The organism is Citricoccus sp. CH26A (genome assembly GCF_000224415.1).
Classification (GTDB): domain Bacteria; phylum Actinomycetota; class Actinomycetes; order Actinomycetales; family Micrococcaceae; genus Citricoccus.
The window spans coordinates 1-56006 of sequence record NZ_AFXQ01000018.1; the positions used below are offsets into that span (position 1 = coordinate 1).

Below are 56006 nucleotides of genomic sequence, written 5' to 3' on the forward strand. Positions count from 1 at the left end.
GGCTCCCGTTAACGGGGCCTCAGGGGGCCGCCGGGGCGGCGGGCGCCTTCCGGGTGCGCATCCCCGCCCGTCAGGTCATCTGTTTGCCCCACCCCGTGTGACGCGGAATACTGTAGGTGAACGATCGGTCGGTAATTCGGCCTCCACCCCTGAAGTTCCCGCGAACGGAGTCCCATGACTGCAGCATTCCTGATCGGTGGCGCCCGCACCCCGGTGGGCCGGTACGGAGGGGCCCTGTCCTCCGTCCGTCCCGACGACCTCGCCGCGCTGACGGTCCGCGCCGCCGTCGAGCGCGCCGGCCTGGCCCCGGACGTGGTGGACGAGGTGATCTACGGCAACGCCAACGGTGCTGGCGAGGAGAACCGCAACGTCGCCCGCATGGCCTGGCTGCTCGCGGGCTTCCCGGACCACGTCCCGGGCATCACCGTCAACCGCCTGTGCGCCTCGGGCATGAGCGCCATCCAGATGGCCTCGCACATGATCCAGGCCGGTGCCGCGGACGTCGTGGTCGCCGGCGGCGTGGAGTCCATGTCCCGCGCCCCGTGGGTGATGGAGAAGCCGGCCAAGCCCTTCGCCAAGCCCGGCGAGGTGTACGACACCTCCATCGGCTGGCGCTTCCCCAACCCCGCGTTCCTCTCCGGTGAGTACTCCCGCGGCGGCAAGGCCACCTACTCCATGCCGGAGACGGCCGAGGAGGTCGCCCGCGTCTACAACACCTCCCGCGAGGACTGCGACGCCTTCGCCGTCCGTTCCCACGAGCGGGCGCTGGCCGCCATCGAGGCGGGCCGCTTCGCCGAGGAGATCGTGCCCGTGACCGTCAAGGGCCGCAAGGGTGCCGAGACGATCGTGGACACGGACGAGGGCCCGCGTCCCGGCACCACCGCCGAGGTCCTGGCCGGACTGCGCCCGGTCGTCAAGGGCGGCTCCGTCGTGACCGCGGGCAACGCCTCCACCCTCAACGACGGCGCCTCCGCGATCGTCGTCGCCTCCGAGGCCGCCGTCGAGAAGTACGGGCTGGCCCCGCGCGCCCGCATCCTGGCCGGCGCCTCCGCCGGACTGGCCCCGGAGATCATGGGCATGGGCCCGGTGCCGTCCTCCCGGAAGGTGCTGGAGCGCACCGGCACCGCGGTCGGTGACCTCGCCGCCGTCGAGCTCAACGAGGCGTTCGCCTCGCAGTCCCTGGCCAGCATGCGCGAGCTGGGCCTGGACGCCGGGATCGTGAACAACGACGGCGGCGCGATCGCCCTCGGGCATCCGCTCGGCTCCTCCGGGTCCCGGCTCGTCATCACGCTGCTGGGCCGCCTCGAACGCGAGGCGTCCGCGGGCGCCCGCGGCCTGGCGACCATGTGCGTGGGCGTCGGGCAGGGTTCCGCCCTGCTGGTGGAGTCCGTCTGATGACGCGATCCCAGACCCTGGAGGCCGGCGGGTTCACCACGCTGGCGATCGAGGAGCGCGAGGACCGGCTGGTGGCCCGGCTGCACCGGCCCGAGGTCCGCAACGCGATCGACCAGACGATGGTCGACGAGCTGCACGCCGTCTGCGCCCACCTGGAGACCACCCCGAAGGTCCTCATCCTCACCGGGGCACCGTCGGACACGGAGGCCGGGACCAAGGGGATCTTCGCCTCCGGTGCGGACATCGCCCAGCTGCGTGAGCGCCGCCGGGACGACGCCCTGGCCGGGATCAACTCCACGATCTTCGACCGGATCGCCAAGCTGCCGATGCCCGTCATCGCGGCCCTGGACGGTTACGCCCTCGGCGGCGGGGCCGAGCTGGCCTACGCCGCCGACTTCCGGATCGGCACCGAGGCCCTGCGCATGGGCAACCCCGAGACGAACCTCGGGATCATGGCCGCCGCCGGCGCCACCTGGCGGCTGCGGGAACTCGTCGGGGAGCCGCTGGCCAAGGAGATCCTGCTGGCCGGCAAGGTGCTCAAGGGCGCGGAGTGCCTGGCGGCCGGGCTCATCACCGAGCTGGTGGCCCCGGAGCAGCTGATGGACACCGCCCACGCCCTGGCCGACCGGATCGGTGCCCAGGACCCGCTGGCGGTGCGCATCACCAAGTCCGTGTTCCACACCCCCCGGGAGGTCCATCCCGTCATCGACACCCTGGCCCAGGGCATGCTCTTCGAGTCCCAGGCCAAGTTCGACCGCATGCAGGCGTTTCTCGACAAGAAGAACAGGAAGTAGGCCCTCATGACCGAGACCACCGGGGCGTCCGCGCCCGAGATCACCCCGTCCGTCCCCGCCACCGTCGGCGTGCTCGGCGGCGGCCGCATGGGTGCGGGCATCGCCCACGCCTTCCTCATCAAGGGCTCCGACGTCGTCATCGTGGAGCGCGATGAGGCCGCGGCCGAGGCCGCGCAGGAGCGCGTGGAGTCCTCGACCGCCAAGTCCCTCGAGCGCGGGGTGCTGGACGGCAACCTGGACGCGATCCTCGAGCGGTTCACCGTCTCCGTGGACCGCAAGGCCTTCGCCGACCGCGAGCTCGTGGTCGAGGCGGTGCCGGAGGACTGGAACCTGAAGGTGGAGTCGCTGCGGGCGGTGGAGCGCAACCTCGCGGAGGGCGCGGTGCTGGCCTCGAACACCTCCAGCCTGTCCGTGACCGGGCTGGCGAGGGAGTTGGAGCGTCCGCAGCGCTTCCTGGGGCTGCACTTCTTCAACCCGGTGCCGGCCTCCACCCTCGTGGAGGTCGTCATCGGCGAGCAGACCGCGCCGGAACTGGTGGACGCCGCCCGGTCCTGGACCGCAGGGCTGGGCAAGACCGCCGTGGTGGTCAACGACGCCCCGGGGTTCGCCTCCTCCCGCCTCGGCGTGGCCATCGCCCTGGAGGCCATGCGGATGGTCGAGGAGGGCGTGGCCACTGCCGAGGACATCGACAACGCCATGGTCCTGGGCTACAAGCACCCCACCGGCCCGCTGCGCACCACGGACATCGTGGGCCTGGACGTCCGCCTCGGCATTGCCGAGTACCTGGCCTCGACCCTGGGTGAGCGCTTCGAGCCGCCGGCCATCCTGCGGGACAAGGTCGCCCGCGGCGAGCTCGGGCGCAAGTCCGGCAAGGGCTTCTTCGACTGGAGCTGATCGCGCAGGGCTCCTGGGGAGCCCCGCGACCGTGGCCCGGACCCTCACGGTCCGGGCCACGGTCGTCCTCGGCTCCCGGCCCGCTAGGAACGCACGGCGGCCGCGGCGGCCAGGGGGTTGTCCAGTTCCCCGGCGTAGGCGAGGGAGCCGGCCGGATCCGCCAGGTCCACCATTTGCTGGTTGTTGCGCAATTGCAGGCGGTTCAGGCAGGACAGCCGGAAGGTGGGCTCCAGCAGGCGCAGGGAGTCGAAACGGTCCGCGGACTCGGGGTGCCGGGCCCGGTACGCCGTCAGCCGGGAGGCCACCACGGTCCAGAAGCCCTCCTCGGTGATGAGCCCCTCGCGCACGAGCAACGGGGCCAGGAACCGCAGGAAGCAGTCCACGACGTCCGTCAGGATGGACAGGCCGTGGTCCTCGGGGTCCACCTCGGCGCGCAGGCGGCGGACGTCCTCCGGCAGCAGGGTGCGTTCGCTCAGCACGGCGACCTCCTCGGCCAGGTCCTTGAGCAGCACCCGCACCGGGACACCGTCCCGCAGCACCAGGACCACGTTCTCCCCGTGGGGCATGAACACCAGGTCGTGGCGGACCAGGCAGTGCACGATCGGCACGAGGTAGGACTCGAGGTAGCGCTCCAGCCAGTCGGCCGTCTCCAGCCCCGAGCGCCGGACGAGGGCGGCCACGAAGGGTGTGCCCTGGGCGTCCACGTGCAGCAGCGAGGCCATGGTGGCCAGGGTCTCGCCCTGTTCGATGCGCTCGGCCGGGGACTCCCGCCACAGGGCGGCGAGCATCTTGCGGTAGGCCGAGTGCCGGTCCGTGGCCGCGTGGAACAGCGGGTTCCTGTACCCCACGGCGGCCGTCTCCCGCAACAGCTGGACCCGGGAGGGGTCCAGCTCAGGGTCGTCGGCGAACAGTCCGGCCAGCCAGTCGTTGATCGCCGGCGTGGCGTCCATGTACGCCGCGGAGAGGCCGCGCAGGAACCCCATGTTGAGCACGGACAGCGCCGTCTTCACGTAGTGACGTCCCGGAGCGGTCCGGTTCATGAAGGTCCGGATGGACTGCTGCGGCTGGTACAGGTCCGCGGTGGGGCCGAGGTGGACGAGGTGGCCCGTGGCGACGTCCCCGGCGAACGTGACGGACAGGCGGTTGCGCCACTGCCAGGGATGCACCGGCAACGGGAGGAAGTCATCCGGGTCCAGCCCCGTGCGGTGGCAGGCCTCGACGAGGCGGTGCCGGAACACCGCCCGCTGCGCCGGTCCCAGCTCGGCCTCGAGCAGTGAGCCCAGGTCAAGCCCCTCCACGGCCGAGAACCGGGCCCGGGAGCGGTGGGCCGCGACCCACTCGAGCCGGATCGCCGATCCCGTCTCGGGCGCCAGGTCCAGGTAGTCCTCGGCGCCCAGGCCGAGCCGGCCGTTGTTCGCCACGAAGCAGGGATGCCCCTCGGTCATGGCGGCCTCGATCCGCTGGAAGTCCGCCAGCGGGTCCCCGGTGCCGGCCGCGAGTTCCTCCGCCGTGGCGGTGGAGTGCAGTTGCTTGTAGCAGTGCGAGGCGAGTGTGCTGCCGACCTCCTCCAGGTAGACGGGCAACTGCCGGTCCGAGATGCCCAGGGGTTCCCGGAACGCCGTGATGAAGCGCTGGGCGTCCGGTGCGGCCGGGCGCCAGGCGCTGCCGTCCGGGGCGCCGGGCTCGTCCTGCGCCGCGGCCGGGACCCGTTCCTCGCAGGTCAGTGACCCGGGGTCGAGGTCCCAGTGCTCCAGTGCGTGGCGACGGGCCCGGAAGCGGTAGCGCACCCCGGGCCCGTGCAGGACCCACCGCTGCCCGTCCGGGTCGTCGCCGGTGGCCGGGTCGGGGTCGGGGGCCAGGAGACGCTCGTGCGAGAACTCGGCGATGGCCTTGGCGGTCACGTGGCGGTTCGCCGCAGCCCAGCGTTCCGGGCTGAGGTGGGGCACCGCACCGCTGGGACGTCCCGTCGCCGTGGCGAAGTCCACACGCGTGCAGTACGAGATCTGGGCCGTCTTGGCCGGGGCGCCATCGGCGGCGGGCAGTTCCACGCGCCCGGCCGGACGGAACCCGCACCGGGCGTTGAGCGCCTGGATCGCCGTGTTGCGGGCGTCCGGTTCCACCACGACGCGCACCACGGCGGGGTCGGCGAAGAGGTGTGCCAAGGCCGCGTCCATCGCGGCGGCACTGAAACCTGCCTCGGGGCCCCCGGCGCCGGCCGGATGGGGGAGCAACAGGTGCAGCCCGGCGTCGCCGTGACGCCAGGGGTAGCGGCCGGCCAACATCGAGTGGGCCGGGTCGTAGGTCTCCAGCAGGAAGGCCGGCAGGCCGTCTCGTCGACCGTCCAGGGCCAGCAGCGCGGCGTGATGCGGATCGGCCGCGATCCGCTCGTGCTCGGCCCGGACCTCAGCCTCGCCGGCGCCCTCCATGCCCCAGAACCGGGCCCGGGGCGTGGTCAGCCAGGAGTGCAGGAGGGCGGCGTCCGCGTCGGGGCGGACGGGACGGAACGTGAACCGGGGCCGGTGGTCCCCGGTGACTGTCGGGCTGGTCATCGCAGTGCCTCCTCGAGGATGGCGGTCGATCGGTTGGGTGTGGTCGGGTCCTCGGCACCGGGGGAGCCGAACGACTGGAAGGCGATCCGGTCCTCGACGGCGTAGTGGTCCCGCCCCGCCAGGCGGTTGACGAGGACGGAATTGCGGTACGCGCCCATGCCGAGGTCCGGGGCCGTGAACCCGTGGGTGTGCAGTTCCGCGTTCTGGACGAACACGTCGCCGTGCACCCCGATGCCGTAACCGCGGTCCACGTCCCACCGGCCGTCCGGCAATCGGGACAGGCGGTCCTCGATGCCCTGCAGGAACCGGGGCTCCCGGTATCCGTACCCGGTGGCCAGCACGAGGGCGTCGACGGTCGTCCCGTGCACCCCGCCGTCGTCGGCGTGGCGCAGGGTCAGCCGCAGCCGGCCCGCGTCCTCCCGCACGTCCTCCAGGGCGGTCGAGGTCCGCAGGGTGGCCGGAGCCGGTCCGTGGACGCTGGCCTCGTAGAGCATGTCGTAGATGCGGTCGAGCAGCTCGGCGTTGACTCCCTTGTACAGCGGTGCGTGCGAGGCACCCAGCCGGTCCCGGACCTGCTGGGGCAGGGAGGTGAAGTGGTCCACGTAGTCCGGGGAGGTCATCTCCAGCGTGGGCTTCGTGTACTCCAGGGGGAAGAATCTCGGTGAGCGGGTGAGCCATTCCACGTGCCGGTGATCTCCCGGGCGGCCCAGCAGGTCCGCGAACACCTCGGCGGCGCTCTGCCCGCTGCCCACGACGGCGATGCGGCCGGCCTTCGCGAGGCGCTCCCGGGCGGGGAGGTAGCCGGAGGAGTGCACGACGCGCGGGTCCTCGCGCAGGGCGGCGGGGACGGCGTCGGGCAGGAGGGGATCCGTGCCGGTGCCCAGCACCAGGTTCCGGCCCCGCAGGGTCCGGGGCCCGTCGGGCGTGTGCGCGGTGACCAGGTAGGCGTCGCCGTCGTGCTCGACGGCGACGACCCGGTGGCCGTAGCGCACCGGCAACCGGTGTGCGGCCCAGGCCAGGTAACGGGAGTACTCCGAGCGCAGCGCGTGGAAGTCCTCCCGGATGTAGAAGGGGTACAGGCGCCCGGACTCCTTCAGGAAGGCCAGGAAGGACAGCGGGTGGGTGGGGTCGGCGAGGGTCACGAGGTCGGCCAGGAAGGGGACCTGCAGGTGGGTGCCCTCGAGCATCATGCCCGGATGCCACTGCGGTCCCTCCCGCGACTCCAGGACCACGGTGTCGAGCCCTGCGGGCACCGCCAGTGCGGCGAAGCCGAGGTTGAACGGTCCGGCGCCGACGGCGATCACGTCATGGGTGCTCATGCCGTCACCTCCGCGGGGGTGAGGGCCCGGCCGTGCCGGACGATCCCGGCCAGGATCCCGGCGACGTCCGCGGACGTGGTGCGGGGATTGAGCAGGGTCAGCTTGAGGTGACGCCGGCCCGCGACGGTGGTGGCGGCGACCATGGCCTCGCCCGAGCGGTAGAGGGCCCCGCGGATCGCGTCGTTGAGCTCGTCGACGGCTGCCGGTCCGGGTGCCTCTCCCCGGGCCCACGGCCCCGGATCCAGCTCCGGCTCGTAGCGGAAGACGACCATGCCCAGGTGCACCGGAGCGGCCAGGGCCAGCCCGGGGCAGGCCGCGACCTGCCGGCCGGCGTCGGCAGCGAGGTCGAGCGTGGTGTCGAACATGGCGCCGAGGGCCTCGTGGCCCACGGAGCGCAGGGTGACCCAGAGCTTGAGCGCGTCGAAGCGGCGGGTGGTCTGCAGCGACTTGTCCACCTGGTTCGGGCTGGCGGGGTCCCGGCCCGGATTCAGGTAGTCGGCGTGGTGGGTGATGTGCGCGAACCGTGCCCCGTCCCGGACCAGCAGCGCGCTGGACCCGATGGGCTGGAAGAAGGACTTGTGGAAGTCGACGGTCACCGAGTCCGCCAGCTCGATGCCGTCCAGCAGGTGCCGGCGCGTCGGCGAGGCCAGCAGCCCGCAGCCGTAGGCCGCGTCGACGTGGAACCAGGCGCCGGCGGCCCGGGCGGCCCCGGCGGAGGCGGCCAGCGGGTCGATGGCGCCGAAGTCGGTGGTGCCGGCCGTGGCGACGACGGCCAGGGGGCGAAGGCCCTGGGCGAGGTCGCGGGCGATCGCCCGTTCCAGGGCCACCGGGTCCATGCGGTGGTCGCCGTCCACGGGGATGCCCACCACCGCCTCCTCGCCGAGTCCCAGCTGGGAGGCAGAGCGCACGATGCTGAAGTGGCTCTCCTGAGAGGCGTAGACCCGCAGTCCCCCCAACCTTTCGGGGAGGGGCCCGGGAGGGCGGCCACCGCACGGTTTCGGGCCATCAGCAGGGCCTGCAGGTTCGACTGGGTCCCCCCGCTGCCGAAGATCCCGTCCGCCCCCGCGCCCAGCCCCGCCAGCGAGGCGGCCCAGTCCACGAGGCGCCGTTCGATGAACGTGGCGCCGGCGGACTGGTCCCAGGTGTCCATGGACGAGTTGATGCTGCTGACCCAGGCCTCGGCCGCCACGGCGGGCACGGCCACGGGGCAGTTGAGGTGCGCCGCATAGCGCGGGTGGTGGAAGTACACCGCGTCGTCCAGGTAGAGCGCCACCGCCTCCTCGAGGGCGGCCTCGGTCGAGCCGAGCGGCACCTTCAGGTCGACGCCGTCGAGCCTGCCCTCGAGGTCGTCGGCGGCGGGACCCGTGGTGGGGCCCGGGGCCCGGACGAGGGCCTCCGCGGCCAGCAGTGCCGCCGCGCCGTGGTCCCGGAGGAAGTCCCCGGCGGTGTCCCCGGACAGGAGCACCCTCGCGACTGCCGGGCTGGCCCGCGACGGCGGCGGCGCCCCGGGGTCCCGGTCGGCGCCGGGTCCGGCCCCGATCCCCGATGGCGGGTCCCGGCGGACTGCTGGACTGGTGGAGGTCATGGTGGTCCTTCCAAGTGAGGTAAGCCTTACCTAAGGAGGAACCATTAAACGCACACCGATGGGCTCTAATTCAACTGGCCCTATGGACAGGGTGACGCGGGAGGGTCGGAAGGGGAGAAATCTCTGTGCGCTGCGCCACCATCCTGTTAGGGTGGACGCAATACTGACCGATCGTTCAGAAAGGTAGTGCCCGGATGACCACGCAGACCGCCGCGCCCACCGTCCCCAGCTACGTCCTCGACGAGTGGTGGACCCCCGGGGCCGACTCCCGGACCACCGACGTCCTCGATGCCAGCACCGGCGAGACCCTCGCCCGGTACGGCGCGGAAGGCCTCGACCTCGGCGCCGTCCTGGAACACGGCCGGACCGTCGGCCAGCGGGAACTGGGGAAGCTGACCCTCCACGAGCGCGCCCTCAAGCTCAAGGAGCTGGCCCTATACCTCAACGAGCACCGCAAGGACCTCTACGAGCTGTCCCACCGCACCGGTGCCACGAAGGTGGACAACATGGTGGACATCGACGGCGGTATCGGCGTGCTGTTCACCTTCTCCTCGAAGGGCCGCCGTGAACTGCCGAACTCCAACGTCATCCAGGACGGCGGGATCGAGCCGCTGTCCAAGGACGGCTCCTTCATCGGCACGCACGTCTACACCCGCATCCCGGGCGTGGCCGTGCAGGTCAACGCGTTCAACTTCCCGGTCTGGGGCATGCTCGAGAAGTTCGCCCCCGCGTTCATCGCCGGCGTGCCGACCGTGGTCAAGCCCGCCACCCCCACCGGTTACGTCAGCGAGGCCGCCGTGCGGCTGATGGTGGACTCCGGGATCCTGCCGGCCGGTTCCCTGCAGCTGATCTCCGGTTCCGCCCGGGGCCTGCTGGACGTCATGGACTACCGGGACATGATGCTCTTCACCGGCTCCGCGACCACCGCCCAGTCCCTGAAGTCCCACCCGAACGTCATCTCCGGCGGGGTCCGGTTCTCCGCTGAGACCGACTCGCTCAACGCCGCCATCCTCGGCCCCGACGCCGTGGAGGGCACCCCCGAGTTCGAGGCCTTCGTCAAGGCCGTGGTCACCGAGATGACCGTCAAGGCGGGCCAGAAGTGCACCGCGATCCGCCGCACCATCGTTCCCGAGGCCCAGCGCGAGGCTGTGGCGTCGGCGATCGCGGCCCGGATCGAGCAGCGCGTGGTCGTCGGCGACCCGCGCGCCGAGGGCGTGACCATGGGCGCGCTCGCCTCGCTGGCACAGCTCCAGGACGTCCGCGGCGCCGTCGAGGACATGCTGGCCGCCGGAGGCGAGCTCGCCTACGGCAGCCTGGACGCGCCCACGGTGCGCACCGCCAGCGGCGAGGACGCCGTGGTGAAGGACGGGGCCTTCATGTCTCCGGTGCTGCTGACCTGGGCGGACGCGGAGAACGAGGTGGTCCACTCCCGTGAGGCCTTCGGTCCGGTGACCTCCCTGATCGGCTACACCGACCTGGACGACGCCGTGCGCCTGGCCGCCCGCGGCTCCGGCTCGCTCGTCGCCACCGTCTGCACCAATGACCCGGAGGTCGCCCGCGAGGTGACCGTCGGGATCGCCGGTCACCACGGGCGTGTGCACCTGCTCAATCGCGAGACCGCCAAGACCTCCACCGGCCACGGCTCGCCCGTCCCGCACCTGGTCCACGGCGGACCGGGCCGCGCCGGCGGTGGCGAGGAGCTCGGCGGCGTCCGTTCCGTCAAGCACCACATGCAGCGCACGGCCCTGCAGGGGTCCCCGAACCTGCTGACCGCCGTCACCGGCGTCTGGCAGACCGGGGCGGACCGGCAGATCGCCGGTTCGGAGGCCTACGGCGCGGAGCCGGGCAACGTGCACCCGTTCCGCAAGTCCCTGGCCGAGCTGCGCATCGGCGACGCCCTGGCCTCCGACCTGCGCCAGGTCACCCAGGAGGACATCACGGCCTTCGCGAACACCACGGGGGACACCTTCTACGCCCACGTGAACCCGAAGGCCGCGGAGGCCAACCCGTTCTTCCCGGGCACCGTGGCACACGGCTACCTGCTCGTGGCCTGGGGTGCCGGGCTCTTCGTGGAGCCGGCGCCGGGCCCGGTGCTGGCCAACTACGGCCTGGAGAACCTGCGGTTCATCACCCCGGTGGCCGCCGGGGACTCCATCCGGATCACGCTGACCGCCAAGAAGATCACCCCGCGCGTGACCGACGAGTACGGCGAGGTGGCCTGGGACGCCATCATCCACAACCAGAAGGACGAGATCGTGGCGACCTACGACGTCCTGACCCTGGTGGAGAAGGAAGACGTCACCTACAAGAACTGGACCGACTGACCCGGCGGGCCCCTCGGCTCGTGAGAAAGGCCGCCTCCCCGGACGGGGAGGCGGCCTTTGCCGTGGGTGAGGCGGCGTCAGTCGCGGGCGCGCAGTCCGTCCACGATCATCGCGATCGCGTTCTCCTCGACCTCCTGGGGGGTGGCCGGCCCGTCGGGCCGGTACCACTCCACGAGGGAGTTGATCATGCCGAACATCAGCCGGGTGGTGGTCCGGGGCTCGATGTCGGCGCGCACCTTCCCGTCCTGCTGCGCGGTGATCATCAGCTCGGTGACCCTGCGGTCCACCGATCGACGGCGCTCGAGCGCCTGGCGCTCGATCTCGGTGTTGCCGCGCAGGCGCAGCAGCAGGGTCACATAGGGCTGGCGCTCGATGAGCACGCGGATGGTCGAGCGCAGCATGAACTCCAGGCGCTGGATCGAGGTGCCCGTGAGGGCCTGCTCGTGTTCGCCGATCGCCTCGAGGGGGACCAGTGCCTCATCCAGGGCCAGTCGCAGCAGGTCGCCCTTGGAGGGCACGTGGTGGTAGATCGCCGACTTGCTGACGCCGAGCTCGTCGGCCAGCATGCCCATCGACGTGGCGTCGTATCCGTGGCGGTTGAACACCTGGACGGCGACCTGCAGGACGGATTCCTGGTCGTATCCGGGCCGGCCCCGCCGGGGTGTGGCGGTGGCCTTGGGCGCGGTGGGCACTGTTTGCTCCTTGGGAACAGTCGTCCCCCGGGGACCGTGTGGGTTCCCGGGGGACGCGGTGATCAGAGGTTGCGGAGATCGTGGATCCGCTTCAGCTTACCGACCGAGCGGGGCAGGGACTCCGGGTCCACCACGTCGATCTGGCACGAGGAGCCGACGTGGATCTTGATGAGCTTCTGCAGTTCGCCCGCGGCCGCGATGGCGCGGTCGGAGGTGCAGTCGACGCGGCGCTCGATCTTCACGGCCAGCTGGTCCATGCGGCCCGGGCGGGTGATCTCGAGCTGGAAGTGCGGCGAGAGGCCCTCGACCTTCAGGGCCAGCTCCTCGATCTGGCTCGGGAACACGTTCACCCCGCGCAGGATGATCATGTCGTCCGAGCGGCCCGTGATCCGGCCCATGCGCCGGTGGCCCGGACGCTCGGTGCCCGGCAGCAGGCGGGACAGGTCGTGGGTGCGGTACCGGATGATCGGCAGGGCCTGCTTGGTCAGCGCGGTGAACACGAGCTCGCCGGGCTCGCCGTCGCCGAGGACCTTGGTCTCGTCGAAGGGGTCCAGGATCTCCGGGCGGAAGTGGTCCTCCCAGATGTGGCAGCCGTCCTTGGTGCGGTAGGACTCGCCGGCCACGCCGGGGCCCATGACCTCGGACAGGCCGTAGATGTCACACGCGTGGATGTCGAACATCTGCTCGAGCTCGTGGCGCATCTCCTCGGTCCACGGCTCGGCGCCGAGGACGCCGACCTTCAGGGAGGTCTGCCGCGGGTCCAGGCCCATGCGCTGCATGGCGTCGCCGATGGTCAGCAGGTAGGTCGGGGTGCACAGGATGGCGTCCGGCTTGAAGTCGTTGATCAGGGTGATCTGCTTCTCGGTCTGGCCGCCGGACATCGGGATCACGGTGGTGCCCAGGTACTCCGCAGCGGCGTGGGCGCCCATGCCGCCGGTGAACAGCCCGTAGCCGTAGGCGTTGTGGACCTTCCAGCCCCGCTGGATCCCGGACAGGCGCATGCACCGGGCGCCGAGCTTGGCCCAGTCGGTGAGGTCCTGCTTGGTGTAGCCGACGACGGTGGCGCGGCCGGTGGTGCCCGAGGAGGCGTGGATCCGGGCGACCTCCGGCTGCGGGACGGCGAACATGCCGAAGGGGTAGGTCTTGCGCAGGTCCTCCTTGTCCGTGAAGGGGAACTTGGCCAGGTCCGAGAGCTCCTTGAGGTCGGAGGGGTGGACGCCGACGGCGTCGTACTTCTCCTTGTACAGGGGCACGCGCTCGTAGGCGTAGGCGACCGTGTGCTGGAGGCGCTCCAGCTGCAGCGACTCGATCTGGTCGCGGCTCATGGTCTCCTCGGGATCCAGTCCCGCGGTCGATTCTTGGGTGGTCAGGGTCTCAGTCATCGAAGGCCTTACTCGTGCTGGGGTGGGGGGGTGTTCTTCGGGGGCGGGGGAGGGGCTCAGCGGGCGGCCACGGTGCGTGACCGGCCGCGGAACTCGGCGATCACCTCGGTGCCGCCCCCGGGCAGGGACTGCAGGACCTGGATATCGTAGATCCCGCTGCGGCCCGACTGCTGGCGGCGGTTCGCCACCGCGGTCAGCAACCGGCCCGGGATGCCGGGCTTGAGGAAGTTGATGTCCGCCCCGGAGGCCACCGTCAGGGTCTCGTCCGAGCCCTCGGGCGGGTTGCAGGCCATCGCGAAGGCCGAGTCGGCGAAGGCGAAGATCATGCCGCCGTGGGCGATCCCGAAGCCGTTCAGCATCTCCGGGCGCAGGGTCATGGTGATGGTGGCGTGTCCGTCCGCGACGGCCTCCACCCCGATCCCCATCCACTCACTGGCGTGGTCCCCGGCCAGGACGGCGTGGTGCTCGCCCAGGGGGCGGGCCGCGGGGGACGGACTCTCGGACGCTACTTCCGTGGCGGTGCCAGGCGTGGTCATGCGCGCTCCCAACTTTCTTTACCGAACGATCATTAGGTAATCCTAGAATGTGATGTGGGTCAAGTTGTGAAGCACCGATCCGGCCCGGGGCTGTTGACGGGGTCACAGGTGGTGTATATATACTGAACGAGCGGTCAGTAAATATGAGCGCGACTGACCTGACCTGACCACGGCGCGCGGCGATTCTCCTGCCAGCGTCGACACTCCAGAGAATGAGGTGGGCACCATGGCCGAACAGACGACGAGCGGCGGGCACCTGAGCGCCGTCCTGTCCCCCGAGGACGAGGCGGGCCAGCGGCGCTTCGACGCGATCATCGAGCAGGACTCCCGGATCGAGCCCCGTGACTGGATGCCGGAGGCCTACCGGAAGTCCCTGACCCGGCAGATGAGCCAGCACGCGCACTCCGAGATCATCGGCATGCAGCCGGAGGCGAACTGGATCACCCGCGCCCCGAGCCTGAAGCGCAAGTCCATCCTGATCGCCAAGGTCCAGGACGAGGCCGGTCACGGCCTGTACCTGTACTCCTCCACCGAGACCCTCGGCACGGACCGCGACACCCTGAACGACCAGCTGATGTCCGGCCGCGCCAAGTACTCCTCGATCTTCAACTACCCGGCGCGCACCTGGGCGGACATGGGCGCGATCGGCTGGCTCGTCGACGGCGCCGCGATCGCCAACCAGGTCCCGCTGTGCCGCGCCTCCTACGGCCCCTACGGCCGCGCCATGGTGCGCATCTGCAAGGAGGAGTCCTTCCACCAGCGCCAGGGCTTCGAGATCCTGCTCGAGCTGGCCAACGGCACCGAGGCCCAGAAGAAGATGGCCCAGGACGCGATCAACCGCTTCTACGCCCCGGCCCTGATGATGTTCGGTCCCTCGGACAACGACTCCCCGAACTCGAAGCAGTCCATGGCCTGGAACGTCAAGCGCTTCTCGAACGACGACCTGCGCCAGCGCTTCGTCGGCATGATCGCCGAGCAGGTCAAGGTCCTCGGCCTGACCCTGCCGGACCCGGAGCTCCGCTATGACGAGGAGACCGGCCAGTGGATCCACATGGAGCTGGACTGGGACGAGTTCAACCGGGTCATCAAGGGCGGCGGCCCCTGCAACTCCCAGCGCATGGCCCGTCGCCGCGAGGCGCACGAAGAGGGCGCCTGGGTCCGCGAGGCCGCGTCCGCCTACGCCCGTAAGCAGCAGATGAAGGAACAGGTGGCATGACCATGAGCAACACGTCGAACAACGGATCGTCCGCCGGCTGGCCCCTGTGGGAGGTCTTCGTGCGTTCCTCGCGCGGCCTGTCCCACGTGCATGCCGGATCCCTGCACGCCCCGGACGCCGAGATGGCCGTCCGCAACGCCCGGGACCTCTACACCCGCCGCAACGAGGGCGTGTCCCTGTGGGTCGTGCGGTCCGAGGACATCCTGACCTCGGATCCGGACGCCAAGGACGCCATGTTCGAGTCGCCCAAGGGCAAGGACTACCGTCACGCCACGTACTACACCAAGAGCGAAGGGGTGAAGCACCTGTGAGCGCTCCCTCCGGCCAGACCACGGACCACAGCCTGGACAGCTTCGGCGACGCCACCGCCTCGGCCACGCGCGTCACCCCGGGCAACGCCCTGCGCCCCGAGGACATCGCGCTGCAGGACACCGCTCCGGCGACCGAGGCGATCGCCCAGTACGCCCTGCGACTGGGCGATGACGCGCTCATCTACTCCCAGCGCATGGCCCACTGGGTCTCGCGTGCCCCGGAGCTGGAAGAGGACATCGCCCTCGGCAACATCACCCTGGACCAGCTCGGCCACGCCCGCTCCTTCCTGACCTACGCCGGCAAGAAGTGGGACAAGACCGAGGACGACCTGGCCTACTGGCGCGAGGAGGAGGAGTTCACCTCCGTCCACCTCGTCGAGCAGCCGAACGGTGACTTCGCCGAGACGATCGTCCGGGCCCTGTTCCTGGGCATCTACCAGCACATGGTCTACACCCGCCTGCTGGAGTCCTCGGACGGGACCCTGTCCGCCATCGCGGCCAAGGCGCTCAAGGAGGTCGACTACCACCTCGAGCACGCCGAGCTGTGGACCCTGCGACTGGGCTCGGGCACCGAGGAATCGGCCCGCCGGATGCGCCGCGCGCTGGAGAAGCTGTGGCCGTACGTCGACGAGCTGTTCCAGGACGAGCCGTTGTACGACGAGCTCGAGGGCATCGCCCCGCGCCCGTCCACGCTGCGCGAGGAGTGGACCGCTCGGCTCACCGACATCCTCGGGCGTGCGGAGCTCTCCGTGCCCGAGGTCCCGTTCGCGATGGCCTACGGCCGTCGCGGCGAGCACTCCGAGCACCTGGGCTACATCCTGGCGGAGATGCAGGTCCTGGCGCGGAAGCACCCCGGGGCGACCTGGTAACCCGCTGCCCGTCCCCGCATCACCGCCGAACCGTGAAGACGGAGGAAGCACCATGACCACCATCCCCACCCCACCGCCGGCACCAGCCGGCTGTATGAGATCGCCTCGAAGGTGACCGACCCCGAGATCCCGGTGCTCACCATCGCCGACCTCGGGATCCTGCGCGACGTCACCGCGGACCGCGACGGCACCGTCGTCGTGACCATCACCCCGACCTACTCGGGGTGCCCGGCAATGGACGTGATCGGCCAGGACCTCAAGACCGAGTTCCAGGCGGCGGGGTACGACAGGGTACGGGTGGACCTGGTGCTCTCCCCGGCATGGTCCACGGACTGGATCACGGAGGAGGGCAAGGCCAAGCTCCAGGAGTACGGCATCGCCCCGCCCACCGGCAAGGGACACCGTGGCACGGTGACCCTCGGCATGGCAGTGAAGTGTCCTCGCTGCCACTCGCTGAACACCCGCGAAATCTCCCGCTTCGGGTCCACGGCCTGCAAGGCGCTGTACTCCTGCAAGGACTGCCTGGAACCCTTCGACTACTTCAAGGTGCTCTCATGACTGCAACTGAAACCGATTCCGCCCCCGCACGCCGTCGTGCGGCCTTCCACGAGCTCGAGGTGTCCGGGGTCCGGCGCCTGACGGCCGACGCCGTGGAGGTGACCTTCGCGGTCCCCGAGGAGCTGGCGGACGAGTACGACTACGCCCCCGGCCAGTACGTGGCCCTGCGCAAGGAACTCCCGGACGCCGACGGCACCCTGCACGAGGTGCGCCGCAGCTACTCCATCTGCGCCGAGCCGAGGCCGGGCGAGGTCCGGGTGGCCATCAAGAGGGACCTGGGCGGCATCTTCTCCACGTGGGCGAACGAGAACCTCACCGCCGGGGACACGATGGACGTGATGAGCCCGGCCGGGGCCTTCATCTCCAAGCACAAGATGACCGGGCTCAACGATCCGGAGTCGATCGACACCGACACCGAGCACACCTTCGTGGCGTTCGCCGCCGGCTCCGGCATCACCCCGGTGATCGCGATCGCCCGGACCGTGCTGGCGGCCAACGAGAAGGTCAGCTTCGACCTGGTCTACTCGAACAAGGCCGCCATGGACGTCATGTTCCTCGAGGAGCTGGCGGACCTGAAGGACCGCTACCCGTCCCGGTTCGCCCTGCACCACGTGCTGACCCGCGAGCAGCGGATCTCCCCGCTGCTGTCAGGCCGGATCGACAACGAGAAGCTGTCCACCCTGCTGTCCACCGTCATCCGCCCGGAGACCGTGGACGAGTGGTTCCTGTGCGGCCCGTTCGAGCTGGTCCAGATGGTCCGGGACGAACTGGCCGGGCTCGGCGTGGACTCGGACAAGGTCCGTTTCGAGCTGTTCACCACCGGCGACCCCACGAAGGGCCGCCCGGAGGGCCACATCGGCCGCCCGGTCGTGGTGGACGAGGCGGGCGACAACTTCGACATCACCTTCACCCTGGACGGACTCCAGGGCGAGGTGAAGTCCCCCAAGGGCCAGCGCGAGACCGTGCTCAACGCAGCCCTGCGCGTCCGCCCGGACGTCCCGTTCGCGTGCGCCGGCGGCGTCTGCGGCACGTGCCGCGCCAAGGTCGTGGAGGGTTCCGTGGACATGGACGAGAACTACGCACTCGAGACCGACGAGGTCGAGAAGGGCTACGTCCTGACCTGCCAGTCCCACCCCACCTCGGACAAGCTGGTCCTCAGCTTCGACGCCTGACACCGAACGCCGTCCCCGCCGCGATCCCGGCGGGGACGGCGTCGTCCGTGCCCGGCGTCACCGCCCTGACACCCGCACCCACCGCCCAGGAGGCACGCATGATCGACCTGACCATCGCCGACGGGATCGCCGAAGTGGTCCTGAACGCCCCCGAGAAGATGAACGCCCTCAACGAGGAGGCGATCGCCGAGCTGGGCGCGGCCTACGACGACGCCGCTGCCGCCGCCTCCCGCGGTGAGGTGCGGGCCCTGCTGCTGCGCGGCGAGGGGCGCGGGTTCTGCGCCGGTCGGGACATCTCCGCGGTCACCCCCGCGGACGACGACGTGATGGGCTACCTGGGGGACAAGGTCACCCCGCTGCTGAAGACCATGAGCGCCTTCCCCGCACCCACCTTCGCCGCCGTCCAGGGCGCCTGCCTGGGCGTGGGGCTGGGCCTGGCGATCGCCACGGACGTGGTCTACGTGGCCGAGAACGCCAAGATCGGCTCGCCGTTCGCCAACCTCGGCGCCACCCTGGACTCCGGCGGCCACTGGCTGTTCACCGAGCGCCTGGGCACCCACCGCACCCTCGACCTGATCTACACGGCCGAACTGATCAGCGGGGCCGAGGCGGTCTCCTCCGGGCTGTTCTCCCGCGCCATGCCGGCGGAGTCGCTGCTCGAGGACACCCGGGCGATCGTGGCGAAGGTCGCCGCCGGGGCCACGGGGGCCTTCGTGGCCTCCAAGGGACTCGTGGCGCAGATCCGCGATGAGCGACTGGGCCTGTGGGACTCGATGGCGACCGAGAACCGGGCGCAGGCCGACCTGTGCGGCACGGAGGACTACGCCGAGGGCTTCGCCGCCTTCCAGCAGAAGCGCAAGCCGGAATTCCGCGGGGTCTCCGGGACGTCCCTGCCGCGCTGACGCGCCGAGCCGTACCGCACACGAAGGCCCGGTCCCCGGTGGGGGCCGGGCCTTCCTGTGCCCCCGGTCGTGCCGCTTCGCGACCCCGCCGGCGGGGCGGGGGGGCTGTGTCATGGTGCCGCGGGTCAGTAGAGTCGCGTCGGGCCGTGCGTGACCACCGACATGTCTGTGAGGGCGAATGAGCGAGGACAGGCGTAGGGAGCTCGGCGAGAACGACTTCGCCATCGAGGAGCACCTGCAGGAGGCGTTCGAGAGCACGATGGAGGAGGGCGCCGAGCGCCTGCACCGCGCGTTCCGTGCCGTGGTCATCACCGGCCTGTTCGGCGGGATGGAGGTCGGCGTCGGCGTGATGGCCTTCCTGGCCGTCCTGCACGAGACGGACAGCCACCTCCTCGCCGGACTGGCCTTCAGCGTGGGGCTGATCGCCGTGCTGCTGGCCCACAGCGAGCTGTTCACCGAGGACTTCCACATCCCGATCATGGCCCTGGTCACCCGCCAGGCCAGCATCTGGAAACTGCTCAGGCTGTGGTCGGTGACCCTGGTGAGCAACCTCGTGGGCGGCTGGGTGTTCATGTGGCTGGTGATGCAGGCCTTCCCCGAGTGGCGCTCCACCATCGCGGAGGCGGCCCACCACTTCGTTGACGCCCCCTTCTCCCTGCAGACCGCCTGCCTGGCCCTGCTCGGCGGCAGCACGATCACCCTGATGACCCGGATGCAGAAGGGCACCACGTCGGATGCGGTCCGGGTGGTCGCGGCGATCGGCGGTGGCTTCCTCCTGGCGGGGCTCCAGCTCTTCCACTCGATCCTGGACTCGATGTTCATCTTCGGCGCCATGCAGTCCGGGGCGGACATCACCTTCCTGCAGTGGCTGGGGTGGTTCGGCTACACCGTGGTGTTCAACATGCTCGGCGGCATCCTCCTGGTGACGGCGCTGCGCATCGTCAGGACGAAGGAACTCGTGGTGCACTACCGGCGCCAGTCGCGACCTGATCCGGACGCCCCCCGCGACCGGTGACACCGGCGGCGGGCACGAGAGGGGGCTGGCCCGACCGGCGGCAGGAGGGCCTGGGCCGAGACCGGGTCACGGGGCGGCGGGACCGTGCGTGCTCCCCAGGGGCCCGGACATCATCAGCTCCAGGTCGGCGGGTTCCAGGACCGTGGTCATGCCCCACATCATGAGGGCGGAGGCCGCGATGGAGAGGACGAGCCACGCCAGCGAGATCCTGGCCAGGAACCCGAACTCCCGCCGGGTCGCCGCGTGCCGGTCCGAGGACAGCTCGGCGAGGCGCAACCGGGTGCGGTCCGCGGGGCTGAGGTGCACGGCGCCGCCGTGGAGACGGTTGGGGGCGGTGTCCGTGCCACCGTCGTCCAGGACCGCGACGGTCTGGTCGCGGTCGGTGTCCTGGCGGAAGTGGTCGATCCGGTCTCCGTGCCGCGCCAGCAGGATGTCCTCGCCCAGCGCCCCGGGAGGGGCGGTGCTGATGGACAGGCGGCCGCGCCGGGGGACGCGCCGGGCTGCTGACGGGCGAGGGGCTTCGGGCGACTTCATACCCCGAGATTACAGTTGCAAACAGTGACTTCCGGCGGTGGCCCGGGGTTTTGTCGCCAACTTCACCCGGGTCTGTGATACAGGGGACAGGACACGGCGGGTCAGCGGGTGTCCATGTCCTCGAAGATCACGAAGGTCGTGGTGTCCAACACGGCCGGCAGTGGCTGGATGTTGTCGAAGACCACGCGGCGCAGGTCCAGGTTGTCCCGCGCGCGGACCAGCAGCAGGACGTCGAAGTTGCCCCCGACCAGGCTGACGTGGTGTACCTCCGGGATCCGGGACAGTGCCTCCTTCACCTCTCGCCAACCGTGCTGGCGCAACTTGAGCGTGACGTAGGCCGAGGAGCGCAGTCCGGCCCGGACGGGGTCCACCACGGCGCTGTAGCGCGTGATGACGCCGTCCTCCTGCAGCCGGTTGATCCGGGCGTAGGCGTGCGCGCGGGAGATGTGGACCTTCTGGGCGAGCGCCGTCACGGACTGACGGCCGTCCCGCGTCAGCTCGGCCAGGATGCGCTCGTCCACGGAGTCGATCCGGGCTGGCACCTTGTCCATCGTTCCTCCTCGGTCACCGTGGAGCGTCGGCTCCGGGGACCCCGGGCGGCAGCCCGAAGCATCCACCAGAGTATGCAGGTCCGGACAATCTGTCCACGATCAGCCGGGATTGCGGCGACGAAGCATCGACGCACTCCACACTGGTGGGTACAAAGTGACTACCGCCGTGAGCTGGGGCACAGGCTTGTGCCCCCGGCGGCGGGGAAACGTCCAGGAGGAACGATGAGCGACGACGTCCGCACCGACATCGCCGAGGCTGCCCGCAGCTTCGGCATCACGCCGGAGGACTACATGCTCCCGGCCCGCCACCTGATCCGGATCGTGGACCAGGACGGCACCGTCCTGTCCACCGAGGAGCAGGGCGCCGAGCCGGGCCATGACTATCCGGTCCCCGCCGACGAGGACCTGCTCGAGGCCTACCGGCGCCTCGTGGCCGGCCGGCGCATCAATGACCAGAACTCGGCGCTCGTGCGCCAGGGCCGGATGGCGGTCTATCCCTCGAGTCACGGCCAGGAGGCCTGCCAGGTGGCCGCCGCCGCCTGCCTGGGGGAGGGGGACTGGCTGTTCCCCACCTACCGGGACACCGTGGCCGTGATCTCCCGGGGCGTGGACCCGGTGGAGGCCATGACGATCTTCCGCGGGGACTGGCACGGCGGCTTCGACCCGCGGCAGCACAAGGTCGGCATCCAGTCCACGCCGCTGACCACCCAGCTGCTGCACGCCGTCGGGGTGGCGCACGCCGCCCGGCTGCGCGGAGAGGACACCGTGGTCGTGGCCATGTGCGGGGACGGCGCCACGAGTGAGGGCGACTTCCACGAGGCGCTGAACTTCGCCGCGGTCTTCCACCTGCCGGTGATCTTCTTCGTGCAGAACAACCAGTACGCCATCTCGGTGCCGCTGGCACGCCAGACCGTCGCCCCGTCGCTGGCCCACAAGGCGGTGGGCTACGGCATGGCCGGCGAGCGGGTGGACGGCAACGACCTCGTGGCCCTGCTGGCCGTGCTCGAACGCGGCGTCCGGCTGGTCCGCGGCGGGGCCGGGCCGCTGTTGGTGGAGGCCCACACCTACCGGATCCAGGCGCACACCAACGCCGATGACGCCACCCGCTACCGAGAGGACGCCGAGGTCCAGGAGTGGCTGGCGAAGGACCCGGTGAAGCGGATGCGCACCTACCTCACCGACCGCGGGCTGCTCACCGAGGAGCTGCAGTCCCGCTACGAGCAGGAGGCCGAGGACATCGCCAGCGCCCTGCGCGAGGGCATGAACCGCGAGAGCACCCCGGACCCCCAGGACCTGTTCGCCCACGTCTATTCCGTCCCCACTCCCCAACTGGCCGAGCAGTCCGCGATGCTGGCCGAGGAACTCTCCCGCGAGGAGGCATCATGAGCACCACCCAGAACACCGACGCCGGCCCCCGACCGGGGAGCGCCCAGACCGGACCGGACACCGGTGAGATCACGGTCGCCGTGGATGCCGCCCGGGAGTCGACCACGCGGGCCGGCGGCGCCGGCGTCCCGCAGCCCCGGCCGGAGTCCCCGGCCGCCCCGGTCCCGGCCGGACCGGTCACGATGGCCAAGGCCCTCAACGCGGCCCTGGCCGATGCGCTGTCGGCCGATGCCGGCGTCGTGGTCTTCGGAGAGGACGTGGGCACCCTCGGCGGAGTCTTCCGCATCACCGACGGGCTGGCCGCCCGGTTCGGCACGGACCGCTGCTTCGACACCCCGCTGGCCGAGTCCGGGATCGCCGGGATGAGCGTGGGCATGGCGATCAACGGGATGCGCCCGGTCATCGAGATGCAGTTCGACGCCTTCGCCTACCCGGCGTTCGAGCAGATCGCCTCGCACATCGCCAAGATGTCCAACCGCACCCGCGGGGCCCTGCCCATGCCGATCGTCATCCGCATCCCGTACGCCGGGGGCATCGGCGGCGTGGAGCACCACTGCGACTCCTCCGAGGCGTACTACGCGCACACCCCGGGGCTGAAGGTCGTCACCCCGGCCACCGTGGCCGACGCCTACCTGCTGCTGCGCGCGGCCATCGACTCCGACGACCCGATCGTCTTCATGGAGCCCAAGAAGCTGTACTTCTCCAAGGACCGGGTGGACCTGGACGCGCTGCGCGAGCAGTACGAGTCCGGGGCCGCGTCCGGCACCGGTCCGCGGGCGGCCGTGGAGTCCGGCGGGGCCGCCATCGCGCGCACCGGCAGCGACGCCACCCTGATCGCCTACGGGCCCTCCGTGCCCACCGCCCTGGCCGCGGCCGCCGCGGCGGCGGAGGAGGGGCGCTCGCTCGAGGTGGTGGACGTGCGCACGATCGTGCCGTTCGACGACGCCACCGTGTCCGAGTCCGTCCGCAGGACCGGACGGGCGATCGTGATCTCCGAGGAGTCCGGCTTCGCGTCCGTGGCCTCCGAGATCGCCGCCCGGGTCCAGGAGCGCTGCTTCCACTCACTGGCCGCACCCGTCCTGCGGGTGACCGGCTTCGACATCCCCTACCCGGCGCCGAAGCTGGAGCACCACTTCCTGCCCGGGGTGGACCGCATCCTGGACGCCGTCGACGACCTGCAATGGGAGGACTGAGATGACTGTCCGCACGTTCCTGCTCCCGGACCTGGGAGAGGGCCTGACCGAGGCCGACATCATCCGCTGGCTCGTCTCCGCCGGGGACACGGTGGCCGTGGACCAGCCGATCGTCGAGGTGGAGACGGCGAAGTCCCTCGTGGAGGTGCCCAGCCCCTTCGGCGGCATCGTCACCACGCTGCACGCCGAGGCCGGCACCACGCTGGACGTGGGCAGGCCCCTGGTGTCCGTGGAGGACGGGACCGGGCCGGGTGCTCCTGCCGCCGGTCCCGGATCCGCGGGATCGGCGGCCGCCCCGACCGACGCCGACTGGGCCGGGACCGTCCCCGTGGAGGGGGCCCAGTCCTACACCGAGGAGGAGCGGGCCGGCGCGCACCCGGAGGCGGCGGCCGAGGCCGGTGTGGTCGCCGCGGATGAGAGCGGTCCCGACGCCGAGGACGACGGCGGCTCCGGCAACGTGCTGATCGGGTACGGCACCCCCGGGGGTGCGGCCAGGGGCCGGACCCGGCGCCGGAAGGGGACGGGCGGCGGGCCGGCGACCGCCACCGCTGGACGCGCGCCCCAGGGGCCGGCCGGTACGAGGGACGACGGGCCGTCCACGCACGCCGTGTTCGCCCAGGCCGCAGAGCAGGCCCCTGCCGGTGACCGAGGGGCCGGTGCACCGGATGCCCCGGTGGGGCGCCACGACGACGGCCAGCGGCACGCCCCGCGCGTGGTCAACCCGCTGGTGCGGAAGCTGGCCCGTGACCATGCGGTGGACCTGTCCGCCGTGCGCGGCTCGGGCCCCGGCGGACTGGTGATGCGCGCGGACGTGATGGCCGCCGTCGGGATCGCCCCGGAGAGCGAGGGCGTCCCCTCCGCACCGCCGGCCGGTGAGGCCGCGCTCGCGGCGTCCGCCGGAGCGGCGGGTCCGGCCGGTGCAGCGGCCCCGGCCGGGGAGCTGGACGCACGCACGGGACTTGGTGTGGCCGGCGTCGAGAAGGTGTCCGGTGTGCGCAAGGCGACCGCGGCGGCGATGTCCCGATCGCGTCGGGAGATCCCCGAGGCGACCGTGTGGGTGGACGTGGACGTCACCCCGCTGCTGGACCTGCGCGCCGCGATGAAGGCGCGCGGGGACGAACAGGTCCCCGGCGTGCTGGCGTTCGCCTCCCGGTTCGCGCTCGCGGGCCTGGCGAAGTACCCGGCGCTCGCGCAGCGGTTCGAGGAGGACGGCGAGGGCGGACACCGCATCGTGTCCTTCGACGGCATCAACCTCGGCGTCGCGGTGCAGTCCGACCGCGGGCTCGTGGTGCCCTCCATCCGCGGCGCCCACCGGATGAGCGCGCGGCAGTTGCAGGCCGAGTTGCGCCGGGTGACCGAGCTGGCCCGCTCCGGCAGGGGCACGCCGCAGGAACTGTCCGGCGGGACGTTCACCATCAACAACTACGGCATCTTCGGCACGGACGGTTCCGCGGCGATCATCAACCATCCCGAGGTCGCGATCCTCGGGATGGGGCGGATCATCGACCGGCCGTGGGTGGTGGACGGCCAGCTGGCCGTGCGCAAGGTGATGCAGCTGTCCCTGGTGTTCGACCACCGCGTCTGCGACGGGGGAGAGGCCGGCGGCTTCCTCCGGTTCGTGGCCGACTGCTTCGAGAACCCGGTGGGGCTGCTGGCGGACGTGTGATCGGTGGGGCACTGCGGGTGGGCGCCTCCACCGCAGTGCCCCACCGTCGCCCACCGGTGTCCTGGACAGGCCGGACCCCGTGGCCTGGCCCCGGGCCGACACATTGTGTATCAAATTGTTGACAATCCAATGAGGCGCATGCCCTAATGAGGGGAGAGTACGAGGGTCTCGCCGCCCGCGCGGCAGTGCTGAGGCCCTTCATCCTTCGACCTTCCAGGAGTGGGGCATGAGCGGCGTCGTCGTCACGGACATCTCGCGCACGGACGGGGCGGTGGTCGACGCCCTGGCCCGGCACGGGGTGGCCACCGTCCATGAGGCGATGGGCCGCACCGGCCTGGCGGGTCCGTCGCTGCGGCCGATCCAGCAGGGCGTGCGCATCGCGGGAACGGCCGTGACCGTCATCGGCCAGCCCGGTGACAACCTCATGATCCACGCGGCCGTCGAACAGGTGCGCCCCGGTGACGTCCTGGTGGTCACCACCACCTCGCCCTCGGTCGACGGTGCCTTCGGTGACCTCTTCGCGACGGCGCTCAAGGCCCGCGGCGTGCGCGGCCTCGTCACCACGACCGGCGTCCGGGACACCCAGGACCTGCGGGACATGGACTTCCCCGTCTGGGCCGCCGCGGTGTTCTCGCAGGGCACCGTCAAGGCCACGGGGGATCGGTGAACGTGCCGGTCATCGTCGAGGGGGTGCGGGTCGAGCCCGGTGACGTGGTCATCGCGGACGACGACGGCGTCGTCGTGGTCCCGCAGGACCACGCCGCCGAGGCCTTGGCCGCCGCCGAGGCGCGCGCGGCCAAGGAGGAGGCCGACCGTGCGGCCTACGCCGCCGGCACCGAGCTGAGCCTGGACCGCAAGGGACTGCGTTCCCTCCTGTCCGAACTCGGCGTCGAGTACACCACCCAGGCCGAGTACCGCCGTGGCCGGTGATCCCGTCCGCGACGGCGTCCCGTGCATGCTGATCCGCGGCGGCACCAGCAAGGGCGTCTTCTTCCTCGCCACGGACGTGCCGGAGGACCCGGATGAGCGTGACGCGCTGCTGCTGCGGATCATGGGCACCCCGGACCCCGCCAGGTCGACGGGATCGGCGGGGCCCACCCGCTGACGAGCAAGGCCGCGATCGTCTCCCGCTCGGAGGTGGCCGGCATCGACGTCGACTACCTGTTCCTCCAGCTCGGCGTGGACGAGGCTGTCGTCGGCACCACGCAGACCTGCGGGAACCTGCTGGCCGGCGTCGGCCCGTTCGCGGTCGAACGAGGCCTCGTCGACGCCGAGGCGTCCACGACCTCGATCCGGGTCCGCATGCTCAACACCGGCGACGTCGCGACCGCGACGTTCGCCACCCCGGACGGCCGGGTCGACTACGACGGCGACGTGGGCATAGACGGCGTGCCCGGCACCGCCGGCGGGATCCGCCTGGATGTCGGGGCGGGACCGGAGCGCTCGCTCCTGCCCACCGGCAACGTCACCGACACGATCGACGGTCACGAGGCCACCCTCGTCTCCAACGGGATGCCGGTCGTGTTGCTCCGCGCCGCGGAGTTCGGCGTCACCGGCGAGGAGGCTCCCGAGGACCTCGAGTCCCGTCCCGGACTGGCCGAGGCCCTCGAGGGCGTCCGCCGGCAGGCGGGGCCGCTCATGGGGCTGGGGGACGTGACGGGGCAGACCGTCCCGAAGATGTTCCTGCTCTCCGCGCCCCGCGCCGGCGGCGCCATCTCCACCCGGGCCTTCATCCCGCACCGGGTCCACGCGGCCATCGGCGTGTTGATGGCCGCGTCCGTCGCCGCCGGGATCCGCCTGCCCGGTGCGGTCGGTTCCGAACTCGCCGTGCTGCCCGACGGCGGCCCGGACCTCATCGAACACCCTTCCGGCATCTTCCCCGCCCAGGTCAGCGTGACCTGCGACGACGAGGGGACGTGGCGCGCCACCAGCACCTCCGTCCGGACCACCCGCAAGATCTTCGACGGCCGGGTCTTCCCCCGGCCCCGCCTCTGAAAGGACCCCGCCATGGCACATCCCGAGAACTTCGACCTGGCCCACATGGGCGCCGTCGAGCTCTTCACCCCGAAATTCGAGGAGAGCCTGCACTTCTTCCGCGACCTGCTGGCGATGCGCGAGGTCGAGCGCATCGGTGACTCGGCCTACCTGCGCTGCTGGGACGAGTACCAGCAGTACTCGCTCAAGCTGACGGCGTCGGACACCAATGGCGTGGGACGCACGCTCTACCGCGCGACCAGCGAGGACGCCCTGCAGCGGCGCGTCGCCGCGATCGAGAAGACCGGGCTGGGCCACGGCTGGCGCGACCCCGAGGTCGGCGTGGGCCCCTCCTACGAGTTCGAGGACCCCGACGGGCACCTGATGGCCCTGTACTACGAGACCGAGCACTACGTGCCGGACGACCAGGACCGCCCGGCGCTGAAGAACCAGGCCGCCGCCTACCCCGGACGCGGCATCAACGTCCGCCGTCTGGACCACATCAACTACCTCGCCAGCGACGTCACCGCCTGCGGCGAGTTCTGGAGTGACGTGATGATGTCCCGCGAGTCCGAGCGCGTGGCGCTGGACGACGGCGGGTACGGCGCCCGGTGGTTCCGCTTCCACCAGAAGTCCTACGACGTCGTGTACTCCGCGGACTGGACCGGTGAGCGGGGCCGCTTCCACCACTTCGCCTTCGCCCCGGACAGCCGCGAGGACATCCTCCGGGCGGCCGACATCTGCCTCGAGAACGGCATCTACATCGAGTACGGGCCGTACAAGCACGCCATCAACCAGACGTTCTTCCTCTACGTGTGGGAGCCGGGTGGCAACCGCATCGAGTTCGCCAACGCCCAGGCCCGCCTCATCCTGGACCCGGACTGGCCGGTGGTGGAGTGGTCCGAGGCCGAACGCGCCAAGGGCCAGGCCTGGGGCATGAAGACCGTGCCCACCTTCCACACCCACGGAACCCCCTTCGTGGAGAACCAGGAGGAGATCGACCGAGCCGCCCTGGAAGGACGGGTCCACTGATGATCATCGACGTCCACGGGCACTACACCACGGCGCCCGCACCGCTGCAGCACTGGCGCGACCAGCAGGTCGCCGCGCTGTCCGGCGGTCCGGAGCCGGACCCGGCCGGACCGGTCATCACCGATGACCAGATCCGCGAGACCATCGAGAAGAACCAGCTGCGGCTCATGGACGAGCGCGGCATCGACCTCACCGTCTTCTCCCCGCGCGCGTCCTTCATGGCCCACCACGTGGGGGACGTCGAGACCTCCCGGGCGTGGGCCCGCATCTGCAACGACCTGTGTGCCCGGGTGGCAGAACTCTTCCCCGGTCGCTTCGCGCCCGCGGCCATGCTCCCGCAGTCTCCCGGCGTGCCCACGGAGACGGTCCTGGACGAGATGACGCGCTCCGTCGAGGACCTCGGCGCGGTGGCGGTCAACCTCAACCCGGATCCCTCCGGCGGGCACTGGACCTCGCCGCCGTTGACCGACGAGTACTGGTTCCCCGTCTACGAGCGGATGATCGAGCTGGACGTCCCGGCGATGGTCCACGTCTCCACGTCCGTGAACCCCGCCTTCCACACCACCGGCGCGCATTACCTCAACGCCGACACCACGGCGGTCATGCAGCTGATCCAGGGCGACCTGTTCTCCCGGTTCCCCGGGTTGCGCCTGGTGATCCCGCACGGTGGCGGCGCCGTGCCGTTCCACTGGGGGCGGTTCCGTGGGCTGGCGATGGCGTTGGGCAAGCCGGAGCTCTCGGAGCACCTGCTGGGGAACGTCTACTTCGACACGTGCGTGTACCACCAGGCCGGCATCGACCTGCTGCTGGAGGTGGTGCCCGCCGAGAACGTGCTGTTCGCCTCGGAGACGGTCGGGGCCGTGCGGGACATCGATCCGTGCACGGGACACTACTTCGACGACACGCGACGGTACGTCGAGGCCGCGGGCCTGGACCCGCAGACCCTGGCGCAGATCCAGGAGGGCAACGCCCGCAGGGTGTATCCGCGCCTGGCACGGTGGCTGTGAGAGGTGCGGGGTCCAACTCCCGGTGACGTGCCCGCCCGACGACGCCCTCACCCTCGCGCCGGACGCGCGCCGTCCTGGAACGCCAGGAGGTCCCGTTCGGCGGTGAGCAGCGGTCGACGACCAGGATGGCCCGGTCCCGAGAGTCAATAAACGCGACATTGTCCATTCTTCGCGTCGAGGCTGGGCGCTTTGCGCGACAAGAACCGTGGAATTGACTATTATGACGTGATGGCGATCACCACCCCGGCCCCCACCGACGACACCTCGCGCGCGGGGCTGCAGGCCGACGAGCTCGACCCCGTCGTGCTCGGGCGCCGACTGCGGCACCTGCGCAAGGAGGCCGGGCTGACCCTCGACCAGGCGGCGGAGGCGGTGGGGGCCACCGGCTCGCACCTGTCCCTGATCGAGAACGGCAAGCGCGAACCCCGGTTGACCCTGCTCTCCCGGCTGGCCGCCCTGCACGGGAGCTCCGTGGAGGACCTGTTGGCCACGGAGGCACCGAGCCGTCGGGCGGCACTGGAGATCGCGGTCGAGAAGGCCCAGCGCACCGAGCACTACGCGAGCCTGGGGCTGCCGCAGATCAAGATCTCCCCGCGCACTCCCACCGAGGTCCTGGAAGTGATCGCCGGCCTGGAGGCCGAGCTGAACCGGCGGATGGAGGAACAGGCCGCCACCCCGGAGGAGGCGCGCCGGGCCAACTCCGAGCTGCGCCAGGAGATGAAGGAACGCAACAACCACTACCCCGAACTGGAGCGCCAGGCGCAGCAGTTGTTGGACGCCGTCGGGCACTCCGGGGGACCGTTGAGCCATCATGCCGCCGCCGACCTGGCGGAGCACCTGGGTTTCTCGGTCCGCTCCGTGTCCAACCTGCCGCACTCCACCCGCTCGGTGACGGACCTGAAGAACCGGCGGTTCTACCTCTCCCGCGCGCGGAACCCGGACCACGACCAGCGCTCGGTGCTGCTGCAGGCCATCGGCGCGTACGTGCTCGGCCACGGTGAGCCCGTGGACTACTCGGACTACCTGCGCCAGCGGGTCTACACCAACTACTTCGCCGCGGCACTGATGATGCCGCAGAAGGAGACGGTGAAGTTCCTGAAGAACGCCAAGGCGGAGAAGGACCTGGCCATCGAGGACGTCCGGGACGCCTTCGGCGTCTCCTACGAGTCCGCCGCCCACCGGTTCACCAACCTGGCCACCGAGCACCTGGGCATCACCTGCCACTTCCAGAAGGTGCACGAGTCCGGGATCATCCACAAGGCCTACGAGAACGACGGCGTCTCCTTCCCCGCCGATCACACCGGCGCCATCGAGGGCCAGCAGGTCTGCCGGAACTGGACCTCGCGGGAGGTCTTCGGCGTGGGCGACCGGTTCCGTGCCTTCAACCAGTACACGGACACCCCGGCCGGCACCTACTGGTGCACCGCCGTGGTGGAGGGCCACTCCTCCGGGTTCTACTCGTTGTCCATCGGGGTGCCCTTCGACTCGGCCCGCTGGTTCCGCGGCAAGGAGACCACCGCCCGCTCCGTCTCCCGCTGCCCGGACCCCTCCTGCTGCCGGTTGCCCTCGCCGGACCTGGAGGCCGAGTGGGGCGGGCACGCCTGGCCGGCCGCCCGCGCCAACGCCCACTTGCTCGCGGCGATGCCCTCCGGGGCGTTCCCGGGAGTCGACGAGGTGGAGGTCTTCGAGTTCCTGCGCGCCCAGGAGGGGTGACCGGCGGCCGGCCGCCCCCGACCTGCCGTGACCTGCCGCGACGCGAAGGGGAGAAGCCTAGGGCATCTGGGCGCACATGTCTCGCAGATGTGAGAAAATGGAGGACAGCCAATCTCACGGAACGCGTCCGGCCCGAGGGTGGGACCGGACTCCGGAGGAGTGGCCTTCGCCCTGAAGGAAAGAGACGTGTACATGCAGTTGACCCCCGGCAAGCTCGTTGTTCATCCCCACCACGGTCCGGCGACCGTCACCAACACCTTCCAGCGCACCGTGAAGGGCGCGGAGGTGACCTACATCGAGCTGACGATCCGGAGCAACAACCTCGTGGTCTCCATCCCGGAGGCGAGGGTGGAGGAGATCGGCGTCCGCGAGGTCTACGACCGCGCCCACCTGCGCAGGCTGCTCGAGGTCGTCCAGGAGCCCACCGGCGTCGAGGAGAAGCAGTGGTCCCGCCGCATGAAGGCCAACCAGGAGAAGGTGGCCTCCGGACTGCTCGAGCAGATCGCCGAGGTGGTCCGCGACCTGGGCCGCCGCCGCGACACCAAGGGCCTGTCCATGGCGGAGAAGGACATGTTCCGCAACGCCCAGGCCCCGCTCGTGGCCGAGGTCGCCCTGGCCCTGGAGATCACCGAGGACGAGGCCACCGAGGTCCTGGAGGCCGTGGCCAACGGCGCCTCCCTGGACGAGCTGGGCTTCGCCGAGAACACCGCGGACGCGGAGCCTGCCCTGGCCTGAGTCCCGGGTCGCGGTCTCTCCGCGCAACACGACGAGAAGCCCCGTTCCCCGTCAGGGGATCCGGGGCTTCTCGCGTTCGCGGGTCACTGTTGGCCGAAGACCGCCGGTTCAGCGGGTCCGGCGGTGGATGGACTTGTAGCTGAGGTAGGCGCTGAGCCCCTCGAGCCCGTACTCCACGCCCATGCCGGAGTCGTGCCGGCCGCCGAACGGCGCGGAGTGGTTGGACCCGAAGAAGTTGATCCCCACGGACCCGGAGTCCACCCGGCGGGCCACCTCCAGGGCCCGCTCCTCGTCGGCGCCGAACACGATCCCGCCCAGGCCGAACTCGGTGTTGTTGGCCAGCTCGACGGCCTCGTCGGCGGACCAGTCGCCGGAATCGCCGGCGTCGTCGTACCTCAGCACCGAGATCACGGGACCGAAGATCTCCTCCCGTGAGATCCGCATGTCCGCGGTGACGTCCGCGAACACCGTCGGCTGGATGAACACGCCGTCCTCCAGCCCGGCCCCGAGCGATCCTCCCGGCACCGCGGCACCGCCGGTCACCGCGCGGGCGCCCTCGGCGTGGGCGGAGTCCACGTACTCCATGACCGTCTCGTACTGCGAGCGGGTGGCCACCGGCCCGAACACGGTGGTCTCGTCCAGGGGGTCTCCCTGGCGGCCTGCCGCGATCGTCTCGCCGACCATCCGCACGACCTCCTCGTACCGGGAGGCCGGGGCGATGATGCGGGTGGAGATGTAGCAGGTCTGGCCGGTGTTGCGCATGCAGGAGCGCACCAGCACGGCGGACATGGCGTCCAGGTCGGCGTCCGGCAGCACGATCGCCGAGGACTTCCCGCCCAGTTCCAGGGTCACCGGGCGGAGCAGCTCACCGCACGCCGCGGCGATCTTCCGGCCCACCGGGGTGGACCCGGTGAACGCGACCTTGTCCACGCCCGGGTGGCGCACCAGGGCGTCCCCGAACCGTCCCGGACCGGTCAGCAGGTTCACGACGCCGGCCGGCACTCCCGCGGCCTGCACCGCGTCGATGACGAAGCGCAGGGACAGCGGCGTGGGGGAGGCCGGCTTGATGACCACGGTGCAGCCTGCCAGCAGGGCGGGGGCCAGCTTGATGACCACCAGGTTGATGGGGAAGTTCCACGGGGCGATCAGCGCGCACACCCCCACCGGGTCCTTGTCCACCACGGACTCCGCGCCGCCGGCGGGGAAGGGCCGGACGTCGTCGTGGTCCAGCCAGTCCGCGAGGGTGGCGAAATAGCGGAAGATGCCCGCCGCGTTGGCGGCGGCGCCGCGGGTCTCGGAGATCGGCGAACCGTTCTCCCGGGTGTTGGTCAGGGCCAGCGGCTCGGCGCGGGCCTCGATCTCCTCCGCGATCCGCACCAGGTACCGCGCGCGCTCGGCGGCGCTCAGCGCCCCCCATCCGGACAGTGCCGCCCGGGCGGACCCGACGGCGGCGTCCAGCTCCGCGCCGGTGGCCGCCGGGACCGAGCCCCAGGCCTCGCCGGTCGCCGGGTCGGTGACCGGGGTGCGCTCCGGGGCGGCGGCGGGGACGTAGGCGCCGTTGATGAAGAAGTCGTCCACGTGCGTGTACGGCAGCTCCAGGGCGGCGCGGCGTGCCTTGGCGTCGGTCGCGGCGTGGGCGCGGGCAGGGACGTCGGCAGTCGTGCTCATCGCAGCACCTCCGTGCGCAGCAGGCCGCGGGTGCGGGCCAGGTCGGTGCTGGCCATCTGCACGGCCGCCCCGGTGATCAGTTCGGGCAGGATCTCCCGGTCGAGCCGGTCGGTGTAGGTGGCCGGGTTCATCCCGAACCACGAGGAGGACACGCACACCCCGGTGATGTCGAAGCGCCACAGCCGGTCGGCGTCGCGCACGAGCGCGTCCTCGAGAGAGTAGGCGACCTGGCGGGTGTCATGGCCGTCGATGATCTCGCAGACCCGTTCCACGAACTCCGCGCCATAGCCGAGCCCGGGCAGGACGCGGCGGGCCACGTCGCAGCCCCTGGCCTCGTGTTCGTAGCGGATGGCGGCCTTGCGCCAGTCCCCCTGGAAGCCCTCGGAGATGATCCGGGACTCGTCCACGTGGGCCCAGCCGGTGTCGTGCAGGATGATCGTGGCCAGCACGAGCTCGCGGTCGGCCTGCGGGTAGGCGTCGCACAGCCGCTGGGCGTAGGCGGTGGAGGTCGGCAGGTGGATGTCGTTGGACCGGGTCCGGGACTCCGGTTCGATCGCCGCCCACAGCGCCTCCAGGCCCACGGCCGGGGAGGTGGAGATGGGGGCCGTGTCCACCGGGCCGGTGGCGGGGATGGGACGCTCGGGGTAGGCCTCGGTGAAGGCCACGGCGCGCGGGTCCCGGGCGTGCTGGCCGGGATCGGCCGCCTCCCAGGCGGGGTGGTCCTGCCGGGGCTGGCCGGCCCGCGTTGCCTGCTGGTCGGTGGGGTTCATGCGGAGACCTCCTGGACGTGCCGGTCCACCACGAGGGACTTGAGCGGGACGGCGGGGTCCGCGGCGGCCGCGGCGGGGATGTTCTGTCCCTTGCCGAGGGCGCTGCGCACGGCCATGAAGTCCAGCGGGGCGTTGACGCAGTCCGCGGCGATGACCTGGCCGTCGCGGTAGTACAGCACCGAGAACTTGCCCTTGGCGTCGTCCCGCCGCACCACGGTGGAGTCGTAACCGAGGGTGAGACCGGCGATCTGCAGCTTCAAGTCGGCCTGGTTGGACCAGAACCACGGGATGCCCGCGTACTCCTCCCGGCGCCCGGTGAGGGAGTAGGCGGCGATCTTGGCGTGCTCGATCGCGTTGTTCACGCTCTCCAGCCGGATCCGTTCGCCCTCGGGTGCCCCGGGGAGGGGTTCGGCATGTTGGCGACGTCCCCGACGGCCACGGTGGTCCCGTCCGAGGCGACCGCGTGGCGGTCCACCACGATCCCGTTGTCCACCGCCAGGCCCATCTGCTCGGCGAGTTCGGTGTTCGGGACGACGCCGATGCCCACGAGCACCAGCTGGGCGTCGACCACGGTGCCGTCCTCCAGCTCCACGCCGGCGACCGTCCCGGCGCGCTCACCGGTGCCCTCCACGAAGCGAGTCATGCGGGCACCCAGCCGGATGTCGATGCCGCGGCCCCGGTGGGCCTGCAGGAAGTACTCGGAGGTGTCCTCGCCCACGGCCCGGCCGACCAGGCGGGGTCCGTACTCCATCACGGTGACGTTCTTCCCCATGCCGTGCAGGGAACAGGCCGCCTCCAGCCCGATGAACCCGCCGCCGACCACCACGGCGTCCTGGACGTCGCCCAGGCGGGCCTTGAGCTCCAGGGCGTCGTCGGCGCTGCGCAGGTAGACCACGCCGTCCAGCTCCGCGCCCTCGATCTCCAGTCGCCGGGCCCGGGCGCCGACGGCCAGGGCGAGGCGGCGGAACGGATAGCGGGTGCCGTCGGCGGCGACGGCCACGCCGGAACCGTCCTGGGTCCCGTCTGCAGCGGTGTTCCTCTCGATCCGCTCGATCCGGGCGCCCTTGACGAGCTCGATGTCGTGCTCGTCCCAGTACTCCTGGGACCGGAAGATCAGGTTCTCCTTGTCGACCTTGTCCTGCAGGAACTCCTTGGACAGGGCGGGGCGCTGGTAGGGGCGGTGGTCCTCCTCGCCCAGCAGGGTGATGTGCTCGTCGAAGCCGGTGCCGCGCAGGGAGATGGCCAGCTGGACGCCGGCCTGGCTGGCGCCGATGATCAGCAGGCCCGTCTCGGCCCGCTCGGTGGTGGGGGTGTTCATGGGAACTCCTGGATCGGGTCCCGGCGCGGGGCCGGGACGCTCGGTCAGACCTGGGTCTCGGGGGTGGTCACGTGCAGGTCCATGCCCTCGGTGACCTTGATCTGGCAGGACAGGCGCGAGTTGTCCCGGCGGTCCTCGGTGGTGCCGTAGAGCATCTCGTCCTCCATCTCGCTCATCTCGGGCAACTGCTCCACCTCGTCCTCCCGGACGAAGACGTGGCACGTCGCGCAGGACAGGGAACCGCCGCACTCGGCGACGATGCCCGGCACGCCGTTGCGCACGGCGGTCTCCATGACGGAGTCGCCCACGTTGGCGTTGATGTCGATGGTCGAGCCTGCGGCGTCGGTGTAGTGGATGGTCGGCATGATTCCTCCTAGATGAACTGGCGGCCGCCGTCGACGACCATGGTCTGGCCGGTGATGTACCCGGCCTCGGGCGAGGCCAGGAACAGGGCGGCGCCCACGATGTCCTCGGGTCGGGAGGCCCGCTTGATGGACCCGCGGTCCACCCCGTAGGTTTCGGCGTCCTCCATCAGCCCGTAGCTGGCCTCGGTCAGGGTGAAGCCGGGGGCGATGGCGTTGACGGTGATCTCCCGGGCACCGAGCTCCTTGGCGAGGACCCGGGTCAGGGCCACCACGCCGCCCTTGGAGGCCACGTAGTGGGCCCAGTGGGCGGAACCGGAGTAGACGGTGGCGCTGGAGAGGTTCACCACGCGGGCGCCGGTGGACAGGTACGGGCTCACGGCCCGGGTCATCATCCACGGCCCCTTGAGGTTCACCCCCATCACCAGGTCCCACTCCGCGGGGTCGATCTCCTCGAAGGGCGAGCGGGTGACGGTCGCGTAGATGGCCGCGTTGTTGACCACGACGTCGATGCCCCCGTCCCCGAACTGCGCCACCTGCCGCGCCAGGGAGGTCACGGAGTCCAGGTCCGTGACGTCCACCTGGAAGGCGGCCGCCGTGGCCCCCGCCTCCTCCAGGGACCGCACGGTGGCGTTGGCTCCGTCGAGGTTGATGTCGGCGACGGCGACCCGGTCACCCCGGACGGCGAAGCCCTCGGCGAACGCCCGGCCCAGGCCCCCGGCGGCGCCGGTGACGAGCACCGTGCGCGGCCGGCCGGCCGGCGTCGGGGGCTGCGGGGCCTCCGGCTGGGACTCGGGACGGACCTCAGACATGGGCCGGCTCTCCCGCGGCCGCCGTCTCGGGGGTGCCGTGCGGGTGCTGGTGGCTGTGGGCGCCGGGGCCGGCGACCTGCGGGGCGGCGTTGGGGCCGTCCAGGATGGTCACGGTGCCCTTGGTGCCGTCCACGCGCAGCCGCTGGCCGGTGACGATGGAGGTCGAGGCGCTGCCGGTGCCGGTGACGGCGGGCAGGGCGTACTCGCGGCAGACGATCGCGGCGTGGCTCATCATCCCGCCGATGTCCGTGACGGTGGCCTTGATCTTGCCGAAGACCGGCCCCCAGGACGGGGCCGTGACCGGGGCGACCAGGATCTCGTCCTGCTGGATCTGGGCCAGGTCGTCGGAGTCCATGATCACGCGGGCCACGCCCTCCACCACGCCGGGGGAGGCGGCCATGCCCTTGAGCACGCCCTCGGTGCCCTCCTCCCCGGCGCCGAGCCAGGACTCGACCTGCTCGGTGGTGATGCCCCACAGCATGCGGGTGAACGGTTCGGTGATCGAGGCCGGCGGGGTGTTCAGGGCGGCGGCCGGGCGGGCGGTCTTCAGGGCCGCGACCAGGGCCGTGCGCTCGGCGATGATCTCGGGCCAGTAATCCGGGCCGACCGGTCCGGAGGGGGCGCCGACGCCCCAGCCGGTGGCCAGGTCGAAGAGCACGTCCCGGACCTCGTTGCGGCGCAGGTACAGCAGGTCGTCCTCGTGCTCCCAGAAGCCATAGCCGTGCAGGGTGCGGGAGAGCTCGCGGACCTTGCGCCAGAACACGCCCATGGTCCAGTGCTCGATGTAGAAGTTGTGGTTCTCCACGTAGGGGTAGGCGGTCGCGGCCAGGGAGCGCTTGGCGTCGAAGGCGGCCAGCTGGTCGCCGTCGAGCAGCTCGCGGTACTCCTCGACGATCCGGTCCTTCTCCGCGACGAGTTCGGCGGTGGGGCGCATGATCGTCTGGCCCTCGTCCAGGCGGCGGATGTAGTCCGCGATGTAGCCCAGGGGGATGTCCAGGTGCTCGTTCCAGTACTTGTCGTGCCCGTAGAAGCCGTTGCCCACGGTGAAGTTGAACCACGGGTCCTGGGCCTCGGCCCAGCGGTCCAGCCAGCGCTGCCCGCCGTCCGCGGCACCGATGGCACCGAGGGTGGCCTCGACGTCGTCGGGACGGGCGAAGTGGGACTGCAGGCCCAGCTCGACGGCCAGGGTGGCCAGCGCCTTGAGCTCGTCGTCCGGACGGAACAGCTCCATGTCCACGCCCTGGACCATGGTCGCGATGGACTGGTCCGGGATGTCCGGGAAGACCTCCTTGCAGTAGTTGAAGAAGTCCAGGTAGGCGATGTAGCCCAGGTTCAGGAACTCGAAGTGGTACTGCCAGTTCTGGTACGCCAGCTGGATCAGCCGGTCGTAGTTCTCCAGCAGCACCTCGGTGCCGTCCTTGGCCTTGCCGGAGGTGATGTCCTCCATGGAGACCATGTCCGGCAGGGGCTTGAACTCGAGGGTCTCCATCTCGTCGATGGTCCCGCGGACCTTCCTCTTCCACTGCTCCAGCAGGGTGTCCCAGTTCTGGAAGTAGTGGCCCACGCGGGCCTGGAACTCGGGCACGCGCGCGGCGATCTCCTGCTCCGGCACCGGGATGGGGGACATGTACAGGTAGCCCAGGTGCACGCGGAACTCGATGCCGTTGGCGTTGGGGATCATCAGGTGCCGGGCGTTGTACTGTCCCAGGCACTTGACCGCGAACTCCCCGCCGATCGTCTCGAAGGGCTTGAACACGGTGGGCCAGTGCTGGGAGTCGCAGAACCAGAACTTGGCGTCGTCCTCGTCCTTCCGCTTCTCCTGGAAGGTCAGGTAATAGGGGTAGAGCTTCTCCCAGCCCTCGGCGCCGGCGGGAACCGGCAGCTCGGAGGGCTTCGGGAAGGACTTCTTGGCAGTCATGGGTCTCTCCAACGTGGGATACCCGGAAGGATCCGGGGCGGGTCGTCAGGTGGGTGGGTTACTTGCCGATGCCGGTGAGCGAGGAGGTGATAGAGCTCAGGTCGAAGCCGCCGGGAGCCGCGGGCGTGGCCGGGGCCGGCTGGGCCGCGGCCTGGCCGGCGGTGCCCTTGCCGTTGGAGTGCACGGTCTCCGGGCGGGACTGCAGCAGCAACAGGTTCTCCCCGTCCGGCAGGTCCGCGTCCAGAGCCCACTCGATGTCCTGCGGGCACTTGTAGTGCTTCTCGGCGCGCTTGGCCATCTGGGCGACGGCGGTCAGCTCGGCGTCCGTGAGGCAGCGGATGTCCGCGCGCTCGGCGGGGACCTCGCGTTCCACCAGGGACTGGGAGACCGGGTCCGGGACCAGCTCGGCGTGCTTGTCGCCCAGGTGCTCGGTGACGACCTGCAGGGTGATCTTGTCCATGAGGATGTTGTCCGGGGTGACCTGACCGGAGACCACCATCTCCCCGACGCCCCAGGAGGCGTCGATGGTGAGCTTCGACCGGTCACCGTTGGCGGGGTTCATGGTGATGGCCACCCCGGCCACTCGGGCGTTGACCATCTTCTGCACCACCACGGCCATGGACAGTCCCTCGTTGGGGATGTTGTTCTTCAGCCGGTAGATGATGGCGCGGGAGGTGTACAGCGAGGCCCAGCACTTCCGGATGTGCTCCGTGACCGCTTCCCGGCCCGTCAGCCACAGGTAGGTGTCCTGCTGGCCGGCGAAGGAGGCGTCCGGCAGGTCCTCGGCCGTGGCGGAGGACCGGACGGCCACCGGGACCTCACCGCCGCAGGCGTCCATCAGCGTGGCGTAGGCCTCGACGACGGCCGCACGGGCGGCCTCGGGTACCGGCCGGCTGCACAGGTCCTCGCGGATGGCAGCCGAGACCCGGTCGACCTCGGCGACGTCCTCGGCGTCCAGGCCCTCCAGCAGGGTGTGGACGTGCTCGGTGATGCCGGCCTCGCGGACGAAGGCGTCGAACGAGGCCGTGGTGACCACGAACCCGGGAGGAACCGGCATGCCGGCCGCCGTCATGGAGACCAGCGAGGCACCCTTGCCACCGAGGGTCTCGAGGGCGGGCTCGCGGCCGTCGTCGAACGACTGGATGTAGGGGTTGAGCGTCATGATGGAGTCCTGGTCGGTCAGGCGGCCCAGGTGACCGGGACGGCCACCGGGACGCGGAAGGAGAGGTTCTCGCGGAATTCGATGTCGGAACCGTCGGCGGCGCCGCCGGAATCGTCCAGGCGCAGGCCCGGCAGCAGCTTCACGGCCTCCTCGAGGCAGATCTTGGCCTGCAGCTTGGCGAGCATGTTGCCCAGGCAGTAGTGGATGCCGAAGCCGAAGGACAGGTGCTCGCGGGCGTTGGACCGCGTGATGTCGAAGTCCTCACCGTGCTCGAACCGGGACTCGTCCCGGTTGGCAGAGCCCATCAGCAGCAGCAGGCCGTCGCCCTTCTTCACCTGCACGCCGCCCACCTCGGCGTCGGCGAGGGCCTTGCGGCGCCAGCCGACGATCGAGCCGGAGTAGCGCAGCACCTCGTCGATGGCCGCGGGGATCTTCTTCGGGTCCTCGACGAGGGCCTCCCACTGCTCACGGTGAGCCAGCAGCACGCGGAAGCAGTTGGAGATCAGGGTGGTGGTGGTCTCGTGGCCGGCGAAGAGCATGGAGTAGAGCAGTGAGGCGATCTCATGGTCGGAGATCTCGCCACCCTCCTGCTGGGTCCGCACCAGGTCCGCGGTGAGGTTGTCCCCACCGTGGGCGTGTGCCTCGGCCACGAGACGCTGGCACTCCTGCCAGTACTCGACCAGGTTGTGGGCGTGCGGCACCTGCTCCTCGTCGGTCAGGTCCCCCCAGGTCATGGCGGCCCGGGAGTCGCTCCATCGCTTGTAGGTGTCGATCTTGGACACGTCCGCGCCGATCAGCGTCAGGATGGTGATGGTGGGGATCTCGTAGGCCAGGTCCTGCACCATCTCGCCGGTGCGGTCCTGACGGGCGGCCACGGCCTCGAGGCGGGAGACCACGTTGGCGCGGATGTCCGGCTCCAGGGCCTTGTAACGGCGCGGGGTGAACGCCTTCTGGGCGATGGCCCGGATGCGGGTGTGCTCCGGGGGGACGCGGGCGGACAGGCCGGAGTAGGCCGTGAAGCCACCGTCCTTCATGATCTGGGTGGCCAGCGGGCCGCGCTCGCGGACCGGGGCCTGGGCGTTCTCGGAGGAGAAGGTCTCCCAGTCGTCGAAGACCGCCTTGATGTCGTCGTAGCGGGAGACCACCCAGTAGCCGATCCGCTCGTCGAACATCACCGGTTCCTCCGAGCGAAGAGCCGCGTAGGAGGGGAAGGGGTCCTTCATCTGGAACGGCTGGTAACCGTGGTGGTCGGTGGGCGTCGCTGCGTCGGCGTCCTGCGCGCCCGGTCCGCCGTGACCGAACGGGCACTGCCCCGCCGGTGCTGCGGTGGTTGACTCGGTGGTCATCTCATCTCCTGTCCGTGGCCGCCGGTGGTGGCCCGTCGGTCTGGCCGCGTGCTGTCGAGTTGGCGGCTGCCGCGGGACGGGTGATCCGCGTCACGCGGCGAGCCTGACTCCATGGTTGCGTCTCGCAGTGTGATGTGGGTCATGGTAGTTCCACTGAGTGGAAGTGACTTCGAGTACGCCGGATCCGGCCCGTAGGGAGGTCGAGGCGTGACGGAGTGGGGGAAGGCGGAGAGGGAAGGGCAGGGCGGGAGCGGGCCCGCGGGTCGCGCCGGTGGAGCGGGCCGGTAGTGCGGACCGGTCGTGCGGGCCAGCGGGCCCGGGGTCCTCAGTCGCGGTGGGCGAGGTGGTGGGACTCGAGCAGGGTCTCCAGCGGGATGTGGGCCGTGGCCCGCTCGATCCGTGCACTGACCGCGCGCAAGGCCGGCAGGTGCTTCTCCATCGTGGCCGACTGCTCCGAGGGGATGACCAGGCCCAGGGCCGCGCCGATCCGGCCGGTGTGGAAGACCGGCACGGCGATCGAGCAGGCGCCCACGCGGATCTCCTCCAGCGTCTGGGCGAAGCCCTGTTCCCGGACCTGGGCGATCTCTGCGGCCAGCCGCCCGGGGTGGACGATGGTCCGGGGGGTCGTGGCCTCCAGGTCCAGGTTGAGGTAGGCCTCGAGCACCCAGGGCTCCTCATAGGCCAGCAGGACCTTGCCGACCGCGGTGGAGTGCATCGGCAGCCGGCCCCCCACGCGGGAGGCGCGGGGCACGCGCTTGGTGCCGTAGACGCGGTCGATGTAGAGCACCTCGCTGCCGTCCCGGATGGCGAGCTGGGAGGTCTCCCCGGTGAGCGAGTAGAGGTCTTGGATGAAGGGGCGGGCGGTCTCTCGCAGCTGGCGCCCCACGTTCTGGGCCAGTTCCCAGATGCGCAGCCCCAGCTGGTAGCGGCCCTGGGGGGTCCGGGAGAGGAACCCCCAGTCGGTGAGCTCACCCACCAGGCGGTGGGCCGTGCTCACGGGCACGTCCGCGAGCGCCGCGATCTCCGTCAGGGCCAGGGAGCGGCGCTCCTTCTCGAAGGCGGTCAGGACGGACAGGACCTTGTCCGTGACGGTGCGGCCGGGGTCGCGACTGCCTCCGGCCATCAGCGGGAGTCCCCGGCGTGCTGGATGCCGCAAGTCATGCCCATGATCCTACGTCGCCGTCATCCCCGGGGCGTCGAGCGTCCCGGGCCCCGGGTGGCCCCCGGCCCTCGTCGTGCCGGGCGGCCGGCCGGCGGCCGTCAGAGCCCGTAGTACCGGAAGGCCGCGGCATACTCGGTGCCGGCCGCCGCACCGCCCGCGCGCAGGATCTCCGGGATCATCTCCTCGGGCCTCGGGTGGTCCGCCACGTGCCGAAGGTACGCCTCGTGGCTGTTCAGGGAGGCGACGGCGGCCCGTACCGCCTCCTCGTCCACGGTCACCACGTGCGTCGGCTGGGCGGGGTTGGCCACCAGCAACCCGCCGGCATGCCAGGCGGCCAGGCCCTCGTCCTCGGCCAGCTCGCGGAACACCCAGGGGTTCGCCGCGTCCCGGACGCCGTCCACCACGGCCAGCCCGGCGGCCCGGTGGTCGGCCTGGTTGAACCCGCCGTAGGCCTCGACGTCGAAGTTCGCGGTCACCACCGCGTCGGGCCGCACCTGGCGCACCACCCGGGCGACGTCCCGCCGCAGGGCCAGTCCGTACTCCAGCATCCCGTCCGGATGACCCAGGATGCGCAGGTCCGTCACGCCCACCGCCGCGCAGGCCGTGCGCTGTTCGATGGCCCGCAGCGGCGCGACGACCTCCGGCGGCTCGGCCATCCCCGCCTCCCCGGCGGTGAGCAGCAGGTAGCAGACCTCGACTCCCCGCCGGGTCCAGGTCGCGACGGCGGAGGAGGTGCCGTACTCCATGTCGTCCGGGTGTGCGACCACGCACAGCACCCGCGACCAGTCCGCGTCGGGCACAGCCGGCAGCGGCGGCGGTACGGCGGGTCCCCTCGTGGGGTCGTTCACATCGTCCAGCTCCGTCCCGTCACCCACCTCGCTCACCGCCCCAGCACGTGCCGCAGGGCCGATTCCAGGTCCGGGTGCCGGAACCGGTAACCGTCGGCCCGGGCCTTGTCCGCTCGGGCCTTCTGGTCCGCTTCCACCAGCAGGCGGTTGCCCTCCTCGCCGAGCACCATCCGCGGCGCCACCGGCGGCAGGGGCAGTGCCGACGGGCGGTGCAGGACCCGGCCCAGGGTCTGGGCGAGCTCGCGGGCCCGCACGGGATGCGGCGCCACGCCGTTGACGGGACCGGTGAGGGTGCCGGACAGGGCGGCGTGGGCGAACAACCCCACGATGTCGTCGATCGAGATCCAGCTCTGCCAGGGGTCCCGGCCGGTGCCGCCGAAGGGCCCGCCCGTGCCCATCGGGCCGCCGGCGCCGACCAGGAACAGCGGCAGCACCTGCTGGAGGATGCCGCCGGCCGGCGTCTGGACCAGTCCGGTGCGGACCAGCACGGTCCGTACCCCTGCCTCGGCCGCCGGGGCGGTGGCCTGCTCCCACTGCTGGCAGACCTCGGCCAGGAAGTCCGTGCCGGCCGGGTCGGTCTCGTCCAGCCCGTCGCCGTCCGGTCCGGCGCCCGCGTCGGCCCCGTAGTACCCCACCCCGGAGCCGTTGACCAGCGTGCGGGTGCGGCCGTCGTCCGCGAGGTCCGCGAGGGTGCGGGCAAGCAGCCCGGTGGTGTCCAGCCGGGACCGCAGCACCGCGGTGCGGTGGGCCTCGGTCATCCGGCCGCCGATGCTCTCCCCCGAGAGGTTGACCACGACGTCGGCCTGCCGCAGGGCGTCCGGGTCCAGGTTGCCGGAGGCCGGGTCCCAGGAGATGGCCGGCCCCCGGTTCCCGGAGGTGGTGCTACCGGGCCGCACCAGCGGGATGACCCGGTGGCCACCGCCGGTGAGCAGGGCCGTCAACTGGGTGCCGATCAGTCCGCTCGCCCCCGAGACGGCGATGGTCAGGGCCTGGCCGCTGCCATGGTGGGCGTGGAAGTCCAGGTCGTCGCGCACCTGGGCATGCCGGTAGGCGAACTGGCGGTCCAGCTCGGCCTCGAAGTGGTCCTGCGTCCAGTGCCCGGTGGAGCGCCCGGGCTGGCCGAGGCGGCCGAACAGGACGGTACCGGGCAACTCGTACTCGATGTGGTCCACCATCACGGTGCCGGGGGAGCCGTCGGTGGTGTCCGCCTCGCCGGGGGCCGCGTCCTCGAAGGTGTGCGTGTGGACCCAGGAACGCAGGGGGCCGGAGGCCATCTCGTCGCGGAACATGGTCCCGTCCTCGAAAGCGGTGTGCCGGGCCGTCCACGGCACCTCCGGGGCCAGCCAGGCGGGCAGGCTGACCGGCAGGATGGTGCGCGCCAGGCCAGCCGCGGACTCCAGGCCCAGGCCCAGCGACCCGGGGGCACCGATGCCCAAGCGGGCCTCGGCGCCGACGTCGATCCCGTCCGGTTCCCGCCGGACCGAACCGGCGAACGGGGGCGTGAGCCGGACCAGGGCGCCGGGGCGGGTGAACCAGGCGAAGACGTCACGCCGGCTGAACGGGAGGTGGACACGACGCTCGAAGACAGGCATGGGGTCAGTCTTGCACTGAGCCCTGCCTACGGTGAGGGCATGAGCGCGCAGAAATCCCTGACCCGAGGATCCCCGGCCCTGCTGGGCCTGATGTGGATCGCGCTGTGGGGGTTCTCGGGATTCTTCCTCAGCTACTCGACCATGGTGCCGATCAGCGTGGAGCGGGGCCTGTCCTCCGTCACCGGTGGCGCGCTGCTGCTGGTCATGATGCTCAGCGTCATCGCGGTCCAGCCGGCGGCTCCGGCGGTGCAGCGGCGCCTGGGGCCGCGCCGGGCGATCGGTGGGTCCCTGCTGCTGATGGCGGCCGGGCACGGTGCCGCCGTCCTCGTGCCGGACCCGGCGGCGGGCCTGCTGGCCACGGGGGTGGCCGTCGGGGGCGGGTTCGGGGTCCTCGTGGTCCTGGCGACCGCGGCCGTGCCCGCCGTCACGAGCCCGGAACGGGTCGGCCGGGCGCTGGGACGGTTCGGGGCCATGACCGCCGCCGCCGCCGCGGCCGGTGCGCCGTGGGGGCTGTGGCTCAGCGCCCAGGTGCCACCGGAGGCGTTCCGGGGGTTCGCCGCCGCGGCGGTGCTGCTGGCCCTGCCCGCGCTGCGGTTCGTCCCCTCCCGGTCCTCGGTGCCCGAGACGCGGCCGTCCGCGCTGCCCGCCCTGGGGGAGGACCGCGCGTCGGGATCCTTCTGGTCCGCGCTCGCCCCGGTGCTCCTGCCCTTCCTGGTGAGCATGTGCGCCTACGGACTGGTCATCGCCTTCGGCCCGGGCGGGGACACCGCCCATCCCGCCCTGTTCATCGCCACCATGCAGGCATCCGCGGTGGTGAGCCGCTGGGTGGCCGGTGCGCTGACCGACCGGGGGAATCCGGGCACGGTGTACACCGTCGGCATCGTCATGACCGTGCTCGGGCTGGTCACCGTGGCACTGGTACCCCCGGGGTGGGCGCTGGCCGCCTGCCTGGTGCTGATGGGGCTGGGCGTGGGGGCGGTGCAGTCCGCCAGCCTGGTGCTGGCCTTCGCCCGGGCCGGCAGTCGCGGTCAGGCCAGCGTCGGGTGGAACATGACCTTCGACAGCGGCCTGGGCCTGGCCGGCCTGTTCGGTGGGCTGGGGTTCACCTTCCTGGGATCGGGGCCGACGTTCACCGGGGTCGCCGGACTGCTGATCGCGGCCAGCCTCCCCCTGTGGTCGCGGCGGCGCTGAACGCAAGAGGCTGGGGGCATGGCACGGGAGCCCCCACGGGAGGCGTAGGGGTTTCGCCCGGCCGCGGCACCCGCCTACGGTGACGGAGGAGGCTCCGGCACGGGGCCGGCCGATGCGAAGGACGGAGCGGTGAGATGACGCAGCACGAGGACCCGCAGGTGGCGCGGCATGCGCAGTCGATGGCCGGGCAGGACGGGACCATGCCGGCGCAGCAGCAGGAACCGCCGGGGCTGACCGCCCCCATGGACCCGGTGCCGGACCACGGGGAGTCCAGCTGGGTCGGGCGGGGCCGGCTCGAGGGGCTGAAGGCCCTGATCACGGGCGGTGACTCGGGCATCGGTCGTGCCGTGGCGATCGCCTTCGCGCGGGAGGGTGCCGACGTGGCGATCAACTACCTCCCCGAGGAGGAGGAGGACGCCCAGGACGTGGTCGGCTGGATCGACAAGGCCGGACGCACGGCGGTGACCGTACCCGGGGACCTGCGGGACGAGCAGGAATGCGGGCGGATCGCCGAGGAGGCGGTCGCGGGGCTGGGCGGCCTGAACATCCTGGTCAACAACGCCGGTTACCACTGGGCCCGCGGAGAGCCCGGGATCGAGGGATTGCGGACCGAGGACCTGGACCGGGCGGTGCGGACCAACCTCTACGGCACCCTGTGGCTGACCCGGGCGTGCGTGCCGCACCTGTCCCACGGGGACTGCATCATCAACACCACCTCGGTGCAGGCCTACCAGCCCTCGGAGACGATGATCGACTACGCCGCCACGAAGGCCGCGCTGAACAACGTCACCGCGAACCTCGCCGGTGAGCTCGGGTCGAAGGGCATCCGGGTGAACGCGGTGGCGCCCGGACCGGTCTGGACGCCGCTGCAGCCGGCCACCAAGACCCCCGAGGCCGTCTCCCACATGGGCGCGGACACCCCGCTCGGCAGGATCGGCCAGCCCGCCGAGCTCGCCGGGGCCTACGTGTTCCTGGCGAACCCGGCCGAGGCGAGCTACGTCTCCGGCACGGTGCTGGGCGTGACCGGCGGGCTGCCGGTGTTCTGAGACCCCTCCGGGGGACGGGCCCGGACCCTCCGGGACGTCTCCACCACCCGGGACTTCCCCGACGAACGATCGGCGCCCCATCATGCAGCGGAACGAGCTCGAGGCCCCCATCGCCATCAAGATCCTGCGGCGGCTGAGGACTGCCACGGAGTCCGGCCGGATCACGTGGTCCCCGGTGGAGGACTACGTCCCCGACCGGGACTGGCTTAGCGGCCGGTTCGCCGTGGCGACGATCGAGGACACCGTCGATCCGGGCCGTCCGGGCGGCGACGCCGTCCGGACGCACCGGTTCGTCGTGGACCTTCAACTCGGGGGACCACTTCCGGAGGGCGACGAGATGGGCCCGATGGTCGAGATCTACACCGAGGACGATCCCCGGTGCTGCGTGATCACCGAGTACCACGAGGACGCGGTGGTCCTGGACCTGCTGACCGGGCTGGCCGACGCGGTGGACGCCCGGGACGTCTTCCCTCATCCGTCCTATCCGATGGACACCGAGGAACAGCGCGCCCGGGCCGTGGCAGCGACGTTCGCGTTGATGGACGCCGAGGACGACCTCCACCCGGTGGACGAACCGGACGATGAGGCACGGGAGAGGGCGGGCGAGGAGTGGGCGGCGGAGATCGAGGCGCTGCGGCGCGACGTGGAGCACGAGATCCCCCAGTTGAGGTTCAGGAGCGTCCCCGAACCGTTCGACGGCGCCGTACTGTCCCGGTTCATCCAGAGCCTGGACGCCCTGTCCACCTGAGGGGCCGGGGCGTCGACGGTGAGGCCACGCAGCATCGACGGTGACGCCGATGACCGTTGCCGCGGCAGGACCCTGACCTGTGGGAAGGGTGAGGGCGCGGCGCACCCACCGACTCGTGGGGACGTCGGCGGTGCGGCTGTGCCACACTGGTGCCACGCCACATCTCCCGCGCGGGAGAGTGCCGGTGCTGCAGGATCCGGGCCTCCGGACCCGGCGGCGCCGGACGCCGAAGGAGCAATCTCTCCCCGAGAATCTCTCAGGCCCACGTACCGCGCAGGGTCGGCGTCTCTGGAAAGTGCCAGGCCCCCAACGCCTCGGCCACCGACGGTGCAAGCACGTATCCTCCAGATACGTGCGGAATCTCTCAGGTCGATGACAGAGCGGGGAGGTACCGATCCGCGCCCGAGAAGCGCCTTGGAGGAGAACCCATGAACGCCATCGTCACCCCGTCCACCGGTCAACGCCACGAGCCGCGCGACACCGCGTCAGCCCCGTTCACCAGCCGTCACATCGGTCCCCGCCAGGCGGACGCCGAGACGATGCTGGCCGCCCTGGGCTTCGAGTCCCTGGAGGCCCTCGTGGACGAGGCCGTGCCCGCGGACATCCGCCAGCACGAGCCCCTGAACCTGCCCGAGGCCCGGACCGAGGCCGCCGTCCTGGAGGAGTTGCGGGCCATCGCCAACCGCAACATCGTCAAGACCCAGATGATCGGCCAGGGCTTCTTCGACACGGTCACCCCGCCGGTGGTGCTGCGCAAGGTCCTGGAGAACCCGGCCTGGTACACCGCCTACACCCCCTACCAGCCGGAGATCTCCCAGGGCCGTCTGGAGGCCCTGCTGAACTTCCAGACCATGGTCGCCGACCTCACCGGCCTCGAGATCGCCAACGCCTCCCTGCTGGACGAGGCCTCCGGCGCCGCCGAGGCCGTGCTGCTGATGCACCGGGCCAACCGGAAGAACGCCAACGGCATCACCCTGATCGACGCCGACCTCTACCCGCAGACCCGCACCGTGGTGGAGGGCCGTGCCCGCGCCCTCGGCCTGGACGTGCGCGTCGCCGACCTCTCCGCAGGCCTGCCCGAGGACCTCGGGGCCGAACTGGAGGAGAAGGGCCTGTGCGGCATCCTGCTGCAGCAGCCCGGGGACTCCGGCCGGATCCACGACCACTCCGCGGTGATCGCCCAGGCCAAGGAGCGCGGTGGCATGGTCGCCATCGCCGCCGACCTGCTCTCCCTCGCGCTCATCGTCCCCCCGGGCGAGCAGGGTGCGGACATCGCCGTCGGCAACACCCAGCGCTTCGGCGTCCCGCTGTTCTTCGGTGGCCCGCACGCCGCCTACATGGCCGTCCACAAGGGCGTGGAGCGGCAGCTGCCCGGCCGACTCGTCGGCGTCTCGCAGGACGCGGCCGGCCGGCCCGCCTACCGCCTGGCCCTGCAGACCCGTGAGCAGCACATCCGCCGCGAGAAGGCCACCTCGAACATCTGCACCGCCCAGGCCCTCCTGGCGATCACGGCCTCCATGTTCGCCGTCTACCACGGCCCGGACGGCGTGCGGGCCATCGCCGAGCACGCCCACCGGCAGGCCGGCCGGCTGGCCGCAGCCCTGCAGTCCGCCGGGTTCACGCTGAACCACGAGTCCTTCTTCGACACCGTGCAGGTCTCCGTGCCCGGACTGGCCCGCACCGTGGTCAACGCCGCCGAGGCGGCCGGGGTGAACCTGCGCCTCGTGGATGCGGGCACGGTCAGCATCTCCTGTGACGAGACCACCACGGACCAGGACCTGCTGGCGGTGCTGTCCGCCTTCGGCGCCCCCGCGGAGGCCCTCCCGGCCGGTGCCGGGAGCGGGCAGTCCGGGGACACCGGGGCACCCGACGCCGGCCGGGCCAGCGGACACATCCCCGCGTCCCTGCAGCGCACCAGCGAGTACATGACCCACCCGGTCTTCAACACGTACAAGTCCGAGACCCAGATGCTGCGCTACATCAAGCGCCTCTCCGGGTACGACCTGGCCCTGGACCGCACCATGATCCCGCTGGGCTCGTGCACCATGAAGCTCAACGCGACGGCGGAGATGGAGTCCATCTCCTGGCCCGAGTTCTGCTCCATCCACCCGTACGCGCCCGACCACCAGACCGAGGGCTGGCGCTACCTGCTGACGGACCTCGAGGAGAAGCTGGCCGAGATCACCGGCTACGCAGGGGTCTCCGTGCAGCCCAACGCCGGTTCCCAGGGTGAGTACGCCGGCCTGCTGGCCATCCGCAAGTACCACCTGGCCAACGGTGAGGGCGAGCGGGACATCTGCCTCATCCCGGCCTCGGCCCACGGCACCAACGCCGCCTCGGCGGTGCTGGCCGGGTTGAAGGTCGTGGTGGTCAAGACCGCCGAGGACGGCACCATCGACAGCGCCGACCTGGACGCCAAGATCGAGGCCCACTCCGGGCAGGTCGCGGCCATCATGATCACCTACCCCTCCACCCACGGTGTCTACGACGCCGACGTGCGCGAGGTCTGCCGCAAGGTCCACGAGGCCGGCGGCCAGGTGTACATCGACGGGGCCAACCTCAACGCCCTGGTCGGCCTCGCCCAGCCGGGCAAGTTCGGCGGCGACGTCTCGCACCTGAACCTGCACAAGACCTTCTGCATCCCGCACGGCGGCGGCGGCCCCGGCGTCGGCCCGGTGGCCGTGGCCGAGCACCTCGTCCCGTTCCTGCCCAGCCGGGAGGAGCCGATCACCTCGGCGCCCTGGGGTTCCGCCGGCGTCATGCCGATCTCCTGGGCCTACCTGTACCTGATGGGCCCGGAGGGGCTCACCGATGCCACCCGCTACGCCCTGCTCAACGCCAACTACGTGGCCAAGCGCCTGGGCGAGTACTTCCCGGTGCTCTACACGGGTGAGACCGGGCTGGTGGCGCACGAGTGCATCCTGGACCTGCGCGAGCTGACCGCCCGCACCGGGGTGACCGCCGAGGACGTCTGCAAGCGCCTGATCGACTACGGCTTCCACGCCCCCACGCTGGCCTTCCCGGTGGCGGGGACCCTGATGGTCGAGCCCACCGAGTCCGAGGACCTGGCCGAGATCGAGCGGTTCATCGACGCGATGATCAGCATCCACGCCGAGATGGAGGCCACCACGCCGGAGACGCTGAACGCGTCTGTCCTGCGCAACGCCCCCCACACCGCCTCGGTGCTCACCGCTGACGAGTGGGACCGGGAGTACCCCCGCTCGCAGGCCGCCTACCCGGTGGAGAGCCTGCGGGTCGACAAGTACTTCGCCCCGGTCGGTCGGATCGACGGGGCGTGGGGTGACCGCAACCTGTTCTGCTCCTGCCCGCCGGTCGAGTCCTTCGAGCCCGTCGCCGACGAGGCCAAGGAGGCGGCGAACCCCACCGCCGTGGCCGACGCCGTCGAGTCCTCGTCCTCCGTTTCCCACTGACAGGAGACCGTCATGTCACCGAACCAAGACCTCCGCACCACCCCGTTGCACGCCGTCCACGCCGAGGCCGGGGCCACGTTCACCGACTTCGGCGGCTGGCAGATGCCGCTGAAGTACGGCTCGGAGCTCTCCGAGCACCACGCCGTGCGCAAGGCGGCAGGGCTGTTCGACCTCTCCCACATGGGTGAGGTCCGGGTCACCGGCCGGCAGGCCGCCGAGGCCCTGGACTACGCCCTGACCGCGCGCGTCTCCAACGTGGCGCCGGGGCGGGCCAAGTACTCGCTGATCTGCACCGAGGCCGGCACCATCCTGGACGACCTGATCGTCTACCGGCTGGACGACGGCCAGGACGACGCCGCGCGTGAGTACCTGGTGGTGCCGAACGCCGGCAACGCCTCCTCCGTGGCGGCCGCGCTGACCGAGCGCTCCGTCGGCTTCGAGGCCACCGTCCGCAACGAGTCCGCGCAGACGGCCCTGGTGGCCATCCAGGGTCCCGAGGCGGCCCGCATCCTGTCCCTGGTGCTGCCGGAGGATCAGGCCGCGGCCCTGCCGGAGCTGAAGTACTACGCCGCGCGGACCGTGACCGTGCGCACCGGCACCGGCGAGGTGCCCGTGCTGCTGGCACGCACCGGGTACACGGGCGAGGACGGTTTCGAGCTGATCATCGGTCCGGTGGCCGACCGCGACGAGCTGTCGGCCGCGGCCACGGCCGTGTGGCACGCCCTGTCCGCGGCGGGCGCCGAGGCCGGCGTGGAGGTGCTGCCGTGTGGCCTGGCCAGCCGGGACTCGCTCCGGCTGGAGGCCGGCATGCCGCTGTACGGCAATGAACTGGACCTGGGGCACCTGCCCTCGGAGTCCGGCGCCGGGATGGCCGTGCCGCTGAAGTCCAAGGAGACGGACTTCGTGGGCCGTGACGCCCTGCTCGCCGCGCGCGAGGCCGGCACCGGCACGACCTCCGGCCAGGCGATCGTGGCGCTGCGGGCGGCCGGCCGCCGCGCGGCCCGGGCCGGTTACGCCGTGCTCGACGGCGACGGCAACCGGATCGGCGAGGTCACCTCCGGGATCCCCAGCCCGACGCTGGGTTACCCGATCGCACTGGCGCGGGTGGACGTGGCACACCGGGAGCCGGGCACCGAAGTGGCCGTTGACCTGCGCGGCAAGGCCGAGCCGTTCACCGTGGTGGAGCTGCCGTTCTACCGTCGGCAGGACTGAGCCTGGGATGGGGGTCCCGCTTGCTAGACTTCGCTGAGCCAGCGGGCCCCCGTCCCGGCCCTCCCATCACCGCAGGAAGACCATGACTCAACAGCGAACCGCCGGGCGGATCTCCGTCCTGGGGATCATCGCGTTCGTGCTGCTCGCGGCCCTGCTGCTGACCCTGGCCGTCCTCAGCGCAGTCAAGGGCGTCCGCACCGCCCAGTCCTACGGGAACGTGGTGCGCGTCGTGGACGGCCACACCATCGTGGTGAACATGGACGGCACTGAGGAGACCGTGACCCTGGCCGGCGTGCAGGCGCCCCTGACCGCTCCCGAGGGCAAGAAGACCACCCTGGACAACTGCCTGGCCGAGGAGTCGACGACGAACCTGTCCGGAATGCTGGAACCCGGTGACTCCATCCAGGTGCAGTACGTGGACGGTCCCGGAGACACCCGGTTCGTGCTGGCACGCTCCGGCGGCCAGGTGATCAACGTCGTCCAGGTCGAGGCCGGGCTGGCCGTGCCGGTGCGCGAGCAGCCGATGGGACAGCTCGGGGCCGACCTGGAGGAGGCTCAGGAGACGGCCCGCACCGAGGAGGCCGGCCTGTACTCCCCGTCCGTGGACTGCACCCTGCCCGGCAGGGTCGCGCCCGTGGTCGACGTCCTGCGTGAGCTGCCGGAGGGCGGGCCGTCCTCGGCCGCGGAAGCCGACGAGCAGATCGAGGCGGTCGCGGCCGCCGTTGAGGAGGGCGTCACCGCGGAGAAGGTGTTCGCCACGATCGACCCCGAGGGGACCTCCCTCTCCTCGCTCGCCTGGGGGGAGGACGTGCCCCGGTTGCGGGAACGGCTGGACGAGGCCCTGACCCAGGCGCAGACCGAGCTGGCCTCCCTCCAGACCACCCGCGGCGTCCTGCTGACCCGTGAGCGCGAGGAGGCCGCGCGCCAGCGCGAGGAGGCACGGCAGGCCGAGCTCGCCCGCCAGCGGGAGGCCGCCCGGCAGGCCGAGCTCGCCCGCCAGGAGGCTGCCCGGCAGGCCGAGCTCGCCCGTCAGGAGGCGGCCCGTCAGGAGGCCGCCCGCGAGGCCGCGCGGGAGGACGAACGACGCCGGGCCGAGGAGGAGGAGGCCCGCCGCAAGGCGGAGGAGAGCTCCAGCCCCACGCCCTCCACGAGTGCCTCGGCATCCCCGAGCCCGTCGAAGCCGAGTTCCTCTCCCTCCTCGTCCCGCCCCTCCGCGGACGATGACGACGAGGAATCGTCCGGCCCCGCCCGCGAGGACTGAGGCCCGGTCATGTCCATCCCGCCGCCCGGGGCACCCGGCCGCGGGTCGGCGTCGGGACCCGCCGCACAGCACGCGCTGCGCGCCCATGGATTCCCGTCCCCGGCCCGCGACTACCTCGACGGTGGCATCGACCTGAACCGCGAACTGGTCCGCGACCGCACGTCGACCTTCCTGATGAGGGTGGCCGGCAACGCGATGGCCGCCTCCGGGATCCGTGATGGCGACGAGCTGGTGGTGGACCGGGCCGCCACCCCGCGCCACGGGTCGGTGGTCGTGGCGGTCCTCGACGGTGAGCTGGTGGTGCGCCGGCTGGCGCTCGACGGCGTGACCCCGGGACCCGCGGTGGATGCCCCTCCCGCGGTGCTCGGCTCGCACGTCCGGTCGGCTGCAGGCCGGGGAACCGTGATCCTGGAGTCCGACGACGGTGCCGCCCCGGTCGTGCTGCCGTCCTCCGGTCCCGAGGGCCTGCGGGTCTGGGGCGTGGCGACGTATTGCCTGCACCGGTTGTGAGGGCCGCGCACCGGATCCGGGCGGAACGGGACGGAGGCGGGCGATGACCCAGGCCATGGCGCTGGTGGACGTCAACAACTTCTACGTCTCCTGCGAGCGGGCCTTCGACCCGCGGCTCGAGGGGCGTCCCGTGGTGGTGCTGTCCAACAACGACGGCTGCGTGGTGGCGCGGTCCCCGGAGGCCAAGGCCCTGGGGCTGAGGACCGGGACGCCCTGGTTCCAGCTCGCCCCGCAGGCCTCCGCCTGGGGCCTGGTGGCCCGGTCGTCGAACTACGAGCTGTACGGGGACATGTCCGCCCGGGTGATGGAACTGCTGGGCCGGTGGGGGACGTGGCAGCAGGTGTACTCCATCGATGAGTGCTTCCTCGGACTGAGCGGTACGCCGGAACAGGCGGTGGAGGCCGGGCGGCACATCCGCGCGGCCGTGCAGCGGAACCTCGGGTTGCCGGGGTGCGTGGGGATCGCGCCCACGAAGACGCTGGCGAAGTTCGCCAACCACGTGGCCAAGAACAACCCGGACGACGACCGGATCGGCGGGGTGTTCTCCGTGTCCGCGCGGCCCGGGGCGGTGGAGGCGCTGATGTCCCGACTGCCGGCGACCGAGACCTGGGGCGTGGGCCGGAAGACGGGCGAGAGACTGGACCGGCTGGGCATTCGCACGATCGCGGAGCTGAGGGCCTCGGACCCGGCCTGGATCCGGTCGCGGTTCTCCGTGGTGCTGGAACGGACGGTGCTGGAACTGAACGGGACGCCGAGCGTTCCGGACGTGGACGAGCACGCCGGTCCGGCACAGGTCATCTTCTCCCGCTCGTTCTCCCGGCCGGTCACCACCGCCGACGAGATGGACGACGTCATGAACGTCTATGCCCAGCGGGCCGCCGCCCGGCTGGCCGTGCAGGGCCAGCAGGCCCGGATGGTCACCGTGACGGCCGGGACCTCCAGGTTCACCGGGCCGGACGGGTCGGTGTCCCGCGCCGTGGCACTGTCACGGGCCACGGCGGACCCGATCACCATCACCCGTTCGGCCGTGCGCGCGATGCGCTCCGTGATCGCTGAGGGCGTGCCGTACACCCGGGCCGGTGTGATGCTGACCGGGCTGGAGCCGGCCGGGACGGTGCAGGAGATGCTCGCGGGCTTCGGCGACCAGGAACCGGACCGGCACCTCGAGGCGGTGCTGGAGCGGGTGCGCAACCGGTTCGGCGGGACGTCGATCGGCCTGGGCCAGGGCGGGCTGAGTGAGCAGGGATCGTGGACGATGCGGCGCGAGTTCGCCTCGCCGCAGTACACCACCCGGTTCTCGGACCTGCCGGTGGTCAGGGCGTGAGCGCTGACCGGCCCAGGGGTCGCCACGGGAATCGGACCAGGTGGCGGGCCGGGACCCGAGCGGGGGAACCGGGACGAGGCGGGGTGTCGGGATCAGGCGGGACGTCGCTGATCAGTCGAGGGACAGCGTGACCAGGCCCAACTGCGCGGCCCGGATGATCGCCTGCACGCGGTCGCGCACCTCGAGCTTGTCCAGGATCTTGGTGAGGTTCGCCTTGACGGTCGACTCGGAGATGTGGAGTTCGTCCGCGATCTCGGTGTTCGACCGGCCTCGCGCCAGCATCCGCAGCACGTCCAGTTCCCGCGGGGTCAGTTCGGAGCCGTCCGGGTCCCCCGGCTTCGCGCCGTTGCTGAGGGCGGGCCGGTCGTCCTCGATGGAGGACAGCAGCTTGCGTGTCACGGCGGGGGAGAGGACCGACTCGCCCCGGTGCACGCTGCGGATGGCGCTGACGATCGTCTCCGGCGCGGCGTCCTTGAGCAGGTACCCGCCGGCGCCGGCACGCAGCGCGGGCACGAGGTACGGCTCTGAGGTGAACGTGGTGATGGCCAGCACGCTGGTCTCGGGGAACTCCGCCGAGATGCGCGCGGTGGCCTCCACGCCCCCCATGACCGGCATCTGCATGTCCATGAGGACCACGTCCGGGTGGGTGGCCTGGCAGGCCTCCAGGGCCTCGGCGCCGTTGGCGGCGACACCCACGCAGTGCATGTTGGGCGCGTTCTCGACGAGCAACTTCAGGGCACCGCTCATGAGCGGCTGGTCGTCCACGATGAGCACTGCGATATTGCGGTCGGGCATGGCCCCAGCGTAGCCTTCCTTCACCCCAGACCTTTGAAGAGCCTGTAATTTCTCCGACACGCTGGTAAACCGCTAGTCAGACCCTGATAATGGAGACATGAAACGCCCTCTCATGGCCTCGATGGCCGCTGTGCTCGTCTCGTCCGCCCTCATCGTCTCCCCGGCCGCTGCCGTGGAGACCTCAACCTCTGAAGCTGTCGTGCTGCCCCCCACCCACCAGCTCCAG

The 56006-nt window shown here is 71.3% G+C and carries 50 protein-coding genes, 2 pseudogenes and 1 riboswitch (1 of these 53 running past the window's edge); of the genes and pseudogenes, 30 read left to right on the plus strand and 22 right to left on the minus strand.

Going from position 1 to position 56006, the window contains the following annotated elements; all coding sequences use genetic code 11:
• Positions 1–174: 174 nt before the first annotated feature.
• Genes CITRI_RS0111245 through CITRI_RS0111255 form a run of 3 tightly spaced genes read left to right on the plus strand, consistent with a single transcriptional unit; the run spans position 175 to position 3083 of the window.
• Positions 175–1395: an acetyl-CoA C-acyltransferase gene (locus CITRI_RS0111245; RefSeq protein WP_010144906.1), complete on the plus strand. Its 1221-nt coding sequence runs from the start codon at positions 175–177 to the stop codon at positions 1393–1395.
• Positions 1395–2189 (plus strand): enoyl-CoA hydratase/isomerase family protein, encoded by a 795-nt coding sequence (locus tag CITRI_RS0111250; protein WP_010144907.1) that lies wholly within the window; start codon positions 1395–1397, stop codon positions 2187–2189. Before CITRI_RS0111245 ends, CITRI_RS0111250 begins: the two co-directional genes overlap by 1 nt.
• 6 nt (positions 2190–2195) lie before the next feature.
• Positions 2196–3083, plus strand: coding sequence for a 3-hydroxyacyl-CoA dehydrogenase family protein (locus CITRI_RS0111255; RefSeq protein ID WP_010144909.1), 888 nt, complete (start codon positions 2196–2198; stop codon positions 3081–3083).
• Positions 3084–3166: 83 nt separating this feature from the next.
• Here CITRI_RS0111255 and CITRI_RS0111260 read toward each other — a convergent pair whose 3' ends face one another.
• The 4 genes and pseudogenes from CITRI_RS0111260 to CITRI_RS20415 all read right to left on the minus strand — a co-directional run.
• The gene (locus CITRI_RS0111260) at positions 3167–5632 is read right to left on the minus strand and encodes a GNAT family N-acetyltransferase (RefSeq protein ID WP_010144910.1); all 2466 of its coding nucleotides are present in this window, start codon (positions 5630–5632) and stop codon (positions 3167–3169) included.
• Positions 5629–6951 (minus strand): lysine N(6)-hydroxylase/L-ornithine N(5)-oxygenase family protein, encoded by a 1323-nt coding sequence (locus CITRI_RS0111265; protein WP_010144911.1) that lies wholly within the window; start codon positions 6949–6951, stop codon positions 5629–5631. Before CITRI_RS0111265 ends, CITRI_RS0111260 begins: the two co-directional genes overlap by 4 nt.
• Positions 6948–7859 carry a pyridoxal-dependent decarboxylase gene (locus tag CITRI_RS20410; RefSeq protein ID WP_010144912.1) on the minus strand — a complete coding sequence of 304 codons (912 nt, stop codon included), beginning with the start codon at positions 7857–7859 and terminating at the stop codon, positions 6948–6950. The genes CITRI_RS0111265 and CITRI_RS20410 overlap by 4 nt, the downstream gene beginning before the upstream one ends.
• Before the next feature lie 134 nt (positions 7860–7993).
• Positions 7994–8536, minus strand: a pseudogene (locus CITRI_RS20415) (pyridoxal-dependent decarboxylase); the annotation flags it as partial.
• A 194-nt stretch (positions 8537–8730) separates the two neighbouring features.
• Between CITRI_RS20415 and paaZ the strand changes: the two are divergent.
• Positions 8731–10860 (plus strand): phenylacetic acid degradation bifunctional protein PaaZ, encoded by a 2130-nt coding sequence (gene paaZ / locus CITRI_RS0111275; RefSeq protein ID WP_010144914.1) that lies wholly within the window; start codon positions 8731–8733, stop codon positions 10858–10860.
• Positions 10861–10937: 77 nt separating this feature from the next.
• Here paaZ and CITRI_RS0111280 read toward each other — a convergent pair whose 3' ends face one another.
• The 3 genes from CITRI_RS0111280 to paaI form a co-directional block, all read right to left on the minus strand.
• Entirely contained in the window at positions 10938–11552 is a 615-nt protein-coding gene (locus tag CITRI_RS0111280; protein ID WP_010144915.1) for a TetR/AcrR family transcriptional regulator, read from the minus strand.
• A gap of 62 nt (positions 11553–11614) precedes the next feature.
• The gene (locus CITRI_RS0111285; RefSeq protein ID WP_010144916.1) at positions 11615–12934 is read right to left on the minus strand and encodes a phenylacetate--CoA ligase family protein; all 1320 of its coding nucleotides are present in this window, start codon (positions 12932–12934) and stop codon (positions 11615–11617) included.
• 56 nt (positions 12935–12990) lie between these two features.
• On the minus strand, positions 12991–13470 hold the full coding sequence (gene paaI / locus CITRI_RS0111290; RefSeq protein WP_010144917.1) for a hydroxyphenylacetyl-CoA thioesterase PaaI: 480 nt from the start codon (positions 13468–13470) through the stop codon (positions 12991–12993).
• Between the two features lie 226 nt (positions 13471–13696).
• Here paaI and paaA point away from each other — a divergent pair, with 226 nt between their 5' ends.
• The 7 genes from paaA to CITRI_RS0111325 all read left to right on the plus strand — a co-directional run bounded on the left by paaA (position 13697) and on the right by CITRI_RS0111325 (position 19513).
• On the plus strand, positions 13697–14686 hold the full coding sequence (paaA, locus tag CITRI_RS0111295; RefSeq protein WP_010144918.1) for a 1,2-phenylacetyl-CoA epoxidase subunit PaaA: 990 nt from the start codon (positions 13697–13699) through the stop codon (positions 14684–14686).
• Complete coding sequence (gene paaB / locus CITRI_RS0111300) at positions 14683–14997, plus strand: 1,2-phenylacetyl-CoA epoxidase subunit PaaB (RefSeq protein ID WP_010144920.1); 315 nt, start codon at positions 14683–14685, stop codon at positions 14995–14997. The genes paaA and paaB overlap by 4 nt, the downstream gene beginning before the upstream one ends.
• The gene (gene paaC / locus CITRI_RS0111305) at positions 14994–15866 is read left to right on the plus strand and encodes a 1,2-phenylacetyl-CoA epoxidase subunit PaaC (protein WP_010144921.1); all 873 of its coding nucleotides are present in this window, start codon (positions 14994–14996) and stop codon (positions 15864–15866) included. The genes paaB and paaC overlap by 4 nt, the downstream gene beginning before the upstream one ends.
• Before the next feature lie 111 nt (positions 15867–15977).
• A complete protein-coding gene (gene paaD / locus CITRI_RS0111310) occupies positions 15978–16424 on the plus strand; it encodes a 1,2-phenylacetyl-CoA epoxidase subunit PaaD (RefSeq protein ID WP_010144922.1) in 447 nt (148 codons plus the stop codon).
• A complete protein-coding gene (gene paaE / locus CITRI_RS0111315) occupies positions 16421–17596 on the plus strand; it encodes a 1,2-phenylacetyl-CoA epoxidase subunit PaaE (protein WP_029139263.1) in 1176 nt (391 codons plus the stop codon). The genes paaD and paaE overlap by 4 nt, the downstream gene beginning before the upstream one ends.
• A gap of 98 nt (positions 17597–17694) precedes the next feature.
• Positions 17695–18498 (plus strand): enoyl-CoA hydratase/isomerase family protein, encoded by an 804-nt coding sequence (locus CITRI_RS0111320; protein ID WP_010144924.1) that lies wholly within the window; start codon positions 17695–17697, stop codon positions 18496–18498.
• Positions 18499–18676: 178 nt separating this feature from the next.
• Complete coding sequence (locus tag CITRI_RS0111325) at positions 18677–19513, plus strand: formate/nitrite transporter family protein (RefSeq protein ID WP_010144925.1); 837 nt, start codon at positions 18677–18679, stop codon at positions 19511–19513.
• A 66-nt stretch (positions 19514–19579) separates the two neighbouring features.
• On the opposite strand, the gene CITRI_RS17485 is transcribed toward CITRI_RS0111325, so the two are convergent.
• Positions 19580–20047 (minus strand): hypothetical protein, encoded by a 468-nt coding sequence (locus CITRI_RS17485; RefSeq protein WP_010144926.1) that lies wholly within the window; start codon positions 20045–20047, stop codon positions 19580–19582.
• Positions 20048–20148: 101 nt separating this feature from the next.
• Complete coding sequence (locus tag CITRI_RS0111335) at positions 20149–20598, minus strand: Lrp/AsnC family transcriptional regulator (RefSeq protein WP_010144927.1); 450 nt, start codon at positions 20596–20598, stop codon at positions 20149–20151.
• Between the two features lie 222 nt (positions 20599–20820).
• Here CITRI_RS0111335 and CITRI_RS0111340 point away from each other — a divergent pair, with 222 nt between their 5' ends.
• The 10 genes and pseudogenes from CITRI_RS0111340 (at position 20821) to CITRI_RS17500 (ending at position 31304) form a co-directional block, all read left to right on the plus strand.
• Entirely contained in the window at positions 20821–21984 is a 1164-nt protein-coding gene (locus CITRI_RS0111340) for a thiamine pyrophosphate-dependent dehydrogenase E1 component subunit alpha (protein WP_010144928.1), read from the plus strand.
• Between the two features lie 182 nt (positions 21985–22166).
• Positions 22167–23177 (plus strand): alpha-ketoacid dehydrogenase subunit beta, encoded by a 1011-nt coding sequence (locus CITRI_RS0111345; protein ID WP_141566084.1) that lies wholly within the window; start codon positions 22167–22169, stop codon positions 23175–23177.
• Between the two features lies 1 nt (position 23178).
• A complete protein-coding gene (locus CITRI_RS0111350; RefSeq protein WP_010144930.1) occupies positions 23179–24843 on the plus strand; it encodes a dihydrolipoamide acetyltransferase family protein in 1665 nt (554 codons plus the stop codon).
• A gap of 226 nt (positions 24844–25069) precedes the next feature.
• Positions 25070–25510: a 4-carboxy-4-hydroxy-2-oxoadipate aldolase/oxaloacetate decarboxylase gene (locus CITRI_RS20615; RefSeq protein WP_010144931.1), complete on the plus strand. Its 441-nt coding sequence runs from the start codon at positions 25070–25072 to the stop codon at positions 25508–25510.
• Positions 25507–25773 (plus strand): hypothetical protein, encoded by a 267-nt coding sequence (locus tag CITRI_RS20620; RefSeq protein ID WP_010144932.1) that lies wholly within the window; start codon positions 25507–25509, stop codon positions 25771–25773. Before CITRI_RS20615 ends, CITRI_RS20620 begins: the two co-directional genes overlap by 4 nt.
• Positions 25774–25798: 25 nt before the next feature.
• Positions 25799–26838, plus strand: a pseudogene (locus CITRI_RS0111365) (PrpF domain-containing protein).
• Between the two features lie 12 nt (positions 26839–26850).
• Positions 26851–27849 carry a VOC family protein gene (locus CITRI_RS17495; protein WP_010144935.1) on the plus strand — a complete coding sequence of 333 codons (999 nt, stop codon included), beginning with the start codon at positions 26851–26853 and terminating at the stop codon, positions 27847–27849.
• Positions 27849–28856: an amidohydrolase family protein gene (locus CITRI_RS0111375; protein ID WP_010144936.1), complete on the plus strand. Its 1008-nt coding sequence runs from the start codon at positions 27849–27851 to the stop codon at positions 28854–28856. The genes CITRI_RS17495 and CITRI_RS0111375 overlap by 1 nt, the downstream gene beginning before the upstream one ends.
• A 228-nt stretch (positions 28857–29084) precedes the next feature.
• Complete coding sequence (locus CITRI_RS0111380; RefSeq protein ID WP_010144937.1) at positions 29085–30569, plus strand: helix-turn-helix transcriptional regulator; 1485 nt, start codon at positions 29085–29087, stop codon at positions 30567–30569.
• 192 nt (positions 30570–30761) lie between these two features.
• Positions 30762–31304, plus strand: coding sequence for a CarD family transcriptional regulator (locus CITRI_RS17500; RefSeq protein ID WP_040386317.1), 543 nt, complete (start codon positions 30762–30764; stop codon positions 31302–31304).
• 108 nt (positions 31305–31412) lie between these two features.
• Here the strand turns inward: CITRI_RS17500 and CITRI_RS0111390 are convergent, their stop codons facing one another.
• From CITRI_RS0111390 to CITRI_RS0111440, 12 genes are all read right to left on the minus strand, one after another.
• A complete protein-coding gene (locus CITRI_RS0111390) occupies positions 31413–32972 on the minus strand; it encodes an aldehyde dehydrogenase (RefSeq protein WP_010144939.1) in 1560 nt (519 codons plus the stop codon).
• Positions 32969–33742: an HD domain-containing protein gene (locus CITRI_RS0111395; protein ID WP_010144940.1), complete on the minus strand. Its 774-nt coding sequence runs from the start codon at positions 33740–33742 to the stop codon at positions 32969–32971. The genes CITRI_RS0111390 and CITRI_RS0111395 overlap by 4 nt, the downstream gene beginning before the upstream one ends.
• Positions 33739–34104, minus strand: coding sequence for an oxidoreductase C-terminal domain-containing protein (locus CITRI_RS20230; RefSeq protein WP_010144941.1), 366 nt, complete (start codon positions 34102–34104; stop codon positions 33739–33741). The genes CITRI_RS0111395 and CITRI_RS20230 overlap by 4 nt, the downstream gene beginning before the upstream one ends.
• Positions 34101–35060: an NAD(P)/FAD-dependent oxidoreductase gene (locus CITRI_RS17505; RefSeq protein ID WP_010144943.1), complete on the minus strand. Its 960-nt coding sequence runs from the start codon at positions 35058–35060 to the stop codon at positions 34101–34103. The genes CITRI_RS20230 and CITRI_RS17505 overlap by 4 nt, the downstream gene beginning before the upstream one ends.
• Positions 35061–35104: 44 nt before the next feature.
• On the minus strand, positions 35105–35425 hold the full coding sequence (locus CITRI_RS0111405; protein ID WP_010144944.1) for a 2Fe-2S iron-sulfur cluster-binding protein: 321 nt from the start codon (positions 35423–35425) through the stop codon (positions 35105–35107).
• A gap of 8 nt (positions 35426–35433) precedes the next feature.
• Entirely contained in the window at positions 35434–36234 is an 801-nt protein-coding gene (locus CITRI_RS0111410; RefSeq protein WP_010144945.1) for an SDR family NAD(P)-dependent oxidoreductase, read from the minus strand.
• Positions 36227–38152: a PEP-utilizing enzyme gene (locus tag CITRI_RS0111415; RefSeq protein ID WP_010144946.1), complete on the minus strand. Its 1926-nt coding sequence runs from the start codon at positions 38150–38152 to the stop codon at positions 36227–36229. Before CITRI_RS0111415 ends, CITRI_RS0111410 begins: the two co-directional genes overlap by 8 nt.
• A 58-nt stretch (positions 38153–38210) precedes the next feature.
• Positions 38211–39314 carry a PEP/pyruvate-binding domain-containing protein gene (locus tag CITRI_RS0111420; protein ID WP_010144947.1) on the minus strand — a complete coding sequence of 368 codons (1104 nt, stop codon included), beginning with the start codon at positions 39312–39314 and terminating at the stop codon, positions 38211–38213.
• Positions 39315–39331: 17 nt separating this feature from the next.
• Positions 39332–40660, minus strand: a complete 1329-nt coding sequence (locus tag CITRI_RS0111425) for a cytochrome P450 (RefSeq protein WP_010144948.1) — start codon at positions 40658–40660, stop codon at positions 39332–39334.
• A 325-nt stretch (positions 40661–40985) separates the two neighbouring features.
• Entirely contained in the window at positions 40986–41783 is a 798-nt protein-coding gene (locus CITRI_RS0111430) for an IclR family transcriptional regulator (protein WP_010144949.1), read from the minus strand.
• Between the two features lie 137 nt (positions 41784–41920).
• The gene (locus CITRI_RS0111435; RefSeq protein ID WP_010144950.1) at positions 41921–42706 is read right to left on the minus strand and encodes a PIG-L deacetylase family protein; all 786 of its coding nucleotides are present in this window, start codon (positions 42704–42706) and stop codon (positions 41921–41923) included.
• Positions 42703–44262 carry a TIGR01777 family oxidoreductase gene (locus tag CITRI_RS0111440; protein WP_010144951.1) on the minus strand — a complete coding sequence of 520 codons (1560 nt, stop codon included), beginning with the start codon at positions 44260–44262 and terminating at the stop codon, positions 42703–42705. The genes CITRI_RS0111435 and CITRI_RS0111440 overlap by 4 nt, the downstream gene beginning before the upstream one ends.
• Before the next feature lie 39 nt (positions 44263–44301).
• On the opposite strand from CITRI_RS0111440, the gene CITRI_RS0111445 reads away from it, so the two are divergent.
• From CITRI_RS0111445 to CITRI_RS0111480, 8 genes are all read left to right on the plus strand, one after another.
• Complete coding sequence (locus CITRI_RS0111445; RefSeq protein ID WP_029139269.1) at positions 44302–45453, plus strand: MFS transporter; 1152 nt, start codon at positions 44302–44304, stop codon at positions 45451–45453.
• A 134-nt stretch (positions 45454–45587) separates the two neighbouring features.
• The gene (locus CITRI_RS0111450) at positions 45588–46499 is read left to right on the plus strand and encodes an SDR family oxidoreductase (protein WP_010144953.1); all 912 of its coding nucleotides are present in this window, start codon (positions 45588–45590) and stop codon (positions 46497–46499) included.
• An 82-nt stretch (positions 46500–46581) separates the two neighbouring features.
• Complete coding sequence (locus CITRI_RS0111455; RefSeq protein WP_010144954.1) at positions 46582–47247, plus strand: hypothetical protein; 666 nt, start codon at positions 46582–46584, stop codon at positions 47245–47247.
• 161 nt (positions 47248–47408) lie between these two features.
• Positions 47409–47529, plus strand: a riboswitch (glycine riboswitch).
• A 146-nt stretch (positions 47530–47675) separates the two neighbouring features.
• Complete coding sequence (gene gcvP, locus CITRI_RS0111460; protein WP_010144955.1) at positions 47676–50678, plus strand: aminomethyl-transferring glycine dehydrogenase; 3003 nt, start codon at positions 47676–47678, stop codon at positions 50676–50678.
• Positions 50679–50690: 12 nt separating this feature from the next.
• The gene (gene gcvT / locus CITRI_RS0111465) at positions 50691–51890 is read left to right on the plus strand and encodes a glycine cleavage system aminomethyltransferase GcvT (protein ID WP_010144956.1); all 1200 of its coding nucleotides are present in this window, start codon (positions 50691–50693) and stop codon (positions 51888–51890) included.
• An 82-nt stretch (positions 51891–51972) separates the two neighbouring features.
• Entirely contained in the window at positions 51973–53151 is a 1179-nt protein-coding gene (locus CITRI_RS19670; protein ID WP_010144957.1) for a thermonuclease family protein, read from the plus strand.
• Between the two features lie 9 nt (positions 53152–53160).
• Positions 53161–53661, plus strand: a complete 501-nt coding sequence (locus CITRI_RS0111475) for a LexA family transcriptional regulator (RefSeq protein WP_010144959.1) — start codon at positions 53161–53163, stop codon at positions 53659–53661.
• Between the two features lie 43 nt (positions 53662–53704).
• A complete protein-coding gene (locus tag CITRI_RS0111480; RefSeq protein ID WP_010144960.1) occupies positions 53705–54985 on the plus strand; it encodes a Y-family DNA polymerase in 1281 nt (426 codons plus the stop codon).
• A 111-nt stretch (positions 54986–55096) separates the two neighbouring features.
• Here the strand turns inward: CITRI_RS0111480 and CITRI_RS0111485 are convergent, their stop codons facing one another.
• Positions 55097–55780: a response regulator transcription factor gene (locus tag CITRI_RS0111485; protein ID WP_010144961.1), complete on the minus strand. Its 684-nt coding sequence runs from the start codon at positions 55778–55780 to the stop codon at positions 55097–55099.
• 97 nt (positions 55781–55877) lie between these two features.
• Between CITRI_RS0111485 and CITRI_RS0111490 the strand changes: the two genes are divergently transcribed.
• On the plus strand, positions 55878–56006 hold the 5' portion of the coding sequence (locus CITRI_RS0111490; RefSeq protein ID WP_141566082.1) for a hypothetical protein. Its footprint extends 99 nt past the window's final position; the window shows 129 of its 228 coding nt (coding positions 1–129); it begins with the start codon at positions 55878–55880; its stop codon lies off the right edge, out of view.

Excerpts from the sequence above, each read along its gene's own strand:
- CITRI_RS0111255 (WP_010144909.1), top strand. The coding sequence starts at position 2,196 with ATGACCGAGACCACCGGGGCGTCCGCGCCCGAGATCACCCCGTCCGTC.
- CITRI_RS0111245 (WP_010144906.1), top strand. The coding sequence starts at position 175 with ATGACTGCAGCATTCCTGATCGGTGGCGCCCGCACCCCGGTGGGCCGG.
- paaA (WP_010144918.1), top strand. The coding sequence starts at position 13,697 with ATGGCCGAACAGACGACGAGCGGCGGGCACCTGAGCGCCGTCCTGTCC.
- CITRI_RS0111475 (WP_010144959.1), top strand. The coding sequence starts at position 53,161 with ATGTCCATCCCGCCGCCCGGGGCACCCGGCCGCGGGTCGGCGTCGGGA.
- paaE (WP_029139263.1), top strand. The coding sequence starts at position 16,421 with ATGACTGCAACTGAAACCGATTCCGCCCCCGCACGCCGTCGTGCGGCC.
- CITRI_RS0111395 (WP_010144940.1), bottom strand. The coding sequence starts at position 33,742 with ATGAACCCCACCGACCAGCAGGCAACGCGGGCCGGCCAGCCCCGGCAG.
- CITRI_RS0111345 (WP_141566084.1), top strand. The coding sequence starts at position 22,167 with ATGGCCAAGGCCCTCAACGCGGCCCTGGCCGATGCGCTGTCGGCCGAT.
- CITRI_RS0111350 (WP_010144930.1), top strand. The coding sequence starts at position 23,179 with ATGACTGTCCGCACGTTCCTGCTCCCGGACCTGGGAGAGGGCCTGACC.
- CITRI_RS0111340 (WP_010144928.1), top strand. The coding sequence starts at position 20,821 with ATGAGCGACGACGTCCGCACCGACATCGCCGAGGCTGCCCGCAGCTTC.
- paaB (WP_010144920.1), top strand. The coding sequence starts at position 14,683 with ATGACCATGAGCAACACGTCGAACAACGGATCGTCCGCCGGCTGGCCC.
- CITRI_RS0111285 (WP_010144916.1), bottom strand. The coding sequence starts at position 12,934 with ATGACTGAGACCCTGACCACCCAAGAATCGACCGCGGGACTGGATCCC.
- CITRI_RS0111420 (WP_010144947.1), bottom strand. The coding sequence starts at position 39,314 with ATGACGCTCAACCCCTACATCCAGTCGTTCGACGACGGCCGCGAGCCC.
- CITRI_RS0111260 (WP_010144910.1), bottom strand. The coding sequence starts at position 5,632 with ATGACCAGCCCGACAGTCACCGGGGACCACCGGCCCCGGTTCACGTTC.
- CITRI_RS0111380 (WP_010144937.1), top strand. The coding sequence starts at position 29,085 with ATGGCGATCACCACCCCGGCCCCCACCGACGACACCTCGCGCGCGGGG.
- CITRI_RS0111335 (WP_010144927.1), bottom strand. The coding sequence starts at position 20,598 with ATGGACAAGGTGCCAGCCCGGATCGACTCCGTGGACGAGCGCATCCTG.
- gcvT (WP_010144956.1), top strand. The coding sequence starts at position 50,691 with ATGTCACCGAACCAAGACCTCCGCACCACCCCGTTGCACGCCGTCCAC.
- paaI (WP_010144917.1), bottom strand. The coding sequence starts at position 13,470 with ATGACCACGCCTGGCACCGCCACGGAAGTAGCGTCCGAGAGTCCGTCC.
- CITRI_RS0111325 (WP_010144925.1), top strand. The coding sequence starts at position 18,677 with ATGAGCGAGGACAGGCGTAGGGAGCTCGGCGAGAACGACTTCGCCATC.
- CITRI_RS0111375 (WP_010144936.1), top strand. The coding sequence starts at position 27,849 with ATGATCATCGACGTCCACGGGCACTACACCACGGCGCCCGCACCGCTG.
- CITRI_RS0111480 (WP_010144960.1), top strand. The coding sequence starts at position 53,705 with ATGACCCAGGCCATGGCGCTGGTGGACGTCAACAACTTCTACGTCTCC.
- CITRI_RS0111250 (WP_010144907.1), top strand. The coding sequence starts at position 1,395 with ATGACGCGATCCCAGACCCTGGAGGCCGGCGGGTTCACCACGCTGGCG.
- CITRI_RS0111445 (WP_029139269.1), top strand. The coding sequence starts at position 44,302 with ATGAGCGCGCAGAAATCCCTGACCCGAGGATCCCCGGCCCTGCTGGGC.
- CITRI_RS0111265 (WP_010144911.1), bottom strand. The coding sequence starts at position 6,951 with ATGAGCACCCATGACGTGATCGCCGTCGGCGCCGGACCGTTCAACCTC.
- CITRI_RS17495 (WP_010144935.1), top strand. The coding sequence starts at position 26,851 with ATGGCACATCCCGAGAACTTCGACCTGGCCCACATGGGCGCCGTCGAG.
- CITRI_RS0111440 (WP_010144951.1), bottom strand. The coding sequence starts at position 44,262 with ATGCCTGTCTTCGAGCGTCGTGTCCACCTCCCGTTCAGCCGGCGTGAC.
- gcvP (WP_010144955.1), top strand. The coding sequence starts at position 47,676 with ATGAACGCCATCGTCACCCCGTCCACCGGTCAACGCCACGAGCCGCGC.
- CITRI_RS17505 (WP_010144943.1), bottom strand. The coding sequence starts at position 35,060 with ATGAACACCCCCACCACCGAGCGGGCCGAGACGGGCCTGCTGATCATC.
- CITRI_RS0111410 (WP_010144945.1), bottom strand. The coding sequence starts at position 36,234 with ATGTCTGAGGTCCGTCCCGAGTCCCAGCCGGAGGCCCCGCAGCCCCCG.
- CITRI_RS17500 (WP_040386317.1), top strand. The coding sequence starts at position 30,762 with ATGCAGTTGACCCCCGGCAAGCTCGTTGTTCATCCCCACCACGGTCCG.
- CITRI_RS0111455 (WP_010144954.1), top strand. The coding sequence starts at position 46,582 with ATGCAGCGGAACGAGCTCGAGGCCCCCATCGCCATCAAGATCCTGCGG.
- CITRI_RS0111430 (WP_010144949.1), bottom strand. The coding sequence starts at position 41,783 with ATGGCCGGAGGCAGTCGCGACCCCGGCCGCACCGTCACGGACAAGGTC.
- CITRI_RS0111405 (WP_010144944.1), bottom strand. The coding sequence starts at position 35,425 with ATGCCGACCATCCACTACACCGACGCCGCAGGCTCGACCATCGACATC.
- CITRI_RS0111485 (WP_010144961.1), bottom strand. The coding sequence starts at position 55,780 with ATGCCCGACCGCAATATCGCAGTGCTCATCGTGGACGACCAGCCGCTC.
- CITRI_RS0111415 (WP_010144946.1), bottom strand. The coding sequence starts at position 38,152 with ATGACTGCCAAGAAGTCCTTCCCGAAGCCCTCCGAGCTGCCGGTTCCC.
- CITRI_RS0111320 (WP_010144924.1), top strand. The coding sequence starts at position 17,695 with ATGATCGACCTGACCATCGCCGACGGGATCGCCGAAGTGGTCCTGAAC.
- paaZ (WP_010144914.1), top strand. The coding sequence starts at position 8,731 with ATGACCACGCAGACCGCCGCGCCCACCGTCCCCAGCTACGTCCTCGAC.
- CITRI_RS20615 (WP_010144931.1), top strand. The coding sequence starts at position 25,070 with ATGAGCGGCGTCGTCGTCACGGACATCTCGCGCACGGACGGGGCGGTG.
- CITRI_RS0111390 (WP_010144939.1), bottom strand. The coding sequence starts at position 32,972 with ATGAGCACGACTGCCGACGTCCCTGCCCGCGCCCACGCCGCGACCGAC.
- CITRI_RS0111450 (WP_010144953.1), top strand. The coding sequence starts at position 45,588 with ATGACGCAGCACGAGGACCCGCAGGTGGCGCGGCATGCGCAGTCGATG.
- CITRI_RS17485 (WP_010144926.1), bottom strand. The coding sequence starts at position 20,047 with ATGAAGTCGCCCGAAGCCCCTCGCCCGTCAGCAGCCCGGCGCGTCCCC.
- CITRI_RS19670 (WP_010144957.1), top strand. The coding sequence starts at position 51,973 with ATGACTCAACAGCGAACCGCCGGGCGGATCTCCGTCCTGGGGATCATC.
- CITRI_RS0111425 (WP_010144948.1), bottom strand. The coding sequence starts at position 40,660 with ATGACCACCGAGTCAACCACCGCAGCACCGGCGGGGCAGTGCCCGTTC.